This window comes from Micromonospora sp. WMMD987, assembly GCF_029581435.1.
GTDB classification, from domain to species: Bacteria; Actinomycetota; Actinomycetes; order Mycobacteriales; family Micromonosporaceae; genus Micromonospora; species Micromonospora rifamycinica.
On the sequence record NZ_CP120861.1, the window covers coordinates 2,070,004 to 2,127,057 of the forward strand.

Annotated in this window: 50 protein-coding genes and 1 pseudogene (2 of these 51 cut by a window edge); 34 read left to right on the plus strand and 17 right to left on the minus strand. The window is 73.8% G+C overall.

The features are described from left to right. Positions 1-847, plus strand: partial view of a GTPase HflX gene (hflX, locus tag O7612_RS09100; RefSeq protein WP_282272195.1) — the 3' portion only. 632 nt of this gene lie to the left of the window's left edge; only the last 847 of its 1,479 coding nucleotides appear in the window; its start codon lies off the left edge, out of view; the stop codon is at positions 845-847. 48 nt (positions 848-895) lie between these two features. Further along, a pseudogene (locus tag O7612_RS09105) lies at positions 896-2,503 on the plus strand (hypothetical protein); the annotation flags it as partial. Positions 2,504-3,259: 756 nt separating this feature from the next. Here O7612_RS09105 and lexA read toward each other — a convergent pair. Continuing rightward, positions 3,260-4,042 carry a transcriptional repressor LexA gene (gene lexA, locus O7612_RS09110; RefSeq protein ID WP_282272196.1) on the minus strand — a complete coding sequence of 261 codons (783 nt, stop codon included), beginning with the start codon at positions 4,040-4,042 and terminating at the stop codon, positions 3,260-3,262. Between the two features lie 581 nt (positions 4,043-4,623). Between lexA and nrdR the strand changes: the two genes are divergently transcribed. From nrdR to O7612_RS09135, 5 genes are all read left to right on the plus strand, one after another. Further along, the gene (gene nrdR, locus O7612_RS09115; RefSeq protein WP_067313767.1) at positions 4,624-5,112 is read left to right on the plus strand and encodes a transcriptional regulator NrdR; all 489 of its coding nucleotides are present in this window, start codon (positions 4,624-4,626) and stop codon (positions 5,110-5,112) included. A gap of 82 nt (positions 5,113-5,194) precedes the next feature. Then, on the plus strand, positions 5,195-8,080 hold the full coding sequence (locus O7612_RS09120) for a vitamin B12-dependent ribonucleotide reductase (protein WP_282272197.1): 2,886 nt from the start codon (positions 5,195-5,197) through the stop codon (positions 8,078-8,080). Positions 8,081-8,188: 108 nt separating this feature from the next. Continuing rightward, complete coding sequence (locus tag O7612_RS09125; RefSeq protein ID WP_282272198.1) at positions 8,189-9,148, plus strand: DUF2332 domain-containing protein; 960 nt, start codon at positions 8,189-8,191, stop codon at positions 9,146-9,148. Between the two features lie 37 nt (positions 9,149-9,185). Further along, the gene (locus tag O7612_RS09130) at positions 9,186-9,428 is read left to right on the plus strand and encodes a DUF5522 domain-containing protein (RefSeq protein ID WP_282272200.1); all 243 of its coding nucleotides are present in this window, start codon (positions 9,186-9,188) and stop codon (positions 9,426-9,428) included. Between the two features lie 138 nt (positions 9,429-9,566). Further along, the gene (locus O7612_RS09135) at positions 9,567-10,118 is read left to right on the plus strand and encodes a hypothetical protein (RefSeq protein ID WP_282272202.1); all 552 of its coding nucleotides are present in this window, start codon (positions 9,567-9,569) and stop codon (positions 10,116-10,118) included. A 63-nt stretch (positions 10,119-10,181) separates the two neighbouring features. On the opposite strand, the gene O7612_RS09140 is transcribed toward O7612_RS09135, so the two are convergent. After that, the gene (locus tag O7612_RS09140; RefSeq protein WP_282272203.1) at positions 10,182-10,868 is read right to left on the minus strand and encodes a metal-dependent transcriptional regulator; all 687 of its coding nucleotides are present in this window, start codon (positions 10,866-10,868) and stop codon (positions 10,182-10,184) included. Between the two features lie 159 nt (positions 10,869-11,027). Between O7612_RS09140 and O7612_RS09145 the strand changes: the two genes are divergently transcribed. The 3 genes from O7612_RS09145 to O7612_RS09155 are packed head-to-tail and all read left to right on the plus strand — an operon-like array spanning position 11,028 to position 15,693. Further along, positions 11,028-11,885, plus strand: a complete 858-nt coding sequence (locus tag O7612_RS09145; RefSeq protein ID WP_282272205.1) for a sulfurtransferase — start codon at positions 11,028-11,030, stop codon at positions 11,883-11,885. Between the two features lie 48 nt (positions 11,886-11,933). Beyond that, positions 11,934-13,115, plus strand: a complete 1,182-nt coding sequence (locus O7612_RS09150) for an acetoin utilization protein AcuC (RefSeq protein ID WP_282272207.1) — start codon at positions 11,934-11,936, stop codon at positions 13,113-13,115. A gap of 22 nt (positions 13,116-13,137) precedes the next feature. Continuing rightward, positions 13,138-15,693, plus strand: coding sequence for a bifunctional GNAT family N-acetyltransferase/acetate--CoA ligase family protein (locus O7612_RS09155; RefSeq protein WP_282272209.1), 2,556 nt, complete (start codon positions 13,138-13,140; stop codon positions 15,691-15,693). Positions 15,694-15,780: 87 nt separating this feature from the next. Here O7612_RS09155 and sigB read toward each other — a convergent pair whose 3' ends face one another. Next, positions 15,781-16,785, minus strand: a complete 1,005-nt coding sequence (gene sigB / locus O7612_RS09160) for an RNA polymerase sigma factor SigB (RefSeq protein WP_282273853.1) — start codon at positions 16,783-16,785, stop codon at positions 15,781-15,783. 234 nt (positions 16,786-17,019) lie between these two features. Between sigB and O7612_RS09165 the strand changes: the two genes are divergently transcribed. Next, positions 17,020-17,808, plus strand: a complete 789-nt coding sequence (locus tag O7612_RS09165; protein WP_282273854.1) for a sporulation protein — start codon at positions 17,020-17,022, stop codon at positions 17,806-17,808. A 95-nt stretch (positions 17,809-17,903) separates the two neighbouring features. On the opposite strand, the gene dtd is transcribed toward O7612_RS09165, so the two are convergent. Both dtd and O7612_RS09175 read right to left on the minus strand, forming a co-directional pair. Continuing rightward, positions 17,904-18,326 carry a D-aminoacyl-tRNA deacylase gene (gene dtd / locus O7612_RS09170; protein ID WP_282272211.1) on the minus strand — a complete coding sequence of 141 codons (423 nt, stop codon included), beginning with the start codon at positions 18,324-18,326 and terminating at the stop codon, positions 17,904-17,906. Then, positions 18,326-19,810 (minus strand): methyltransferase, encoded by a 1,485-nt coding sequence (locus O7612_RS09175; protein WP_282272212.1) that lies wholly within the window; start codon positions 19,808-19,810, stop codon positions 18,326-18,328. Before O7612_RS09175 ends, dtd begins: the two co-directional genes overlap by 1 nt. A 189-nt stretch (positions 19,811-19,999) precedes the next feature. Between O7612_RS09175 and O7612_RS09180 the strand changes: the two genes are divergently transcribed. Together O7612_RS09180 and O7612_RS09185 are read left to right on the plus strand one after the other, a co-directional pair. Next, entirely contained in the window at positions 20,000-21,223 is a 1,224-nt protein-coding gene (locus O7612_RS09180; RefSeq protein ID WP_282272214.1) for a S8 family peptidase, read from the plus strand. Positions 21,224-21,393: 170 nt separating this feature from the next. Continuing rightward, complete coding sequence (locus O7612_RS09185; protein WP_282272216.1) at positions 21,394-21,984, plus strand: HhH-GPD-type base excision DNA repair protein; 591 nt, start codon at positions 21,394-21,396, stop codon at positions 21,982-21,984. Between the two features lie 84 nt (positions 21,985-22,068). Here O7612_RS09185 and O7612_RS09190 read toward each other — a convergent pair whose 3' ends face one another. Together O7612_RS09190 and O7612_RS09195 are read right to left on the minus strand one after the other, a co-directional pair. Further along, positions 22,069-22,380 carry a hypothetical protein gene (locus O7612_RS09190; RefSeq protein WP_282272218.1) on the minus strand — a complete coding sequence of 104 codons (312 nt, stop codon included), beginning with the start codon at positions 22,378-22,380 and terminating at the stop codon, positions 22,069-22,071. A 13-nt stretch (positions 22,381-22,393) separates the two neighbouring features. Beyond that, positions 22,394-22,681, minus strand: a complete 288-nt coding sequence (locus O7612_RS09195) for a hypothetical protein (RefSeq protein ID WP_282272220.1) — start codon at positions 22,679-22,681, stop codon at positions 22,394-22,396. Between the two features lie 103 nt (positions 22,682-22,784). Here O7612_RS09195 and O7612_RS09200 point away from each other — a divergent pair, with 103 nt between their 5' ends. After that, positions 22,785-23,144, plus strand: a complete 360-nt coding sequence (locus O7612_RS09200) for a DUF3099 domain-containing protein (protein ID WP_172898388.1) — start codon at positions 22,785-22,787, stop codon at positions 23,142-23,144. Positions 23,145-23,185: 41 nt separating this feature from the next. On the opposite strand, the gene O7612_RS09205 is transcribed toward O7612_RS09200, so the two are convergent. Both O7612_RS09205 and O7612_RS09210 read right to left on the minus strand, forming a co-directional pair. After that, positions 23,186-24,100: a carbohydrate kinase family protein gene (locus O7612_RS09205; protein WP_282272222.1), complete on the minus strand. Its 915-nt coding sequence runs from the start codon at positions 24,098-24,100 to the stop codon at positions 23,186-23,188. Beyond that, positions 24,097-25,023 carry a pseudouridine-5'-phosphate glycosidase gene (locus O7612_RS09210; RefSeq protein WP_282272224.1) on the minus strand — a complete coding sequence of 309 codons (927 nt, stop codon included), beginning with the start codon at positions 25,021-25,023 and terminating at the stop codon, positions 24,097-24,099. The genes O7612_RS09205 and O7612_RS09210 overlap by 4 nt, the downstream gene beginning before the upstream one ends. 84 nt (positions 25,024-25,107) lie before the next feature. Here O7612_RS09210 and O7612_RS09215 point away from each other — a divergent pair, with 84 nt between their 5' ends. From O7612_RS09215 to O7612_RS09225, 3 genes are all read left to right on the plus strand, one after another. Beyond that, positions 25,108-25,332, plus strand: a complete 225-nt coding sequence (locus O7612_RS09215; protein WP_176739083.1) for a DUF3039 domain-containing protein — start codon at positions 25,108-25,110, stop codon at positions 25,330-25,332. 42 nt (positions 25,333-25,374) lie between these two features. Further along, positions 25,375-26,025, plus strand: coding sequence for a trimeric intracellular cation channel family protein (locus tag O7612_RS09220; protein ID WP_282272226.1), 651 nt, complete (start codon positions 25,375-25,377; stop codon positions 26,023-26,025). Positions 26,026-26,189: 164 nt separating this feature from the next. After that, entirely contained in the window at positions 26,190-27,923 is a 1,734-nt protein-coding gene (locus O7612_RS09225) for a DEAD/DEAH box helicase (protein ID WP_282272229.1), read from the plus strand. A gap of 103 nt (positions 27,924-28,026) precedes the next feature. Here O7612_RS09225 and O7612_RS09230 read toward each other — a convergent pair whose 3' ends face one another. Further along, entirely contained in the window at positions 28,027-28,260 is a 234-nt protein-coding gene (locus O7612_RS09230) for a hypothetical protein (RefSeq protein ID WP_067313888.1), read from the minus strand. Between the two features lie 248 nt (positions 28,261-28,508). Beyond that, positions 28,509-30,110, minus strand: coding sequence for an RNA polymerase sigma factor (locus O7612_RS09235; RefSeq protein WP_282272232.1), 1,602 nt, complete (start codon positions 30,108-30,110; stop codon positions 28,509-28,511). Between the two features lie 469 nt (positions 30,111-30,579). On the opposite strand from O7612_RS09235, the gene O7612_RS09240 reads away from it, so the two are divergent. Next, positions 30,580-31,401: an inositol monophosphatase family protein gene (locus O7612_RS09240; RefSeq protein WP_282272234.1), complete on the plus strand. Its 822-nt coding sequence runs from the start codon at positions 30,580-30,582 to the stop codon at positions 31,399-31,401. 146 nt (positions 31,402-31,547) lie between these two features. Here the strand turns inward: O7612_RS09240 and O7612_RS09245 are convergent, their stop codons facing one another. After that, positions 31,548-32,063 carry a LytR C-terminal domain-containing protein gene (locus O7612_RS09245; RefSeq protein WP_282273855.1) on the minus strand — a complete coding sequence of 172 codons (516 nt, stop codon included), beginning with the start codon at positions 32,061-32,063 and terminating at the stop codon, positions 31,548-31,550. Positions 32,064-32,493: 430 nt separating this feature from the next. Here O7612_RS09245 and O7612_RS09250 point away from each other — a divergent pair, with 430 nt between their 5' ends. After that, on the plus strand, positions 32,494-32,790 hold the full coding sequence (locus O7612_RS09250) for a DUF4193 domain-containing protein (RefSeq protein ID WP_067315205.1): 297 nt from the start codon (positions 32,494-32,496) through the stop codon (positions 32,788-32,790). 659 nt (positions 32,791-33,449) lie between these two features. Continuing rightward, on the plus strand, positions 33,450-34,235 hold the full coding sequence (locus O7612_RS09255; RefSeq protein ID WP_282273856.1) for a hypothetical protein: 786 nt from the start codon (positions 33,450-33,452) through the stop codon (positions 34,233-34,235). Between the two features lie 30 nt (positions 34,236-34,265). Here the strand turns inward: O7612_RS09255 and O7612_RS09260 are convergent, their stop codons facing one another. After that, positions 34,266-34,760, minus strand: a complete 495-nt coding sequence (locus O7612_RS09260; protein WP_282272236.1) for a DUF3093 domain-containing protein — start codon at positions 34,758-34,760, stop codon at positions 34,266-34,268. Positions 34,761-34,803: 43 nt separating this feature from the next. Between O7612_RS09260 and dut the strand changes: the two genes are divergently transcribed. From dut to O7612_RS09280, 4 genes are all read left to right on the plus strand, one after another. Continuing rightward, positions 34,804-35,370, plus strand: a complete 567-nt coding sequence (dut, locus tag O7612_RS09265; RefSeq protein WP_282272238.1) for a dUTP diphosphatase — start codon at positions 34,804-34,806, stop codon at positions 35,368-35,370. A gap of 25 nt (positions 35,371-35,395) precedes the next feature. After that, on the plus strand, positions 35,396-36,037 hold the full coding sequence (locus O7612_RS09270) for a DUF3710 domain-containing protein (protein WP_282272240.1): 642 nt from the start codon (positions 35,396-35,398) through the stop codon (positions 36,035-36,037). Between the two features lie 357 nt (positions 36,038-36,394). Then, positions 36,395-36,775: an OB-fold nucleic acid binding domain-containing protein gene (locus tag O7612_RS09275; RefSeq protein WP_282272242.1), complete on the plus strand. Its 381-nt coding sequence runs from the start codon at positions 36,395-36,397 to the stop codon at positions 36,773-36,775. Next, on the plus strand, positions 36,772-37,455 hold the full coding sequence (locus O7612_RS09280) for a DUF3159 domain-containing protein (protein ID WP_282272244.1): 684 nt from the start codon (positions 36,772-36,774) through the stop codon (positions 37,453-37,455). Before O7612_RS09275 ends, O7612_RS09280 begins: the two co-directional genes overlap by 4 nt. Positions 37,456-37,519: 64 nt before the next feature. Here O7612_RS09280 and O7612_RS09285 read toward each other — a convergent pair whose 3' ends face one another. Next, positions 37,520-38,209 carry a TrkA family potassium uptake protein gene (locus tag O7612_RS09285; RefSeq protein ID WP_282272246.1) on the minus strand — a complete coding sequence of 230 codons (690 nt, stop codon included), beginning with the start codon at positions 38,207-38,209 and terminating at the stop codon, positions 37,520-37,522. A gap of 2 nt (positions 38,210-38,211) precedes the next feature. Then, positions 38,212-38,877 carry a TrkA family potassium uptake protein gene (locus O7612_RS09290; protein WP_282272248.1) on the minus strand — a complete coding sequence of 222 codons (666 nt, stop codon included), beginning with the start codon at positions 38,875-38,877 and terminating at the stop codon, positions 38,212-38,214. Positions 38,878-39,038: 161 nt separating this feature from the next. Between O7612_RS09290 and O7612_RS09295 the strand changes: the two genes are divergently transcribed. From O7612_RS09295 to dxs, 4 genes are all read left to right on the plus strand, one after another. Further along, positions 39,039-41,114: an APC family permease gene (locus tag O7612_RS09295; protein WP_282272250.1), complete on the plus strand. Its 2,076-nt coding sequence runs from the start codon at positions 39,039-39,041 to the stop codon at positions 41,112-41,114. A 116-nt stretch (positions 41,115-41,230) separates the two neighbouring features. Beyond that, positions 41,231-42,670, plus strand: coding sequence for a TRAM domain-containing protein (locus O7612_RS09300; protein ID WP_282272254.1), 1,440 nt, complete (start codon positions 41,231-41,233; stop codon positions 42,668-42,670). 13 nt (positions 42,671-42,683) lie between these two features. Continuing rightward, positions 42,684-43,979, plus strand: coding sequence for an anhydro-N-acetylmuramic acid kinase (locus O7612_RS09305; protein WP_282272255.1), 1,296 nt, complete (start codon positions 42,684-42,686; stop codon positions 43,977-43,979). A 200-nt stretch (positions 43,980-44,179) separates the two neighbouring features. After that, positions 44,180-46,135: a 1-deoxy-D-xylulose-5-phosphate synthase gene (gene dxs / locus O7612_RS09310; RefSeq protein ID WP_282272257.1), complete on the plus strand. Its 1,956-nt coding sequence runs from the start codon at positions 44,180-44,182 to the stop codon at positions 46,133-46,135. Between the two features lie 157 nt (positions 46,136-46,292). On the opposite strand, the gene O7612_RS09315 is transcribed toward dxs, so the two are convergent. Beyond that, on the minus strand, positions 46,293-47,489 hold the full coding sequence (locus O7612_RS09315) for a hypothetical protein (protein WP_282272259.1): 1,197 nt from the start codon (positions 47,487-47,489) through the stop codon (positions 46,293-46,295). Positions 47,490-47,639: 150 nt separating this feature from the next. On the opposite strand from O7612_RS09315, the gene O7612_RS09320 reads away from it, so the two are divergent. Further along, positions 47,640-49,709, plus strand: a complete 2,070-nt coding sequence (locus O7612_RS09320) for a hypothetical protein (protein WP_282272261.1) — start codon at positions 47,640-47,642, stop codon at positions 49,707-49,709. 181 nt (positions 49,710-49,890) lie between these two features. Here the strand turns inward: O7612_RS09320 and O7612_RS09325 are convergent, their stop codons facing one another. Then, positions 49,891-51,672 (minus strand): hypothetical protein, encoded by a 1,782-nt coding sequence (locus tag O7612_RS09325; RefSeq protein WP_282273857.1) that lies wholly within the window; start codon positions 51,670-51,672, stop codon positions 49,891-49,893. A 242-nt stretch (positions 51,673-51,914) separates the two neighbouring features. Here O7612_RS09325 and O7612_RS09330 point away from each other — a divergent pair, with 242 nt between their 5' ends. From O7612_RS09330 to O7612_RS09350, 5 genes are all read left to right on the plus strand, one after another. Next, positions 51,915-53,204, plus strand: a complete 1,290-nt coding sequence (locus O7612_RS09330; protein ID WP_282272263.1) for a PQQ-binding-like beta-propeller repeat protein — start codon at positions 51,915-51,917, stop codon at positions 53,202-53,204. Then, the gene (locus tag O7612_RS09335; RefSeq protein ID WP_282272265.1) at positions 53,201-54,478 is read left to right on the plus strand and encodes a PQQ-binding-like beta-propeller repeat protein; all 1,278 of its coding nucleotides are present in this window, start codon (positions 53,201-53,203) and stop codon (positions 54,476-54,478) included. The genes O7612_RS09330 and O7612_RS09335 overlap by 4 nt, the downstream gene beginning before the upstream one ends. A gap of 239 nt (positions 54,479-54,717) precedes the next feature. Then, the gene (locus O7612_RS09340; RefSeq protein WP_282272267.1) at positions 54,718-55,380 is read left to right on the plus strand and encodes a response regulator transcription factor; all 663 of its coding nucleotides are present in this window, start codon (positions 54,718-54,720) and stop codon (positions 55,378-55,380) included. Between the two features lie 100 nt (positions 55,381-55,480). Further along, positions 55,481-56,632 carry a HAMP domain-containing sensor histidine kinase gene (locus tag O7612_RS09345; protein ID WP_282272268.1) on the plus strand — a complete coding sequence of 384 codons (1,152 nt, stop codon included), beginning with the start codon at positions 55,481-55,483 and terminating at the stop codon, positions 56,630-56,632. 164 nt (positions 56,633-56,796) lie between these two features. Continuing rightward, positions 56,797-57,054: the 5' portion of a VOC family protein gene (locus O7612_RS09350; RefSeq protein ID WP_282272269.1), read on the plus strand. The gene runs 129 nt beyond the window's last position; 258 of the gene's 387 nt are visible here — the first part of the coding sequence; it begins with the start codon at positions 56,797-56,799; its stop codon lies off the right edge, out of view.

Below are 57,054 nucleotides of genomic sequence, written 5' to 3' on the forward strand. Positions count from 1 at the left end.
CGCCGGTGGCGGGGTGGGCCTGCGCGGTCCGGGCGAGACCAAGCTGGAGACCGACCGGCGGCGCATCCGGCACCGCATCGCCCGGCTGCGCCGCGAAATCAAGGGCATGAAGACGGTACGCCAGACCAAGCGCGCCCGTCGTTCCCGCAACGCGGTGCCGGCGGTGGCCATCGCCGGTTACACCAACGCCGGCAAGTCGAGCCTGCTCAACCGGCTCACCGGGGCCGGCGTGCTGGTGGAGAACGCGCTCTTCGCCACCCTGGACCCGACCACCCGCCGGGCCACCACGTCGGACGGGCGGCTCTACACGCTGTCCGACACGGTGGGTTTCGTCCGGCACCTGCCGCACCAGATCGTCGAGGCGTTCCGCTCGACGCTGGAGGAGGTCGCCGAGGCCGACCTGGTGGTGCACGTGGTCGACGGCACCCACCCCGACCCGGAGGAGCAGGTCCGGGCGGTCCACGAGGTGCTCTCCGAGGTGGGTGCCGACCGGCTGCCCGAACTGCTGGTGGTGAACAAGACCGACGCCGCCGACGAGGAGTCCCTGCTGCGGCTCAAGCGGCTCTGGCCGGACGCGGTCTTCGTCTCGGCGCACAGCGGGCGCGGGATCGACGGTCTGCGTGAGGTGATCGAGCAGCGGCTTCCCCGCCCGGCGGTGGAGGTCAGGGTGGTGCTGCCGTACGACCGGGGAGACCTGGTGGCCCGGCTGCACCGGCGGGGTGAGGTGCTCAGCACCGCCCATCTGCCGGAGGGTACGTCGCTGCACGTCCGGGTGTCCGAGGCGCTCGCCGCCGAGCTGACGCCGTTCGTGGCGGTGGGTGATCCGGCGGTGGCCGGCAGTCGGTGAGCGCTCCGGTGTGATCTGAGGTTCACGGTGGCATGCGACACTGACGCCATGCGCCGCGCTGTCTCCTCGGTCACGGTTGCCCTCGCCCTGTTCGGCGCGGCCGTGGCGTCCGCTGCTGCCGCCGGGGCGGCACCGGCCTCAGCCGCCCCGCTCGGTGCGGGACCGTCCGCCACGCCCCCGGTCGCAGTGCCCCCGGTCGCGGCACCCCTGGTCGCGGTGGCTCCGGTCGCGGCACCCCTGGTCGCGGTGGCCCCGGTCGCAGTGGCTCCGGTCGCGGTGGCCCCGGTCGCCGCCGCGGTCGCCGGCAAGAAGAAGTGCACGATCACCGACGAGCGGCTGCGGGAGCTGTCCGGTCTGGTGGCCACGAAGACCGGCTACATCGTGATCAACGACGGCACCCTCCAGGAGAGCCGCAAGCGGGTCTTCTTCCTGGACACCAAGTGCAAGATCGCCCGGGAGCCGGTGAAGTACTCCGGTGACGGCCCTTTCGACACCGAGGATCTGGCCCTCTCGCCGGACGGCAAGACCCTCTGGATCGCCGACACCGGGGACAACGTCACCAGCAGGGAACGGCGTACCCGGGTCGCGGTCTGGACGATGCCGGTCAGCGGGTCGAAGCAGCCGGTGCTGCACCGGTTGTCGTACCCGGAGCGTAAGCCGCACGACGCCGAGGCGCTGCTGGTCGGCGCGGACGGCCTGCCGCTGGTGATCACCAAGGTGCCCAGTGGCAAGGCGGAGATCTTCACCCCGGAGGCCAAGCTCGACCCCGACGGCGACACCGAGCCGGTGCCGATGAAGAAGGTCGGCGAGATCACCCTGCCCAAGACCACCACCGACAATCCGCTGAACATCATCGGCCGGGTGGCGATCACCGGGGCGGCCCGGTCGCCCGACGGCACCCGGGTGGTTCTGCGTACCTACGCCGACGCCTTCGAGTACGACGTCAGCGGCGACGACATCGTGGCCGCGCTGACGACCGGCAAGCCCCGGGTCACTCCGTTGGCCGACCCGTTCGGCGAGGCCATCGCGTACACCCCGGACGGCACCGGCTTCGTCACGGTCTCCGACGGCGGGGAACTCTCCCCGGACGACCCGATCGACATCCTCGGCTACACCCCCTCCACCAAGGGTGCCGAGACGGTCGAGGGCGGGGCGGGGGCCAAGCCGGCAACCGAGCAGTCCTGGTACGACAAGCTCAGCCTGGACCAGATCACCTACCTGATCGGCGCGGTCGGCGCGGTCGGCGCCGTGCTGGTCGGGGCCGGCATCATCGGGATCGTCCGGTCCCGACGGCGGGCCGCGGCCGCCGGCGTGGACCCGGACGACCCCGACGACGAGGTCTTCACCTCCGGTGCGGTGTCCCGGGCGGAGGGTTTCCCGGCGGGTGGGTCCGTCCGGGGTGCCGAGCCGGCCGCGGAACGGCCGCGTGGTGGTGGCGTCTACGGCGCTCCGGCCCCGGCCGGTGGGTCGCCGGCCCGCCCGGCGGGTGGCGCGGTCTACGGCGGTGGCCGGCCCCCGGCCGCGCCGGGAACGGCTTCCCCCGGCGGCCCGGGAGGCGCGAACCCGCCGGGCGGTGCCAACCCGCCGGGAGGCGGACGGCCGTCGGGTGGCGGTGTCTACGGTGGCGGTCGTCCCGCCGGTGGTGCGGTCTACGGTGCCGCTCCGGCCGGCGGCCCGCCGGTCAACGGTGCCGGCCCGCGCGGCGCTGCCCCACGGGGTGCCACCCGGGGCGGCGTGCCGGCGGGCGCTGACCCGCGTGGCGGTGCCCCGGGCGGCGGGCGCGGTGGTGCTCCGGCGGCTCCGCGTGGTGGTGCCCCGGCCGGCCCACGCGGCGGCGCTCCGGCTGGTGGACGCGGCGGTGCCCCCGCTGGTGGGCGCGGCGCCGCCCCGGCTGGCCCGCATGGCGGTGCCCCGCCGGGCGGACGCGGTGGTGGCCCGGCGGATCCGCGTGGTGGCGCCCCGGCCGGCGGGCGTGGGGGGCCTGCTGGGGGTCGGGGCCGTGGTGGTGCTCCGGCCGGTGGGCGTGGTGCGCCGCCCGACGGCCGTGGTGGTTCCCCGGCTGGTGGCCGTGGCGGCGCTCCGGCTGGTGGGCGCGACGGGGCCGGCGGCTACGGCGGTGGGCGGGCCGAACCGCCACGCCGTGAGGGCGGTCCCCGCGAGCCGCGCTCCGGTCCGCGCCGTGACGGCGGCCACGACGACCGACGGGGCGGCCAGTACGGTCCGCCACCCGGCCGCGGTGGCGAACGCTACTGACTCCGCAGTTCGACCGCGGCGGCGGACGCTACCGGCTCCGCAGGGCTCGGCCGGCGGCGGACGCTACCGGCTCCGCAGTTCGGCCGCGACCTCCGGGGTGACGGCCGGTCGGGACGACAGCACCGGCCGCCCCGGAGGGAGGCGGCCGGGCGGGACGGGTCAGATCCGCCGGAGCACCGCCACGACCCGACCCATGATGGTGGCGTCGTCGCCGGGGATCGGGTCGAAGGCCGGGTTCTGCGGCATCAACCAGACGTGACCGTTACGCCGCCGGTAGGTCTTGACGGTCGCCTCGCCGTCGAGCATGGCGGCCACGATGTCGCCGGCCTCGGCGATCGGCTGCTGCCGGACCACCACCCAGTCACCGTCGCAGATCGCCGCGTCGAGCATCGAGTCGCCCTTGACCTGGAGCATGAAGACCTCTCCCTCACCCACCAGCTCGCGGGGGAGCGGGAAGACGTCCTCCACCGCCTGCTCGGCGAGGATGGGTCCACCGGCGGCGATCCGGCCGAGCATCGGCACGTACGCCGGGGTGGGCCGCTGGGCGCGGCTCAGCTCGTCGTCGGTGTCGCCGGGGGCGCGGACGTCGACGGCGCGGGGACGGTTGGGGTCGCGCCGGAGGAAGCCCTTCTTCTCCAGCTCCTTGAGCTGGTAGGCGACGCTCGACGGGGAGACCAGGCCGACCGCCTCGCCGATCTCGCGGACGCTCGGCGGGTAGCCGTGCCGTTCCACCCAGCTCCGGATGAACTCGAGGATGCGGCGCTGCCGGGCGGTGAGGTCGACGGCGGTCGGGTCGGGGAAGCCGCTGACCACCGGGGTGACCGGACGGACGGCCGGCTGGCCGGTCCGGCTGCGGGCGGCGCGGGGGCGTCGAGTGGCCGGCGGACCCGCCTCGGCGATCGGCTGCGGGTTCTTCTGCCGGCTGGCCCGGTCCTCGGTCACGTCCGTCCTCCCTGGTCGGCGCTGGGTGCCTTGGCGGCTCGTGGTGCGTGCGGGGTGTCGCGGTGCCGGACCGACGTGGTGCGCCGTGCCCGGTCGTTCATGACCGTATAGGTGAGATCGGTCATTTTCAAACATCTGTTCGACGACACCCGGCGTGTCGGGTGGATAAGTGGGCGCGTCGGACGGCTGTTTCTGCTAGATCCTACGTCCTCGTCGAACCTGTGTTCGACGGGTCGCCGTGTCCGGTGGTCATCCGTTCCACCGGACCTGTCCGGACGGTCGGTAACCTCCCGGCGGTCCGGTCGGTTGGGCTGACGGTGGCGGTGGGTGGCCGGCTCTCCGGGGGGTCCGGAGGTGACGCGCCGGACACGCCCGCAACTTGACCCGACTCGGCCGGAAGCCTACGGTCGACCCCTAGATGTAGTAGTCACACGGGCGTAAGTTGCCCACAGGTTGGGTTCGACTACCCACAGCACTCCCGTATCGTCGATCACGGCGACGACCGGCGAGACCGGCGCCGTCGGGTCGACGCGTGCCCGGAGGTGGGTTGGCGTGCCCCGGTCGATCAAGGAGGTCGGGCGATGCGGTGTCCGTACTGCCGGCACGCCGACTCCCGGGTGGTCGACTCGCGCGAGGCCGACGACGGTCAGCTGATCCGTCGGCGGCGTTCCTGCCCGGAGTGCGGCAAGCGGTTCACCACCGTCGAGGAGGCGGTCCTCGCGGTGGTCAAGCGCAGCGGGGTGACCGAGCCGTTCAGCCGGACCAAGATCATCGGTGGGGTGCGCAAGGCGTGCCAGGGGCGGCCCGTCGACGAGGACTCCATCGCGCTGCTGGCGCAGAAGGTCGAGGAGACCGTCCGGGCCAAGGGGGCGGCCGAGCTGCCGAGCCACGACGTGGGACTGGCGATCCTCGGCCCGCTGCGCGACCTGGACGAGGTCGCCTACCTCCGCTTCGCCAGCGTCTACCGCTCGTTCGACTCACTGGCCGACTTCGAGCGGGAGATCGAGACGCTCCGGGCCGCCGCGCAGGCCCGCGCCGACGCCGCCGGGGCGGCGCACCGTACCGACTGACAGCCTTTCCGACAGTGAAGACTTCGATTCAGACAGTGACGACGCGCGGCCGGATGGCCGGGCAGACGAGGGGGCCGATGAGATGGCGGGGGACGGCGTGACAACAAGCCGGTCGCGGGCGGCGAAGAACGGCGCGGTGACGGGGCTCAGGGTGCAGCGGGTCTGGACGACCGAGGGCGTGCACCCCTACGACGACGTGACATGGGAGCGCCGTGACGTCGTCATGACCAACTGGCGGGACGGCTCGATCAACTTCGAGCAGCGCGGGGTGGAGTTCCCCGAGTCCTGGAGCGTCAACGCGGCGAACATCGTCACCACCAAGTACTTCCGGGGGGCGGTGGGGACCCCGCAGCGCGAGTGGTCGCTCAAGCAGCTCATCGACCGGGTGGTCAAGACCTACCGGGCCGCCGGGGAGCAGCACGGCTACTTCGCCACCCCGGCCGACGCGGAGATCTTCGGGCACGAGCTGACCTGGATGCTGCTGCACCAGGTGTTCAGCTTCAACTCGCCGGTCTGGTTCAACGTCGGCACTCCCTCTCCAGCGCAGGTGAGTGCGTGTTTCATCCTTGCCGTCGACGACTCGATGGACTCCATCCTGGACTGGTACAAGGAGGAGGGGCGGATCTTCCAGGGCGGCTCCGGCGCCGGGGTCAACCTCTCCCGGATCCGGTCCTCGAAGGAGCTGCTCTCCTCCGGCGGCACCGCCTCTGGCCCGGTCAGCTTCATGCGCGGCGCGGACGCCTCCGCCGGCACCATCAAGTCCGGCGGTGCCACCCGGCGCGCGGCCAAGATGGTCATCCTCGACGTCGACCACCCGGACATCGAGGAGTTCGTGGCGACCAAGGCGCGCGAGGAGGACAAGATCCGCGCGCTGCGGGACGCCGGCTTCGACATGGACCTCGGTGGCACCGACATCGTCAGCGTCCAGTACCAGAACGCCAACAACTCGGTCCGGGTCTCCGACGAGTTCATGGCGGCGGTGGAGAACGGCGGCGGCTTCGACCTGCGGGGCCGGCTCGACGGGCAGACCATCGAGACCATCGACGCCCAGAAGCTGTTCCGTACCATCGCCCAGGCCGCCTGGGAGTGCGCCGACCCGGGCCTGCAGTACGACGACACCATCAACGACTGGCACACCTGCCCGGAGACGGGCCGGATCACCGCGTCGAACCCGTGCTCGGAGTACCTGCACCTGGACAACTCCTCGTGCAACCTGGCCTCGCTGAACCTGATGAAGTTCCTCCGCGCCGACGGCGGCTTCGAGGTGGAGAAGTTCGTCAAGAGCGTCGAGTTCGTCATCACCGCGATGGACATCTCGATCTGCTTCGCCGACTTCCCGACCGAGAAGATCGGCGAGACCACCCGGGCCTACCGGCAGCTCGGCATCGGCTACGCCAACCTGGGCGCGCTGCTGATGGCCTCCGGCCTGCCGTACGACTCGGAGCAGGGCCGGTCGGTGGCCGCCGCGATCACCTCGCTGATGACCGGCACCGCGTACCGCCGTTCGGCCGAGCTGGCCGGGGTCGTCGGCGCGTACGAGGGCTACGCCCGCAACGCCGAGCCGCACAAGCGGGTGATGCGCAAGCACGCCGCCGCCAACGACGCGATCAAGCCGGCCGGTACGGTCGCCACCGCCATCCTGCGGGAGGCGACGAAGCAGTGGACCGAGGGCAACAAGGTCGGTGACCGCAACGGCTGGCGCAACTCGCAGGCCAGCGTGCTCGCGCCGACCGGCACCATCGGTCTGATGATGGACTGCGACACCACCGGGGTCGAGCCCGACCTGGCGCTGGTCAAGTTCAAGAAGCTGGTCGGCGGCGGCTCGATGCAGATCGTGAACCAGACCGTCCCGCGTGCGCTGCGCAGCCTCGGCTACCCCGAGGAGCAGGTCGAGGCGATCGTCGAGCACATCGCCGACCACGGTCACGTGGTGGACGCGCCGGGCCTCAAGCCGGAGCACTACGCGGTCTTCGACTGCGCGATGGGCGAGCGGTCGATCGCCCCGATGGGCCACGTGCGGATGATGGCGGCCGTCCAGCCGTTCATCTCGGGCGCGATCTCCAAGACGGTCAACATGCCCGAGCAGGCCACCGTCGCCGACGTCGAGAAGATCTACTTCGAGGGCTGGAAGCTCGGCCTGAAGGCGCTGGCGATCTACCGGGACAACTGCAAGGTCGGCCAGCCGCTGTCGGTGGCCAAGCCGAACAAGACCGCCGCGCCGGCGGTCGTCGAGGCGCCCGCCCCGGCCGTGGAGAAGGTCGTCGAGTACCGCCCGGTGCGCAAGCGGCTGCCGAAGAAGCGTCCGTCCGAGACGGTCTCCTTCTCCGTCGGCGGCGCGGAGGGCTACCTCACCGCGTCGTCCTACCCCGATGACGGCCTCGGCGAGGTCTTCCTCAAGATGTCCAAGCAGGGTTCCACCCTGGCCGGGGTGATGGACGCCTTCTCGGTGGCCATCTCGATCGGCCTCCAGTACGGCGTCCCGCTGGAGACGTACGTCAGCAAGTTCACCAACATGCGGTTCGAGCCGGCCGGTATGACCGACGACCCGGACGTGCGGATGGCCGCCTCGGTGATGGACTACATCTTCCGTCGCCTGGCGCTGGACTTCCTGCCCTACGAACGCCGTGCCGAGCTGGGCATCTTCACCGCCAAGGAGCGGGCCGCACAGTTGCGGGCCGAGGCCGCCGAGGCGGAGGTGGCCGGCACCGACCTGACGGCGATGGCGTCCTCGGCTCCGGTGGAGGCGGTCGAGCCGAAGACCGGTCCGGTGGCCCAGCCGGCCCAGGAACTGGCCGAGGTGGCCGCCGCCAAGCCGGCGCCCGCCGTGGGCTCCTCCACCGAGCTGCTGGAGGCCGTGATCGGCAAGGCCGCCGACGCGCCGCTCTGCTTCACCTGCGGCACGAAGATGCGCCCGGCCGGTAGCTGCTACGTCTGCGAGGGTTGCGGCTCCACCAGCGGTTGCAGCTGACGTACCCGTCAACGGAGGGCCGGCACCCCGGTGGGTGCCGGCCCTCCCGCCTGCCCGGTCCGTCCCACCGGGCTGCGCGGGCGCGGACCCGGCGGGCAGCATGGGGGGATGACCACCGCCGCCCGGTACGTCGAGTTCGCCACCCGGGAGGCGCACGGCGTCTCCCCGACCTACGAGCGGCTGGCCCACGCGGTCGCCGGGGACGACGAACTGCTCGCCCTGCTCGACACCCTGCCGCCGGCCAAGCGGCAGCCGCAACTGCTGTTCGGCGTCGTCCGCTGGCTCGGCGGCCCGGTCGACGACCCGGCCGTGTTCCGCGCCCACACCGTGGTGCACTGGGCGGCCGTGCGGGCGGCGATGCTCACCCGGGCGGTGCAGACCAACGAGGCCGGACGGTGCGCGGCGCTGCTGCCGGTGCTGGCCGCGCTGCCACAGCCGCTGGCGTTGCTGGAGGTCGGCGCGTCCGCCGGCATCTGCCTCTATCCCGACCGGTACGCCTACCGCTGGGGCGACCACCTGCTCGGCCAGGGGGAGCCGGTGCTGGACTGCGTGTTGAGCGGCACGGACCCGCCGACCGTCCGCCCGCAGGTGGTGTGGCGGGCCGGGCTGGACCTGAACCCGCTCGACGTCACCGACCCGGCCGACGTGGCCTGGCTCGACGCGCTGATCTGGCCGGAGCACGCCCACCGCCGGGCCCGGCTGCGGTCGGCGGCCGCGGTGGCCGCCGCCGAGCCGCCGGAACTGGTCCGTGGCGACCTGGTGGACGACCTGCCGGCGCTGGCCGCGCGGGCACCGGCCGGCGCGACGCTGGTGGTCCTGCACACCTCCGTGCTCTACCAGGTGCCGCCGCCGCGCCGGGCGGCCTTCGTGGCGCTGGTCCGCGCCCTGCCCGGGCACTGGGTGGCCGCCGAGGCGGCCGACGTGCTCGGGTGGGACGCGCTGCCGCCCTCGCCCGACGGGGCGCTGCACAACGTGCTCGCCCTGGACGGGACGCCGCTGGCCTGGATGCGCTCGCACGGCCAGGCCGTCCACTGGTTCGACCGGCCCGCCCGGGGCGACCGCACCTGAGCGTCGCCCGGGGCGGCGGATCCGTAGACTCGCCGCGATGAGTGGCGAACGACGTCCGTTGGCGGACCGGCCGCTGACCGAGCCGCACCCGTCCCGGCTGTCGCCGGAGCGCCCCGACCGGGCACGGATCCTGGCCGCCCACGCCGCCGCGCTCGCCGCCGGGGAGGCCGGCTATCCCGACCCGGCCACCGGCCTGTTCGTCCTCACCGCCGGCTTCCTGGCCCGGCGCGGCACCTGCTGTGGCCGTGGCTGCCGGCACTGCCCGTACGTCGACGACTAGACCCGGGCCACCGTGGTCGTGCCGTGCTCCGCACCACGGAGGGCGGGTCGGTCGGGGTCTTCCGTCCGGCCGCGTCAACCCGTACCGTTTCCGACGGACATCGGCGGATTTCCCGTCGACGATCGCGGAGGTGTGCCCGTGCACGGGCGGATCTGGTTGGCCGGCGTGGGCGTGCTGGTGACCACGGGTTGCGGCGCGGCGGAGGCCGGTCCGGTGCGGCTGCCGGCCGGGGAGCGGGCCGCGGTCGAGGTGGAGGCCGCCTCGTCGGGCGGGGCGTGCCGGCTGCTCGACTTCGCGACCATCGAGGAGCACACCGGGGTCCGCTTCGACGTGGCCGCCGCCAGCGGGCGCGGTGACACCCGGACCTGTGTGGTGCGGGCCGCCGACGCCACCTGGCCGGAGCTGACCCTGACGGTCACCGACACCTCGATCGACGTGCCCACCTTCACCGCCGACGTGCTGCCCGCCGGGGCGACGAAGGTGCCGAAGCTGGGCCAGGCCGGCTACCGGCGGACCGGCGCGAAGGCCGCGAAACACGGGCCGACGGCCGAGGTGGGCTGGCTGGCCCCCGAGGACCGGCTTGCCGTGCTCCGCTGGACCTGCCCGCCGGACGACGACCGGGCCACTGCCGGTGAGGTGGCCGCCCGGCTGGTCGACCTGGCGAGGAAGCTCGACACCAGGACGTTGTGACGCCGGCCCGGCAGCCTCGGCGGGTGGGTCCGGGCGCGGCCGACGGACCAGTCCCTCCGGGGGTCAGTGGGCGGCGACGAAGACCCGGGAGGCGACCTCGCGGGGGAGCCGGACCCGTTCGCCCGAGCGGTCGATGAACACCCCGTCGCGTTCCTGGGCGACGGTGACCGTGGCACCCGGGTCGACCCCGGCGGCGTGCAGTTGCCGCAGCACGTCGGCGTCGGTCTGCACGCTCTCGCAGATCCGCCGGACCACCACCTGACCGGCCAGCCCGGGGAAGGCGAGGTTCCGCTCGGCCTCGGTGGTGTCGGTGGTCTCGGCCTCCGGCGAGCCCAGCTCCTCCAGGCCCGGGATGGGGTTGCCGTACGGCGAGCGGGTGGGGCGGTTGAGCAGGTCGTAGACCCGCTTCTCGACCGCGTCGCTCATCACGTGCTCCCACCGGCAGGCCTCCTCGTGGGCCTCCTCGTAGGGCATCCCGATCACGTTGACCAGCAGCAGTTCGGCGAGCCGGTGCTTGCGCATCACGGACACCGCGCTGCCCCGGCCCGCCTCGGTGAGCGCCAGGTGCCGGTCGCCCTCGACGGTGAGCAGCCCGTCGCGTTCCATCCGGGCCACGGTCTGGCTGACGGTCGGCCCGCTCTGCCGCAGCCGCTCGGCGATCCGGGCACGCAGCGGCGGCACCCCCTCCTCCTCGAGTTCGAGGATGGTGCGCAGGTACATCTCGGTCGTGTCAACCAGATCGTGCTTCATCGATGCCTCCCGTTCGTGGAGGTACCCTGGCACTCAGTCGTGTCGACCAGGTCGTGCTTCACGTCAGCGGCCTCCCGGTGGTCGATGCTACCTCGACGTACGAAGATCGACCCGCGCCGAACCGCGGGGCCGGTGTCCCGATGGTGTTGACTGGGCGTCATGTCCGGTACCGACGACCCGTTGATCGAGCCGGACCGGCTCGCCGCCGAGCTGGCCCAGCCCGACCCGCCGACCCTGCTGGACGTCCGCTGGCGGCTGGCCGGGCCACCCGGCCGGGCGGACTACGCCGCAGGTCACCTGCCCGGTGCGGTCTTCGTCGACCTGGACACCGCGCTGTGCGGCCCGCCCGGCGCGGCGGGCCGGCACCCGCTGCCCGACCCGGACGCCCTCCAGGCCGCGCTGCGTGCCGCGGGTGTCCGCGCCGGTCGTCCGGTGGTGGTGTACGACGGCGGCGACGGGATGGCCGCCGCCCGCGCCTGGTGGACGCTGCGCTGGGCCGGACACCGGCCGGTACGGGTGCTGGCCGGTGGCTGGGCCGGCTGGCTCGCCGCCGGGCTGCCCGGCACCGTCGAGGTACCCACCCCGCCGCCCGGCGACGTGACCGTCCGACCGGGTGCGCTGCCGGTGCTGGACGCCGCGGGCGCGGCCCGGCTCGCGGCGACCGGCGACGGGGTGCTGCTGGACGTCCGGGCCGCGCCCCGCTACCGGGGCGAGTCCGAGCCGGTCGACCCGGTCGCCGGGCACGTGCCGGGTGCGGTCAACCTGCCCGCCACGGAGTACGTCAGCGAGGGCCGCTTCCCGACCGCCGCCGCCCTGCGGGACCGGTTCGCCGCCGTCGGGGTACGCCCCGACCGGCCGGTGGGGGCGTACTGCGGCTCCGGGGTGACCGCCGCGCAGACCGTGCTGGCCCTGCACCTGGCCGGTCGCACGGACGCCGCGCTCTATGTCGGATCGTGGAGCGGCTGGATCGCCGACCCCTCCCGTCCGGTGGCCACCGGCCCGACACCAGCCGGTTGACCAGCACGTGTGGTGGGCGACCGGTGACCCACGTGCGACGATGACCCCATGTCGGACGACACGTTGGTGGTGTGGGACGAGTCCCTGCTCGACTACGACATGGGGGAGCACCCGCTCGACCCGGTCCGCGTCGAGCTGACCGTGGCGCTGGCCCGGGAGCTGGGTGTCCTGGACCGACCCGGGGTCCGGCTGGTCCGGCCCGTGCCGGCCGACGACGCGACGCTGACCCGGGTGCACCTGCCCGACTACCTGGCGGCGGTGCGGGCCGCGCCCCGTGACCCGCTGTTCGCCGGCTACGGACTGGGCACCTCGGACAACCCGGTGTTCGACGGGATGCACGAGTCCAGCGCCCTGATCGCCGGGGCCAGCGTGACCGCCGCCGAGGCGGTCTGGCGGGGCGAGGCCCGCCGGGCGGTCAACGTGGCCGGTGGGCTGCACCACGCCATGCCCGACCGGGCCGCCGGGTTCTGTGTCTACAACGACCCGGCGGTGGCCATCGCCCGGCTGCTGGACCTGGGCGCCGAGCGGGTCGCCTACGTCGACGTGGACGTGCACCACGGCGACGGCGTGCAGGAGGTCTTCTACCACGACCCCCGGGTGCTCACGGTGAGCCTGCACGAGACCCCGCTGGCGCTCTTCCCCGGCACCGGGTTCCCCGACGAGACCGGCGGCCCGGGGGCGCAGGGCAGCGCCGTCAACGTGCCGCTGCCCCCGGGCACCGACGACGCCGGCTGGCAGCGGGCCTTCCACGCGATCGTGCCGTCGGTGCTGCGCGCGTTCCGGCCGCAGATCCTGGTCACCCAGTGCGGTGCCGACGGGCACCGGATCGACCCGCTGGCCGACCTGCACCTGTCGGTGGACGGGCAACGGGCCACCTACCTGGCCCTGCGGGCGCTCGCCGACGAGCTGTGCGACGGCCGCTGGGTGGCCACCGGGGGCGGCGGGTACGCCCTGGTGGAGGTGGTGCCCCGGGCCTGGACCCACCTGCTGGCGGTGGCCACCGGCGATCCGCTCGACCCGGCCACCCCCACCCCGCCCGGCTGGCGTGCCCTGGCCGCCCACCGGCTGCCCGGCCGGGACGTACCGGTACGGATGACCGACGACGTCGACCCGTCCCACCGGTCGTGGCAGCCGACCGGGGAGCCGAACTCGGTGGACCGGGCGGTGGCCGCCACCCGTAAGGCGGTGTTCCCGCTGCTCGGACTGGACCCGTACGACCCGCGCGACTGAGCCGGACCTGGGGGAGGGACCGGTGACCACTGTGGAGCAACCGGTGGACGTGCTGCTCAGCGACGGCAGCACCGTCGGCCTGCGACCGATCCGTCCGCAGGACGCCCCGGAGATCGTCGCCATGCACGGGCGGTTCTCGGAACGCACCCGGTACCTGCGCTACTTCTCGCCCTACCCACGCATTCCGGAACGGGACCTGCACCGGTTCGTCACCGTCGACCACCGGGACCGGGAGGCGTTCGTGGTGCTGGCCGGCGACCGGATCGTCGCCGTCGGCCGGTACGAGCGGCTGGGGCCGGCGGCCCCCGAAGCCGAGGTGGCGTTCGTGGTGGAGGACGCCTACCAGGGGCGCGGGATCGGCCCGGTGCTCCTGGAGCACCTGGCCGACGCGGCCCGCCGGGCCGGTATCGGGCACTTCGTCGCCGAGGTGCTGCCCACCAACGGCGCTATGCTGCGGGTCTTCGCCGACTTCGGTTACCAGGTGCAGCGGCAGTTCGCCGACGGGGTGGTGCACCTGACCTTCCCGATCGCCCCGACCGAGGCGACCCTGGCGGTGCAGCGCGGCCGGGAACACCGCACCGAGGCGCGGTCCATCGCCCGGCTGCTCGCCCCGCGCGGGGTGGCCGTCTACGGGGCCAGCGCCACCGGGCAGGGGGTCGGGGCCGCCGTCCTCGGGCACCTGCGCGACGGCGGTTACCCGGGGGCGATCGTGCCGGTGCACCCGAGCGCCCGCACGGTGGCGGGGCTGCCCGCGTACCCGTCGGCGGCCGACGCGGGGGTGGACGTCGACCTGGCGGTCGTCGCGGTGCCCCCCGACGCCACCCCGACGGTGGTGGCCGACGCCGCCGGGGCCGGCGTACACGGCCTGGTGGTCATCTCCGCCGGGTTCGCCGAGGCCGGGCCGGCGGGCGCGGCGGCCCAGCGGACGCTGGTCCGGGCGGCACACGCCGCCGGGATGCGGGTGGTCGGCCCGAACTGCCTGGGGGTGGCGAACACCGACGGGCGGGTACGCCTCAACGCCACCCTGGCCCCGGTGCTGCCGGCCCCCGGACGGGTGGGCTTCTTCAGCCAGTCCGGCGCGTTCGGGGTGGCCCTGCTGGCCGAGGCGCAGCGCCGGGGGCTGGGCCTGTCCAGTTTCGTGTCGGCCGGCAACCGGGCCGACGTCTCCGGCAACGACCTGCTCCAGTACTGGCAGGACGATCCCGGCACCGACGTGATCCTGCTGTACCTGGAGACCTTCGGCAATCCGCGCAAGTTCGCCCGGCTGGCCCGCCGGATCGGCCGGGACAAGCCGGTGGTGGCGCTGGCCCCGCTGGCCCGCCCGCCCGTCCCCGGTGCCGGTCCGGCGCTCGACGAGGCCGCCGTCAGCGCGCTGTTCGCCCGGTCCGGGGTGATCCGGGTGGACACCGTCGCCGAACTGCTCGACGTCGGGGTGCTGCTGGCCGACCAGCCGCTGCCGGCCGGTACCCGGGTCGGGGTGGTCGGCAACTCCTCGGCGCTGACCGGGCTGGCCGCCACCGCCTGCGCCGGGCAGGGCCTCACCGTCGCCGCCGGCTACCCCCGCGACGTCGGCCCGCACGCCGGTGCCGCCGAGTTCACCGCCGCGCTGGCCGACGCCGCCGCCGACGACGGGGTGGACGCCCTGGTGGCGGTGTTCGCCCCGCCGCTACCGGGACAGCTCACCGTGGAGGAGGCGGACTTCACCGCGGCCCTGCCGGCGGTCCTGGCCGGGGGCAAGCCGACCGTGGCGACCTTCCTCGCCGGCCGGGTGCCGACCGGGCTGCCCGCGTACCCGAGCGTGGAGGAGGCGGTCCGGGCGCTGGGCCGGGTCAGCCGGTATGCGGACTGGTTGCGTCGGGATCCGGGCACCCTGCCGGAGCTGCCCGGCACGGACCGGTCCGCCGGGCAGGCGGCGCTGCGCGGTGACGCGGCCGACCCGGCCGCGCTGCTCGCCGCGTACGGCGTCGAGGTGGTCGGGTCGACGCTGGCGGGCACCCTCGACGAGGCGCTCGCCGCCGCCGCCCGGTGGGGCTGGCCGGTGGCGTTGAAGGCCGCCGCGCCCGGCCTGCGGCACCGCCTCGACCTGGGCGCCGTCCGCCTCGACCTGGCCGATCCGGTCGCGCTGAGCCGGGCGTACGCGGACCTGACGGCGGTCTTCGGCGCGGACGTCCTGGTGCAGCCGATGGTGCCGCCGGGGGTTGCCTGCGTGGTGGAACTGCGCGAGGATCCGGCGTTCGGGCCGGTGGTCGGCTTCGGGCTGGGAGGCGTCGCCACCGAGCTGCTCGGTGACCGGGCCTGGCGGGCGGTGCCGCTGACCGACCGGGACGCCGCCGAGCTGGTCGACGAGCCGCGGGCGGCACCGTTGCTGCGCGGGCACCGGGGTGCCGCCGAGGTCGACCGGGCGGCCCTGGCCGACCTGCTGCTGCGGGTGGGCCGGCTCGCCGACGAGCAGCCCCGGGTACGGTCGCTCACCCTCAACCCGGTGCTGGCCCGGCCGGACGGCATCGCGGTGCTGCACGCCTCGGTGGGGGTCGGCACGGCGGACGACCGCCCGGACACCGGTCCGCGCCGGCTCTGACCGGCGTCGACCCCCCGCCGCACCCGACCGTGGACAGGCGGCAGGCCCCCGGCGAACCGCCAGGGGCCCCTACTGTCGCCGGACCGCTCAGCAGGCGTACGCCTCCAGCCGCTGGGCCCGCTCCGGGTCGCGCAGCTTGAGCAGGGTGACCTTCTCGATCTGCCGGATCCGCTCCCGGGACAGGCCGAACTCCTTGCCCACCTCGTCGAGGGTGCGCTGCCGGCCGTCGTCGAGGCCGAACCGGAGCCGGATCACCGCCTGCTCCCGCTGGGACAGGGTGGCCAGCACGATGCGTACCTCGTTGCGCAGCTCGCCGTTGGCGGCGGCGTCACCCGGCTCGGTGCGCGGGTCCACCGCGGCGACGAAGTCACCGAGCGCGCTCTCGCCGTCCTCGCCGACGGCCTGGTCGAGGCTGACCGGCTCCCGGTCGTACGAGATCAGCTCGATGACCTGGAACTCGGGGATCTCCATCGCCCGCGCCACCTCGGACACCACGGGCTCGCGGCCCAGCTTGACCGACAGCTCCCGGCGGACCCGGACCATCCGGTTGACCTGCTCGACCATGTGCACCGGGATACGGATGGTGCGGGCCTGGTCGGCCATCGCCCGGGTGATCGCCTGCCGGATCCACCAGGTGGCGTACGTGGAGAACTTGTAACCCTTGGCGTAGTCGAACTTCTCGACCGCGCGGATCAGGCCGAGGTTGCCCTCCTGGATCAGGTCGAGGAAGGCCATCCCGCGCCCGGTGTACCGCTTGGCGATGCTGACCACCAGCCGCAGGTTCGCCTCCAGCAGGTGGTCCTTGGCGGCGCGGCCCTCGCGGGCGATCAGGGCGAGCTCGGCGTGCAGGTCGCCGGAGACGGGGGTGCACGTCGACAGCTTCTCCTCGGCGAACAGCCCGGCCTCGATCCGTTTGGCCAGCTCCACCTCCTGGGCCGCGGTGAGCAGCTTCGTCCGGCCGATCCCGTTGAGGTAGGCCCGGACCAGGTCGGTGGAGACCCCGCGCTCGTCGGTGGCGTCCAGGTCGGTGAGGGCGTCGGTGCCGTGCTCGGCGTCGATGGTGGTGGCCGGGCGCGTCTGGTTATCGATCATCTGCAGGGCCATCTCTGTGTCTCCCCGTGTCCGCTTTCGGTGTCGCCTACCGGTGCCATCGGCCCCGGTGATGCACAGCTTTCCAACCGGGACGTGAAACGGGGGTGAGGCGATCGGGGAACCGACAGCAATCCGGTCGGATGCGGGGTGGGCCGTCGGTGGTCTTGCCAGGTCCGGCTACCGTGCCAGCGGTCGACCATGCGGGTCGGCCCCGAACAGGCAATGGAGGACGTGGTGGTCTTCAAGCGGCTCATGCAGTCGATGGGGGTGGGCGGTCCGTCGGTGGAGACCGTGCTCGCCAATCCGAACTGCCGTCCGGGCGGGGTGCTGGAGGGGCGGGTGCACGTGGCCGGCGGCGACCACGCCACCGACATCGAGTACGTGGCGCTCGGTCTGGTCACCCGGGTCGAGGTGGAGGGTGCCGACTCGGAGTACGAGACCACCCAGGAGTTCGCCCGGCAGCAGGTCACCGGTCCGTTCCGGCTGGAGGCCGGGCAGCGGTACGACATCCCGTTCCGGTTCTCCGTGCCGTGGGAGACCCCGCTGACCGACCTGTACGGCCACCGCCTGCACGGGATGACCATGGGGCTGCGCACCGAGCTGGAGGTGGCCCGCGCGGTTGACAAGGGCGACCTGGACGCGGTGTCGGTGCACCCGCTGCCGGCGCAGGAGCGGCTGCTGGAGGCGCTGCTGCGGCTGGGCTTCCGGTTCGCCCGCGCCGACGTCGAGCGTGGCCACATCTACGGCGTACGGCAGAGCCTGCCGTTCTACCAGGAGATCGAGTTCTACCCCGCCCCGCAGTACGCCGGGGCGATCAACCAGCTCGAGGTCACCTTCGTCACCGACCCGCACCAGGTGCAGGTGGTGCTGGAGATGGACAAGCGCGGCGGCCTGTTCACCGAGGGCCGGGACGCCTTCGGCCGGTTCACCGTCGACCACGCCACCGTCGACCGCACCGACTGGGCCGCCCAACTCGACGGCTGGCTCCGCCAGTCCCTCCAACGTCGGGGCCTCTTCTCCTGACCCTCCTCCCCGCCCCCCGTGATCAGGAGATTCGCGTCAACTTCGATCTTCGGATTGACATCAACCTCTTGATCACCGGGGCGGGGCGGGGGCTGTCAGAGGTCCAGGAGAAGGGTTCGGGGGCCCACGTTGGTGCTCTCGACCAGCATGTGGGTGCGGAAGCGGCCGGTCGCGACCGTCGCGCCCCGGTCGCGGAGCGCCTCGATCATGGCGGCGACCAGGGGTTCGGCCACCTCGGCTGGGGCGGCGGCGAGCCAGCTCGGGCGGCGACCCTTGCGGGTGTCGCCGTACAGGGTGAACTGGCTGACCACCAGGATCGGGGCGCCGATGTCGGCGGCGCTGCGCTCGTCGTCGAGGATGCGCAGCTCGTGCACCTTGCGGGCCATCGTCCGGGCCAGCTCGGGGGTGTCGGTGTGGGTGACACCCAGCAGCACCAGCAGGCCGTCGGTGATCGCGCCGACCACCTCGCCGTCGACGGTGACGCTGGCCCGGGCGACCGTCTGCACCACCGCCCGCATCAGTCGGCCACCGGCTCGACGATGCCCCGCTCGACCAGCCGGGCCACGATCGGGCCGGCCGCCTCGGCCAGCTCGTCGACGGTGACGTCGTGCGCGGCGGCGAGCAGGGCGAGCTGGTCACGCAGTGGCAACCGTCCGTCGCAGCCACCGACCAGGGCCAGCACCAGCGGATCGATCTCCTCGCTCCAGCGCAGCCCGTGCGGCATCGTCAGGACCTGCCGGTCCACCGCCCACCCCTCGTCACCGATCGTCGCCTCCTGGCGCAGTTGCAGCCCGTCGGCCGCCCGGTAGCGGGTGTCGAGCAGGCCGTCGACACCCCGGGCGCGCAGGAAGTCCTGCCGGTCGAACCAGCCGGCCACCTGGTCGCCCAGCGGCGGTTCGACCCGCTGCCGCAGGTCCTCCACCCGTACGGTCGGGTCGGCGTGACCACCCCGGCGCAGTGAGACGATGCCGAAGCCGATCGCTTCGATCTTGTGCGCGTCGAACCAGTCCAGCCAGGCCGCCGCCCGGTGCGGGTCGGCCGCCTCGCCGACGTCGGTCAGCCACAGGTGCACGTACGCCATCGGGTCGGCGACCTCGCGCTGGATGACCCAGGCGTCCAGCCCGGTGCCGGCGAACCAACCGGTCACCCGCTCCGCCCAGTCCTCCCCGGCGACGTGCACCCAGTTGGCCAGGTACTGCATGGTGCCACCCTCGGTGAGCAGGCCTGGTGCGGCGGCGGCCAGCTCGGCGCCGATCGCGTCGCCCACCCGGCCGGAGTCCCGGTAGACGTGGGTGGTGGTGCCCGGCCCGACCACGAACGGCGGGTTGCTGACCACCAGGTCGAACCGCCGGCCGGCCACCGGGGCGACCAGGTCGCCGCGTAGCAGTTCCCAGTCCTGCCCGTTCAGGGCGGCGGTGGTGGCGGCGAAGCGCAGCGCCCGCTGCGACACGTCGGTGGCGGTGACCCGCCGGGCGTGGGTGGCCAGGTGCAGGGCCTGCACGCCGGACCCGGTGCCCAGGTCCAGCGCGGTGTCCACCGGGCGGCGGACGGTCGCCCCGATCAGGGTCTGGGTGGCCCCGCCGATGCCGAGCACGTGTTCGCTGTGCAGGGGGCGACCCGGGCGGGCGCTGGCCGGCACGTCGGCGAGCACCCACCAGGCGTCCCCGTAGGGCTCCAGGTCCACCCCGGCGCGCAGGCCGTCGCCGTACGGCTCGACCAGCCCGGCGGCGACGGCCTCGGCCAGGTCGAGCGGGGCGAGTGCGGCGGCCACCGCCGCTTCGGGCTCGATCTGGTCGCAGATGAACACCCGGATCAGGGTGGCCAACGGATCCCGGTCTGCGGTGGCGCGCAGCGCGGCCCGGAAGTCGTTGCGGGCCACCCCACCGGTGGCCTGCGGGCCGAGCCGGCCGGCGATGCCGTTGGCGGTGAAGTCGGCGCTGGTGAGCGCGGTGCGCAGCGCGTCGACGCCGGCGGGGGAGAGCAGCATGTCGTGTCGGTCCACCTCGCCATCCTGCCTGGCGCGGGGCTGTCCGGTGGCGGCCACCCGGGACATCCATAACACCAGCTCAATCCTCCAGCCATTATCTCTTTTACGTCTGTCGATGTCTGGTTAGCATTCCCTCAACATCAGTCGATGGGACGTTTCGGACGGCCCCGCCTGTCCGTGCGTACCCGGTAGGGAGTTCAGACGATGTCCGACGTGTCCGTCCCCCGGCGTCGCGCGATCCGCGCGGTCGCCGTCGCGGCCGCCGCCGCGGCCTTCTCCGTGGCCGCCGGTGCCCCCGCCCTCGCCGCCCCCACCGGTCAGATCCGCTACGCCTCCTCCCCCGACGCGATCAGCGGCAGCTACCTGGTGGTGCTCAAGGGTGAGGCCGTCGGCGCCGCCAACAGCCGCGCCGCCCGGACCGCCGTGCCCGACCGGGCCGCCAGCCTCACCAAGCGGTACGGCGGAAAGGTCGCCGACGTGTACAGCGCCGCGCTCACCGGCTTCAGCGCGAAGATGAGCGCCGGCCAGGCCCGCCGGCTCGCCGCCGACCCGTCGGTGGCCTACGTCGAGCAGGACCGGGTGATGACCGTCCAGGCGACCCAGACCAACCCGCCGTCCTGGGGCCTGGACCGCATCGACCAGCGCAACCTGCCGCTGAACTCCAGCTACACCTACCCGACCACGGCCACCAACGTGCGGGCCTACATCATCGACACCGGCATCCGGACCACCCACACCGACTTCGGTGGGCGGGCCACCTGGGGCACCAACGCGGTCGACTCCAACAACACCGACTGCAACGGTCACGGCACGCACGTCGCCGGCACCGTCGGCGGTTCCAGCTACGGTGTCGCCAAGGGCGTCCGGCTGGTCGCGGTGAAGGTGCTCAACTGCCGAGGTCGCGGCAGCACCACCGCCGTGGTCAACGGCATCAACTGGGTGACCGCCAACGCGGTCAAGCCGGCGGTGGCCAACATGAGCCTCGGCGGCGGGGCCAGCACCGCCATCGACAACGCGGTGGCCAGCTCGATCAGCTCGGGCATCACGTACGCGCTGGCGGCCGGCAACTCCAACGCCGACGCCTGCAACTCCTCGCCGGCACGGGTCGCCTCGGCGATCACGGTGGGCGCCACCACCAGCACCGACGCGCGGGCCTCCTACTCCAACTACGGTTCCTGCGTCGACCTGTTCGCGCCGGGCTCGCGCATCACCTCGTCGTGGAACACCAACGACAGCGCCACCAACACGATCGACGGCACCTCGATGGCGTCCCCGCACGTCGCCGGTGCCGCCGCCCTGGTCCTGTCGGCCAACCCCTCCTACACCCCGGCGCAGGTCGCCAGCTCGCTGACCAGCAGTGCCACCCCCAACGTGGTGACCAGCCCCGGCTCGGGCTCGCCGAACCGGCTGCTCTTCGTCGTGAACTGACCCCCTACGCCACGGCCGGCCCGGTGGACACCCGCGGTGTCCACCGGGCCGCGTCGCGTCCGCCTGCCTCCGGCGGCGCCCGCGTGGCACCGACCGCTGCCCGGCCCTGCCGGCGCGGCGGCTGGTCGGAGTTCCGTGGGCCGGGCGGGCCGGGCGGGCAGGATGGGGGCATGACGCTCTCGCTGCCCATCGACGGCGAGGCCAACCGGCTGCTGGAACGCAGCCCGCTGGCCCTGCTGACGGGGATGCTGCTGGACCAGCAGGTGCCGATGGAGAAGGCATTCTCGTCCCCGTACGTGCTCGCCCAGCGGCTGGGTCACGACCCGGACGCGCGGGAGTTGGCCGACTACGATCCGGCCGCGCTGGTGGCGGTCTTCGCCGGCCCGCCCGCGCTGCACCGCTTCCCAAAGGCGATGGCCGGCCGGGTACGGGAGCTGTGCCGGATCCTGGTCGACCGGTACGACGGCGACGCCGGCCGGCTCTGGGCGGACGTCGCCAACGGGCGGGAGTTGCTGCGCCGGATCGCCGACCTGCCCGGCTTCGGCACCCAGAAGGCGCAGATCTTCGTGGCGCTGCTCGGCAAGCGGTACCGGGTCCGTCCCGCCGGCTGGCGGGAGGCCGCCGGCGGTTACGGCGACCCGGACACGTACCGGTCGGTCGCCGACGTCACCGACGCGGAGTCGCTGCGCCGGGTCCGCGAGTACAAGCAGCAGGCCAAGGCTGCGGCGAAGGCCGACCGGCGGGCCGGGGCCGACCGGTAGGCCGGGGTCGACCAGCGGGCCAGGGGTCGACCAGCGGGCCGGGCCGACTGGTAGGCCGGGGTCGGCGCGGGTCGGGCGGTGGGGTCAGGCGGCGGTGGGGCGGGAGAGCGAGGCGAGCGCCCGGCGGACGTCGGCGAGCGAGACGGTGGCCGAGTCGTCCAGGTCGGCCAGGCCGGCCTCGATCCACTGCCGCATCAGCGTGGTGACCCCGATGCCGCGGGCCTCCGCCGCCGACCGGACCCGCTCGTAGGTGTCCAGCGGCAGGCGTACCGAGCGGCTGACCATCGGCACGTCGGTGTCGGGGGCGGGCAGCTCCACCGGCTGACTGTCGTCGATCAACTCGACGAACGTGTCGTCGCCGTCGTGGAATCGCCTGATGGCCTCGTTACGGTTCATCGCCGTCGCCTCCTCATCGGCGCGTTCTCCGCACGGCCTCGTCGTAGCGTTTGGCCTCGACGTCGCTCAGCTCGCGGGCGGAGAGGACATCCCAGTCGTGGTCGGTGCCGTCGGCCTCGGCGAGCAGGACGGCCAGCCGTCGGCCGCGACGGCTCGCGGCGTAGACGACCGTCAGGTCCTCGCCGAGGTGCCGGATCACCCGGCGGGTGCTGTGCAGCGCCTCCCAGACTTCCCCGGAGGTGACGTCGTAGACCCGCAGGTTGGCCAACGCCTCGTCGGTGAAGCTGAACCGGCTGCCCACCGGCGGAGCGTACCACGAACGTAACACGCCGCCGGGGTACGTCGATTTTCGCTGATCAAGGTGGTGCGGTGACAGGATGGGGGGAATCCCCCTCAGGAGGTCCATGGTGAAGCGTCAGGCGTACCAGCCGATTCTGATCACCGACGCCTCGCGCAGCCAGGACGACCAGCTCACCAGCCGACAGAAGCGGTACGTGCTGATGATGGGCATCCGGGTGGCGTGTGTGATCGCCGGCGCGGTCCTGGTCGGCGTGCAGGCCCCATTGCTCTGGCTCTGGCTGCCGCTGGTGGCGCTGGGCATGATCCTCATCCCCTGGCTGGCGGTGCTGCTCGCCAACGACCGCCCGCCCAAGGAGGAGCACCGCCTCGCCAACAGGTTCCAGCCCCGTCACCGCGACGAGACGCCGCCGATGAGCCTCACCGCCGAGGAACGCCCGCACCGGATCATCGACGTCGAGCCCTGACGCTCGACCCGGCCGGCCACCCGGCCGCACGGACCGCCCCGCTACCCGGCCGCCGCCTCGGGCGTGGGGCGGGCACCCACCGTGGAGACCGCCAGGGCGCCGAGGTCGGCGGCCCGGGCCAGCGCGGCACGCGGTGTCGCGCCGGCCGTCCAGGCGGTGAGCAGACCCGCCGCGAAGGCGTCCCCGGCACCGGTCACGTCCACCACGGCGACCCGCAGCGAGGGGGTCACCCCGATCGTCTCCCGCCGGTCCACCCAGATCGCACCCGCCCCACCGCGCTTCACCACCACCCGCCGGGCCGCCGCCGACAGCGCCCGCGCCTGCGCCGCCGGGTCCAGCCCGCCGGCCAGCACCCCCGCCTCGTCCGCGTTGACCAGCAGCAGGTCGACGTCACGTACCCAGGACAGGAAGGCCGCCGCGCCGATCCGCCGTAGCGGGGCCGCGGAGGCCGCGTCGACGCTGGTGGTCAACCCCCGCTCGCGGGCGGCGGCCAACGCGCGCAGCCCGGCCGGTCGGGAGGCGGCGTCCAGCAGGCAGTACGCCGACAGGTGCAGGTGGGTGGCGTCGGGCGCGGCCGCCAGCGCCCGGTCGACATGGCCGGCGGTCAACCGCAGGTTGGCCCCCCGCTCGGTGACCATGGTCCGCTCGGCGGCGGTGGCCAGCACGATCACCGTGCCGGTGCTGGTCCGCGGGTGCACCTCGACCGCGCAGTCCACCCCGGCCCGTTCCAGCTCGGCCACCCGGTCCCGGCCGGCGCTGTCGTCGCCGATCGCGCCGACCAGCGTCACCGGGGCGTGCTGGGCGGCGATCCAGGCGGCGGTGTTCGCCGCCTGGCCGCCGCCGGTCACCCTGATCGCGGCCGGGGTGTCCGAGCCGCTGGCCAGCGCCCCGGCCAGCACCGCGATCACGTCGGTGATCAGGTCGCCGACCACCACGATCCGGCCCGGACCGGTCATGCCGTCCCGCGCCGGGCGGACGCGACCGCGATCCGCGCGGCCAGGTCGGCGTTCCGCAGGATGATCCGCACGTTGACCGCCAGGCTGGCGCCCTCGGTGGCCGAGTGGAAGTGGGCCAGCAGGAACGGGGTGACCGCCTTGCCGGTGACGCCGTCGCGGCCCAGCCGGGCCAGCCCCTCGGTCAGGGTCCGGTCGTGCAGCGCCGGGTCGAGCTGCTCGTCGACCGGCAGCGGGTTCGCCACGATCAACCCGCCCCGGTGTACGCCGTGCTGCTCCCGGGCGGCCAGCACCTCGGCGACCTGCTCGGGGGAGTCCACCGACCAGTCCAGGTCGAACCCGGCGTCGGTCAGGTAGAAACCGGGGAAGCGGCGGGTGCGGTAACCGACCACCCCGACGCCGAGGGTCTCCAGCCGCTCCAGGGTGGCCCCGACGTCGAGGATCGACTTGACCCCGGCGCAGACCACCGTGATCGGGGTGCGGGCCAGGGTGACCAGGTCGGCCGACTCGTCGAAGGTCTGCGCCGCCTCCCGGTGCACCCCGCCCAGTCCGCCGGTGGCGAAGACACCGATCCCCACGGCGGCGGCCACCGCGCTGGTGGCGGCCACCGTGGTGGCCCCGTCCGCGCCGGTGGCGGCGGCCACGGCGAGGTCACGGACGGAGAGCTTGGCCACCGGATCGACGGTGGCGAGGCGGGTCAGCTGGTCGTCGTCGAGGCCGACGACGAGTTCGCCGCCGACCATGCCGATGGTGGCGGGGACGGCGCCCGCGTCGCGTACCGTCTGCTCGATCTCCCGGGCGACGCGCAGGTTGTCCGGTCGGGGCAGACCGTGCGAGACGATGGTGCTCTCCAGGGCGACGACGGGACGGCCGTCGCGCAGGGCCTCGGCGACCGCGGTGCCGGGACGGATGTGGAAGGTGGTCACGTCGGCTACCGTAACGGGCCACCGTCGGGGTGGGCTGCGGTGGACCGGACCTGGTCGACCTGCCAAACTGGGGCTGTTGGAGGTGTGACTGTGAGTACAGAGGTTCTTGAGCGTCCGGAGTTGAAGGATGCCGACACCGGTCCCGAGATGTTCCATTACGTGCGCAAAGAGAAGATCGCCGAGAGTGCCGTGATGGGCACCTACGTGGTGGCGCTCTGCGGCGAGACGTTCCCGGTGACCAAGGCCGCCAAGCCCGGCTCCCCGGTCTGCCCGAAGTGCAAGGAGATCTACGACTCGTACCGCGAGTGATCCGGGGCGGCCCGGCGGGCCGCACCCGTACCCTTCGGCGGTGTGAACACCTCCACCGCCCTGCTCCTGGCCGACCTGACCGGGGTGGCCGTCTTCGCCGCCTCCGGGGCCTCCGCGGCGGTGGCCAAGCGGCTCGACCTGTTCGGCGTGGTGTTCGTCGGGTTCGTCGCGGCACTGGGCGGCGGGATCTTCCGGGACCTGGCCATCGACGAGGTCCCGCCGCTCGCCTTCGCCGACTGGCGGTACGCCGCCACCGCCGCGGTCACCGCCACCGCCGTGTTCTGGCTGCACCCGCAGCTCGCCCGGCTGCGGACCACCGTGCTGGTGCTCGACGCCGCCGGCCTGGCGCTGTTCACCGTCACCGGCACGCTCAAGGCGCTCGACGCCCGGGTGCCGGCGGTCGGCGCGGTGGTGATCGGCATGCTCACCGCGATCGGCGGCGGCCTCGGCCGGGACCTGCTCACCGCCGAGATCCCGGTGGTGCTGCGCCGGGAGATCTACGCCGTCGCCGCGCTTGCCGGATCGATCCTGGTGGTGCTGCTGACCGGCCTGGGGTACGCCGGGGTGGGCGGGCTGACCGCGGCGGCGCTGCTGGTCTTCGTCCTGCGCCTGGTGGCGCTGCGGCGGCGCTGGTCGGCCCCGGTGGCGACGATGCGTCCCCCGGAGACCGGCCTCGACCGCCCGCCGTCCTGACCAGGGGCGGTGCCGGTCGGCGTGGTGTCGGCTGGGGATGCCCGGGCCGGCTGGTTATGCTGGGCCGGCCTTCGCGGCATGCGGTGCGCGGAGGCGTTTTCATGGGCGGCGGTACCGTGGCCCTCGGCCCGGATCCGCCTCGTGCGGTCGGAGAGGAGCCTCGGGTGGCACCCCGGTTGCCGGCGTTGGAGACGTTCCCACCCCTGCGGGCCTGGCAGCGCAAGGCGATGGTGGAGTACCTGCGCCGTCGTACCGAAGACTTCACCGCCGTCGCCACCCCCGGCGCCGGCAAGACCACGTTCGCCCTGCGGATCGCCGCCGAGTTGCTGGTCGACGGCACCGTCGAGGCGGTCACCGTGGTCGCCCCGACCGAGCACCTGAAGACCCAGTGGGCGCAGGCCGCCGCCCGGGTCGGCATCCAGCTCGATTCGGCGTTCCGCAACGCCGACCTGCACTCCGCCGCCGACTTCCACGGCGCGGTCGTCACCTACGCCCAGGTCGGGATGGCCCCCCAGGTGCACCGGCGGCGCACCATGACCCGGCGCACCCTGGTCATCCTCGACGAGATCCACCACGCCGGGGACTCCCGCTCCTGGGGCGACGGGGTCAAGAACGCCTTCGAGCCCGCGGTACGTCGGCTGATGCTCACCGGGACGCCGTTCCGCTCCGACGACAACCCGATCCCGTTCGTCAGCTACGAGCGCGGCGGCGACGGGCTGCTGCGCTCCCGCGCCGACTCGGTCTACGGCTACTCCGACGCGCTGCGCGACGGTGTCGTGCGCCCGGTGCTGTTCCTGGCGTACTCGGGGGAGACCCGGTGGCGCACCAACGCCGGGGACGAGCTGGCGGCGCGGCTCGGCGAGCCGATGACCCAGGACCTGATCGCCCAGGCCTGGCGGACCGCCCTGGACCCGGCCGGGGACTGGATGCCGCAGGTGCTGCGGGCCGCCGACGCCCGGCTGACGGTGCTGCGCAACGCCGGGATGGCCGACGCCGGTGGGCTGATCATCGCCAGTGACCAGCAGACCGCCCGCTCGTACGCCAAGCTGATCGAGCAGGTGACCGGGGAGAAGGCCACCGTGGTGCTCTCCGACGACCAGGGGGCGTCCGCCCGGATCGCGACGTTCGCGGCGTCCACCCAGCGGTGGTTGGTGGCGGTCCGGATGGTCTCCGAGGGCGTCGACATCCCCCGGCTGGCGGTCGGGGTGTACGCCACCAGCGCCAGCACCCCGCTCTACTTCGCCCAGGCCATCGGCCGCTTCGTCCGGGCCCGACGCTCCGGCGAGACGGCCTCGGTCTTCGTGCCGAGCGTGCCGCACCTGCTCGGGCTGGCCAGCGAGATGGAGGCCGAGCGGGACCACGTGCTCGGCAAGCCCAAGGACCGGGAGGGCTTCGACGACGAGCTGCTGGAGCGCGCCCAGCGCGACGACCAGGCCAGTGGCGAGCTGGAGAAGCGGTTCACCGCGCTCTCCGCGACCGCCGAACTGGACCAGGTGATCTTCGACGGGGCGTCCTTCGGCACCGCCGCCCAGGCCGGCACCCCCGAGGAGGAGGAGTACCTCGGCCTGCCCGGCCTGCTCACCGCCGACCAGGTGTCGCAGCTGCTGACCAAACGTCAGGCCGACCAGCTCGCCGCGCAGCGCCGGCGGGCAGCCACCCGGGCCGCTGAGCCGGCCGCTACGGCCCCCGCCGCCCCCGCGGTACCTCTGAGTGCCGCCCAGCGCCGGGTGGGCCTACGGCGTCAACTGAACGCCCTGGTGGCCGCCCGGCACCACCGCACCGGTCTGCCCCACGGCAAGATCCACGCGGAACTCCGTCGGATCTGCGGCGGCCCGCCGAGCGCCCAGGCGACCATCGAACAACTCGAGGAACGCATAGCCACCCTCCAGACCCTCTGACGCCCCGGCCCGTCGGCTGCCGCCCCGCGCGGCTGGACGAAAAGCTGGCCGGAGGGATCCTGTGGATCCCTCCGGCCAGCTATGTCGTCGTACGGGTACGGATTCAGTTCGCCATCAGGTCGGCGCCACGCCAGGTGAACTCCGGGTCCGTCGCGAACTTCACCGTGATCTTCACGAGATCCTCGGCGTACTTGTTCGCGTGGTGCCCACAGAACACCAACTCGCTCCCACCCGCCAGAGTGATACGGAGCTTGCCGGCAGCATTGCAGCGGTCGCACCGTTCATCGGCGGCTGGGGGCGCCACCGTTGCGGGCGGCGGCGTGAGGGTCGGGGTCATCGCCTTCCTCCTCTGGTCGTCACCGATGAACACTCTCTTCGGTCGTTGCTCACTCATCGTGCAACACCCTTACCGGGCCCCGCCTTCCCAGTGTGCCCGCGGGGGACCGAGGTCACACCTGGCGGGAAGGACAGTGTGCCGTGCACCCAGGGTGCCACGTCAACGATCACAAACACGTATTGGACCGGCCAGCTTCGGGTGTTCTACGGCTGGTGATCAAACCGACACTACGGGTTGACGTGACCGGCTCAGTCCAGGTAGTCCCGAAGCACCTGCGAACGGGACGGGTGTCGGAGTTTGGACATCGTCTTGGACTCGATCTGCCGGATCCGCTCCCGGGTCACCCCGTAGACCTGGCCGATCTCGTCGAGGGTGCGCGGTTGGCCGTCGGTCAGGCCGAAGCGGAGCCGCACCACCCCCGCCTCCCGCTCGGAGAGCGTCTGCAGGACCTGCTGGAGCTGGTCCTGCAGCAGGGAGAACGAGACGGCGTCGACGGCGACGACGGCTTCCGAGTCCTCGATGAAGTCACCGAGCTGGCTGTCGCCCTCGTCGCCGATGGTCTGGTCGAGCGAGATCGGCTCCCGAGCGTACTGCTGGATCTCCAGCACCTTCTCGGGTGTGATGTCCATCTCCTTGGCCAGCTCCTCCGGGGTGGGCTCGCGGCCCAGGTCCTGGAGCAGCTCACGCTGGATGCGGCCGAGCTTGTTGATCACTTCGACCATGTGCACCGGGATACGGATGGTGCGGGCCTGGTCGGCCATCGCCCGGGTGATCGCCTGCCGGATCCACCAGGTGGCGTACGTGGAGAACTTGTAGCCCTTGGTGTAGTCGAACTTCTCGACCGCGCGGATCAGGCCGAGGTTGCCCTCCTGGATCAGGTCGAGGAAGGCCATCCCGCGCCCGGTGTACCGCTTGGCCAGCGAGACGACCAGTCGGAGGTTCGCCTCCAGCAGGTGGTTCTTGGCGCGCTCACCGTCCCGGGAGATCCAGAGCAGGTCGCGCTGCATGTCGCGGGTGAGCTTCTCCTCGCCCTCGTCGGCGGCCCGCAGCCGCTCGGCGGAGTAGAGGCCGGCCTCGATCCGCTTGGCCAGCTCGACCTCCTGCTCGGCGTTGAGCAGCGGGACCTTGCCGATCTGCTTGAGGTAGGCCCGGACCGAGTCGGCGGAGGCGGTGAGTTCGGCGTCCCGCCGGGCCTGCTTGAGCGCCTCGGACTCCTCGTCGTCCCACTCGAAGTCGTTGTCGGTGGCGGACGCGGCGGCGTCGGTCTCGGCGGCCCGGGTCAGCTCGGCCGGCTCCTCGACCACCACGTCCTCGATCTCGGCGGCCAGTTGCTCGGGGTCGATGTCCGCCTCGGCGCCCTCGCCCTTGGGCTTGGCGGCGGCCTTGCCGGCGTCGGCGACGGTCGCCTTGGTGGCCCGGGTGGACTTCGTCGCCTTGGCGGCCGGTGCGACGGCCTTGGCGGCCATCCCCGCGGGGGTGGCGGCCTTGCGGGGGGCCGCCTTGCGCGGGGCCGGCGCGGTGGCCTCCTCGGCGGCGGGGGCCTGCTTCGGGGCCGGTGTGGCCGCCTTCTTGGTGGTCTTGGCGGTGGTGGCCCGCGAGGCCGGGGTGGCCGAGCGCGCGGCGGCCACCCGACGGGGACGGGTGCTGGCGGAGCCGTCGACCACCACGGTCACGCCCGCCTCGGAGAGCGCCCGCAGGATCTTCTTGGCCTGGGCCGGGGTCACCTCGGCGGTCTCGACGGTGCGCGCGAGCTGGGCCGACGTCAACTGGCCGCCGGCGCTCTGGGCGTGGGCGATCAGGGTGTCGGTGAGCGAGCGAACGTCGGCGCCGGGCTGGCGGGGTTCTGTCACGAATGACCTTCCGGAGGCGAAGAGCGAGCACGGCCGGGGTCGTCCGGCGCAGCGTGGCGTGCCGTGCCGTGCGATGTCGTTGAGTGACCCCCGTGTCCCGGTCCGGCTGTGCGGCGGCGGTCCGTGGCGCGTGGGCAGGGTGAATTGTAACCCCGGTTGCCGCGATCATCCTGCGGCGCACGGCAACCGGTCGTCTGTACCGCCGGTTCGGTAGTTATGTCGGTTTTGTGGTTATCCTACCCGCCCGTTGCCCGTGCGCCCGTCCGGCGGGCCGTGGACACGTCGGGACCTGGCGGGACACGCGTCGCGCGCCCCGCCCGGCGCGTGCCTATGCTGTCCGGGCGAGATCCACGATGTGGCCCGCTGGGCGTGTCGTGCCGATTTCGGGGGAGGCGTCGGCTCGGCGTGCCTCGGGATCTCCGTCCGGTACGTCCGGTGCGCGCAGCTCGGTGCGAAAGGGGCAGCTTCCATGACCGGTTCCGTGCCGACCTCCCGGGAACTACTGGAGATCGCGGTCGGGGTGGCCCGGGACGCGGCCGGCACCGCGGCCCGGATGCGGGCCGAGGGGGTCTCCGTCGCGGCGACCAAGAGCACCGCCACCGACGTGGTCACCGCCGCCGACCGGGCGGTGGAGCGGCAGGTCCTGGAGGCCCTGCGCGCGGTCCGTCCGCAGGACGTGGTGCTCGGCGAGGAGTACGGGGGAGCGGCGGCCGGGTCGGTCGGGTCCGGCGTGGTCCGCTGGATCGTCGACCCGATCGACGGGACGGTGAACTACCTGTACGGGCTCCCGTACTGCGCGGTCTCCCTCGCCGCCGAGGTGGACGGGCAGGTGGTCGCCGGGGTGGTCCGCAACGTGGCGACCGGCGAGGAGTGGACCGCCACCGCGGGCGGCGGAGCCTGGCGTGACGGCGAACGACTGCGCTGCTCGACCGAGGTCGACCTGGGGCAGGCGCTGGTCGCCACCGGCTTCGGCTACGACCCCCGCCGCCGCCTGCACCAGGCCCGGGTGATCGCCGACCTGATCGCGGACGTCCGGGACATCCGACGGATGGGGGCGGCGGCGCTGGATCTCTGCCTGGCCGCCGAGGGGCGGGTCGACGCCTACTACGAGAAGGGGCTGGCCGCCTGGGACCTGGCCGCCGGGGGACTCGTCGCGGCGGAGGCCGGGCTGCGGGTGACCGGGCTGAACGGCCTGCCACCCGGCCCCGATCTGGTCATCGCGGCCCCGCCGGCGCTGTTCGCGGCGCTGCACAGCCGGCTGGCCGCCCTGGACGCCTCCGGCGGCCCCTGACCGCGCGGCCCGGCTGCGCGCCACCGGGCGGCGCTGCCCCCGACCGGCGGCGCTGCTGCTGGCGGTGATCCGCTACCGGCCTGGCCGGCGGGCCTTGGTCGGCCCTGCTGGCGGTGGTCCTCGGCCGGCCTGCCGCGTCGGGTCGGCTAGCGGTCCTCGACCGGCATCGGGCAGGAGCCCTCCGGGGCGACCGGCGCTCCCAGGTCACCGAGGGACTGGTTGACCTCGGTGGTGGTGGCCAACTGCTGGAAACCGTCGCCCAGCACCACGTCGACCGTGTCGTCCTGGCGCTTGGCGTCGTAGTCCCGTTCGGCGTTGTTGAGGAAGAACGCCCGCAGCAGGTGCGCGGAGCCGACCCCCTTGGGACCGAAGCGCAGCAGCGCGACGCCCTCGAAGTGCGCGCCGTTGCCCTGCTTCTTGACCTGGAACTTCCGGTTGCGGAAGTCGTCCGCCACGCTGCCGGCCAGGCCCGGCTCGTTGGTGCCGTTGAGGATGTTGATCTTGACATCCTTGTAGTTGCGCAGTGCCAGGTCGGCCAGCGGCCAGCCCTCCGGGCACCCCCGGGCGTTGGCCCCGCTGCCCTGGGTGTCACGGACCACGGCGACCACGACGAAGACCAGGGCGACGAGCGCCAGCAGGCCGACGACAACGAGTGCTCGCACTCGCGCAAAGCTCATCTGGGTGCTCCCGGACGGTGGGTGGTGGCGGCGAACGTCGGCGGCGGGCGGCGTCGTCGGCCGTCGAGTACGCCGCTGAGGTTAACGGTTGTCCGACGGACGCGTGGAAACAGTCCGACATGCCGGCGCGGCGACCGGGAACGGGGTAGTACTACCCCTATCTTCGTGTCGCCTGAGTCACATTGGGAACATCTTGGGGCGCTAGGGCGTACATCTCTGCCGCGAGGGCGGTATACATGCCTCGCCTGGGGGAGGGGTAAGGTACCGCGCTCGTCGGTGCTCGCTCCGAGGGCCTCGATCCGGAGGCCGTCGGGTCGGGCGACCGACAACATTGGTGGCCGGCCAGTGGGAACCGAAACAGCGTCGTCCGGCGTTACAACCGGAAGCGACAACATCGATATGGGAGAGTGAACCGATGGCCACCGACTACGACGCCCCGCGTCGCGACGAGGTCGACCTCGGCGAGGACAGCCTGGAAGAGCTCAAGGCCCGGCGGGTCGACTCACAGTCGGGTGCCGTGGACGTCGACGAGGCCGAGGTCGCCGAGAGCTTCGAGCTGCCCGGCGCCGACCTGGCCGACGAGGAGCTGACCGTGAAGGTCCTCCCGATGCAGCAGGACGAGTTCCGGTGCGGACGCTGCTTCCTGGTGCACCACCGCAGCCAGCTGGCGGTCGAGCGCAACGGCGACCTGATCTGCCGAGAGTGCGTCTGAGCACCTGCGTCCGAGTACCACCACACCCGGCGGCGGCCTCCTCGGGGGGCCGCCGCTGACCGAGCCGCCGTGCGGACACGGCGGGTTGCTGCTTGACTCGTGGTAGGAGTCCACCAGGGAGGTGGGAGCCGCGGGAGGGCAGGCGGATGAACGAGTACGGCGAGCGGCACGGCGGGTCCGACCCGGACGGTCCGGGGTCCGGAACCGGGCCGTCCGACACCGTCACCGGCAACGGTGCCCCGGCGGCGGACCGCTCCGCGCCGACACCTCCGGTGGCTCCCGCCGCCTCCGGCGTGCCCGGGGTCGCCGACGACCGACCGGAAACGACCGCGCGCCCCGCTGACGGCGTCCGTACGGACGTTGCGGCCCCGGACCCGACCGCGGGTGCCGAGGCGGTCCGGGTGGGCTCAGGCGGCGGCACAGGCACGCCGGACGCCGCCTCCGGGACCACCGCGCCCGACGGGTCACCGCACGGCACCCCGGACAGCCCCGGCAGCCCGCTCCCCTCCGACCCGCCCGGAACGCAGCGGGCCGAGGGCGCGGCACCGACCGGCGCGGAACAGGCCGGCGTCGAACGGGCCGGCACGGCACCGACCCGCGTCGAACCGGCCGGCACGGCACCGACCCGCGTCGAACCGGCCGGCACGGCACCGACCGGCGTGGAGCGGGAAGACGACGCGGACCCGGCCGAGCGCAGCGGTGACGAACTGGGCGCGACGGTGGCGGCCCTGACCGCCGACGACCTCGCGCCCGCCCGGCGTCGCCAACTGCTCACCCGACTGGTCGGGCAGGCCCGCAACCGGGGGCTCGCCGACCTGTTCAAGCCGAGGGCGGCGCTGCGCTGGATGACCGACGCGGTCGCCGACGTCGCGCCGCACATTCCGGTGCGCGACCTGGAGACGCTGCGACGGCACTTCCCCGGGCTGGACGACGAGGCGCTCGCCGACCGGCTGGTGCGCAACGCCACCCGGGCCACCGCCGGGGTCGGCGCGGCCGGTGGCGGGGTCGCCGCGGTGGAGTGGACCGTCGCCCCGACCCTGCTCTCCGCGCCGGTGCTGCTGGCCGCCGAGACGGTGGCCGTGGTGTCGATCGAGTTGAAGCTGATCGGCGAGCTGCACGAGATCTACGGGGCGCCGCTGCCCACCGGCGGAACCCCGCGGACGGTCGCCCTGGTCCAGTCCTGGGCCAGCCAGCGGGGCATCAACCCGATGGTGCCGGGCGTCGGGGTGAGCGCGGTGCTCGGCACCGCCGCCCGCAAGGAGCTGCGGGACACCCTGCTCAAGCGCTTCGGCCGTAACCTGACCACGCTGGGGCCGTTCCTCACCGGGGCGGCCGTGGCCAGCTACCTGAACCGCCGGGCCACCCGGACCCTCGCCGATCAACTCCGCCGCGACCTGCGCCGGCAACGCCGGGAGCTGCCCGGCGGCGGTACCGCCCTGCCCTGACGCCACCCCACCGCCCCCGGCTCGCCGCGTTCAGGGCGTGTCGCGGGCGGCCAGCAGGGCGGCGGCCAGCTCGGCCGGTCGGCGGGAACTCACCACCCAGAACGGGGTCGGGTCGTCCGGATCGTCGAGCACCACCTGCACCGCGCCGCCGATCCACGGCCGCTGCACCACGAAGGCCAGCGGGTCCGCGCCCACCCCCAGCACCTCGCGCCGGCCCTCGGCGTCGAGCGGGACCGCGTCGGCGACGTACCGCACGGGTAGGCGGGCGTCGTCCACCCGCAGCTCGGCCTCGTCGACCGCGACCCGGACTCGGCCCAGCCACCACAGCCCGGCCAGGGTGGCCGGCAGCAGCAGCACGAAGGGCAGCCAGGCCCGTACCCCGCCGGCACCCATCCAGACCTCGGCGGCGGCGAGCCCGGCGAGGGCCGCCCCGGCCAGCCAGCACCACCACGGCAGGCCGAGCCGCTCGGAGTACGCCGCCGCGGCGGGGGACCTCGGCGACGACGGGGAAGGCGACAGGCTCACACCTCGAAGGGTACGGAACCCGACGGGCGGTCGACCCGGCAGGATGGCGGGAGCACCCCGCGAACGTCGACGGAAGAGGCAGCCCGTGACCCATGTCGTACCCGTGCCCGTGCGGCAGCTCGACCCGGAGCTGCCACTACCCGCGTACGCCCATCCCGGTGACGCCGGTGCCGACCTGGTGGCCGCCGCGGACGTCGAGCTGCCCCCGGGCGGCCGGGCCCTGGTCCCCACCGGCGTGGCGCTGGCCCTGCCGGAGGGGTACGTCGGCCTGGTCCACCCGCGCTCGGGGCTGGCCGCCAGACTCGGCGTGACGGTGCTCAACGCGCCCGGTACGGTCGACGCCGGTTACCGGGGTGAGATTCTGGTCAACCTGATCAACCATGATCGGGGCGCACCGGCGAAGATCTCCCGTGGCGATCGCATCGCGCAACTCGTTGTCCAGCGGGTGGAGCGGGTCGATTTCCGGCCGGTGGCGGAGCTGCCCGGTTCCCGGCGGGGGGCCGGCGGGCACGGGTCGACCGGTGGCCACGCCGGGCTCGTGCCCCCGCCCGGCGGCCCGACCGGGGACGACGACCGGGCCGGCGAACGGACGGAAGAGGTGGCAGGGTGAGTGCGAACAGCGGAGGGTGGGCGCAGTGATCTTCTCCCGAAAGCGGGCCGACGGCGGGCGGCACGCCCGTGACCAGCGGGCCGACGGCCTGGACTCGTACGAGACCGCGGGTCCGACCCGTGGCCCGTACGACCTGTCCGAGGCGCCGGACGACGTACAGCGGCTCGACCTGGGCAGCCTGCACATCCCGGCGGTGCCCGGGGTCGAGGTGCGGGTGCAGGCCGACCCGCAGGGTGTCGTCCAGCAGGTGGTCCTGGTGCACGGGGAGAACGCCCTCCAGCTCGGCGTCTTCGCCGCACCCCGGTCCGAGGGGATCTGGGACGAGGTCCGCGAGGAGATCAGGCAGTCGCTGGTCGGCGACGGCGCGACCGTGCAGGAGGGCCAGGGCGAGTACGGCGTCGAGCTGCACGCCCGGGTACGTACCCCGGACGGCCCGACCGACCTGCGTTTCGTCGGCGTCGACGGGCCGCGCTGGATGGTCCGGGGCGTCTACCAGGGTGCCGCCGCCACCGATCCGGCCGCGGCCGGCCCGCTCGCCGTCTGCCTGGACGGCCTGGTGGTCGACCGGGGTCAGGAGGCGAAGCCGGTACGCGAGCCGCTGCCGCTGCGGCTGCCCCGGGAGATGGCCGAGCAGGCCGGGGACGACGCCACCTCCGGCGGGGCCTGACCGGGCGCCCCGGGCCGGACGGCGTCACCGCGGTGGCCCGTCCGGCCCGGGGTGCTGTCGGCGTCGTCCGGATTCCCCGGTCCGCTGTCCGGCTCGTCCGGATTCCCTGGTCCGCTGTCCGGCTCGTCCGGATCCCCTGGTCCGCCGTCCGGCTTCCGGCCCGGACCGTCGTGCGGTTTCCCGCCCGGTCTGCTGTCCGCCCTCGGGCGCGGCCGGTGCCGCCGGTCACGGCGGTGCGGACGTCACCGCATCGACCTGATCGGGCCGGATCGGCGTACGCTGGCGACACGGTCCCGTCCCGGGGCCGGGGCAGCACCGGTGCCGACCGGTCAGCGTGGAGAGGGTGACGCGGAGGTCATGTCGACCGACGAGAGCCGGATGTCGCTGCGGGGCATCCTGCGCCGGTTCACCGCCAGCGAGGCCGAGATCGAGGCGCGGGAGCTGCGCCGGGAGAGCGCCGAGTCCGGTGGTGTGCTGGCCCGGCAGTGCATGCGGGGGCAGGTGGTCTCGGTCGCCGGGCGGCTCCGCACGGTGGTCTACACGCCGCGTACCAACCTCCCCACCCTGGAGGCGGACCTCTACGACGGCAGTGACGTGGTCACCCTGGTCTGGTTGGGTCGGCGGCACATCGCCGGCATCGAGCCGGGCCGGCACCTGACCGCGCGGGGCCGGGTGGCCCTCCGGGACGACCGCAAGGTCATCTACAACCCGTACTACGAGCTGGAGTCGCCGAAGTGACGACGGGACAGCCCCCGGCCACCGAGCCGCAGATCACCCCGGCGGACGACGTACAGCTACCCAGCATGGCCGAGCAGATGGCCGAGCAGCTGGGCGGTTGGCGCGGGCTGGTCGAGTCCAGCATCCCGGTGGTGGTGTTCGTCCTGGCCAACGTGCTGGGGGAGCTGCGGCCGGCGGTGATCGCCTCGATCGGGGTGGCCGTGCTGATCGCGGTGGCGCGGCTGGTGCAGCGCCGTCCGGTCCGGCACGCCGTCAACGGACTCTTCGGGGTCGCGATCGGCGCGGCCATCGCCTGGCGTACCGGGGACGAACGGGACTTCTACCTCCCGGGCATCCTGTACGGGATCGGCTACGGCATCGTCCTGCTGCTCTCGGCGGCGATCCGGCAGCCCCTGGTGGGGTGGATCTGGTCGGTGCTGGTGGCCAAGGGGCGCTCCGAGTGGCGCGACAACCCCCGGCTGGTGCGCACCTTCACCCAGCTGACCGTGCTCTGGGGAGTGGTCTGGCTGGCCAAGGTCGGGGTGCAGGCCGGGCTCTACCTGGCCCACCAGGACACCGCGCTCGGGGTGGCCCGGCTCGCCCTGGGCTATCCGCCGTACGCGCTGCTGCTGTTGATCACGGTCTGGACGGTGCGCCGGGTGACCCGGGAACAGGCCACCCCGCCGCTGTCCGGCACCTGAGACCCGCGGCCGGGGCCGTCCGTCGCCCGCTACGTCAGCCGGTGGGCGTCCCGTCGTCCGCGGTTCAGCCGGTGGCCCGGGTCCGTTCCACGCTGTCCGGGCCGAGGATCACCGCGCGTACCTCGTCCTCCACCTGGGCGGTGCACACGAAGACCAGTTCGTCGCCGGCCTCGATCGGGTCGTCGGGGCTGGGCACCAGCACCCGCTTGCCGCGCAGGATCGCCACCAGCGCGGCGTCCCGGGGGAGCGGCACGGCGTGGATCGGCTGGCCGACGTAGGGCGCGCTCGGCGGCAGGGTGATCTCCACCAGGTTCGCCTCGCCCTGTCGGAACGTCATCAGCCGGACCAGGTCGCCGACGGTGACCGCCTCCTCGACCAGCGCGGCCATCACCCGGGGCTTGCTGACCGCCACGTCGACGCCCCACTGCTCGGTGAAGAGCCACTCGTTCTCGGCCCGGTTCACCCGGGCCACCACCCGGGGAACCGCGAACTCGGTCTTGGCCAGCAGGGACACCACCAGGTTGACCTTGTCGTCACCGGTGGCGGCGACCACCACGTCGCAGCCCGCGACGTTCGCCTCCTCCAGGCTGGCCAGCTCGCAGGCGTCGGCCAGCACCCAGTCGGCGGTGGGCACCCGGTCCGGACGCAGCATCCGGGGCTGCCGTTCGATCAGCATCACCTGGTGGCCGTTGTCGATCAGCTCCTGGGCGATCGACCGGCCCACGTTGCCGGCACCCGCGATGGCGATCCGCATGCTCAGTGCCCTCCTTCGGGCGGCGTCGCGGCCACCGCGGTGACCGGGGCGGCGATGTCGTCGGTGACCAGCACGTAGAGCTGGTCACCCTCCTGCACGACGCTGGACGCGGTGGGCAGCATGCCGATACCGAACCGGGTCAGGTACGCCACCCTGGTGCCGGCCGCCTCCTCCAGCTGGCGCAGCGGCCGACCGATCCAGTCCTTGTGCACCGGCACCTCGATGATCGACACGGTGCTGGTCGGATCCCGGAACATCTCCACGTTGCCCTCGGGGACCAGATGGCGCAGCATCCGGTCGGCCGTCCAGCGCACGGTGGCGACGGTGGGGATGCCGAGCCGCTCGTAGACCTGGGCCCGGCGCTGGTCGTAGATCCGGGCCGCGACCCGGGAGACACCGAACGTCTCGCGGGCCAACCGGGCCGAGATGATGTTGGAGTTGTCACCGCTGGACACGGCGGCGAAGGCGTCCGCCCGCTCGATGCCGGCCTGGCGCAGCACCTCGCCGTCGAAGCCGGCTCCGGTGACGGTGATCCCGGCGAAGTCGGGGCCGAGACGGCGGAACGCGTCGGCGTCCTGGTCGATCACCGCCACCGAGTGCCCCCGGGACTCCAGGCTGTAGGCCAGCGTCGAGCCGACCCGTCCACAGCCCATGATCACGACGTGCACGGTGTCCCTCCCATGGTGCGCCTGCCTGCCGGCGACTGTCGTCTGCGAGCCTGCCACGTCCGCCCCGCCACCGGGGGACCGAACCGTACCGCGCCGGGGCAGGGGAACGGGACCAGGCACCCCCCGGCGGCCACCATCCGGTGGTCGTACCCTTAGCGCTTGTGGCCAGTCCCACCTCGCTGCTGAAGCGACTCCTCCTCGGTCGACCGTTCCGGTCCGACCGGCTCCAGCACACCCTGCTGCCCAAGCGCATCGCCCTGCCGGTCTTCGCCTCCGACGCCCTGTCCAGCGTCGCGTACGCCCCGGACGAGATCCTGCTGACCCTCTCCATCGCCGGGGCGTCGGCGTTCCTGTTCTCCCCGTGGATCGCCCTCGCGGTGGTCGTGGTCATGCTGACCGTGGTGGCCAGCTACCGGCAGAACGTGCACGCCTACCCCTCCGGCGGCGGTGACTACGAGGTGGCCACGGTCAACCTCGGCCCCCGGGCCGGGCTGGCGGTGGCCAGCGCGTTGCTGGTCGACTACGTGCTGACCGTCGCCGTGTCGGTCTCCTCCGGGGTGGCCAACCTCGGCTCCGTGGTGCCCTTCGTGGCCACCCACAAGGTGCTGATCGCGGTCAGCGCGGTGGTGCTGCTGACCGCGATGAACCTGCGCGGGCTGCGCGAGTCCGGCACCGCGTTCGCCATCCCGACGTACGGCTTCGTGATCGTCATCGGCGGGATGATCCTCACCGGGCTGGTCCGGTACTTCGTCCTCGGCGACGACCTGCGCGCCCCCAGCGCCGGGCTGGAGATCCAGGCCGAGCACAGCGTCACCGGCTTCGCGCTGGTCTTCCTGCTGCTGCGGACGTTCTCCTCCGGCTGCGCCGCGCTGACCGGGGTCGAGGCGATCTCCAACGGGGTGCCGGCGTTCAAGGCCCCGAAGAGCCGCAACGCGGCCACCACGCTGCTGCTGCTCGGCAGCATCTCGGTGGCCATGCTGGTCGGCATCATCTGGCTGGCCCGGCTGACCGGCCTGCAGTTCGTCGAGGATCCGAGAACGCAGATCCTCTCCGGCCCCGAGGGGTACGTGCAGAAGACCGTCACCACCCAGCTCGGCGAGACCGTCTTCGGCGGTGGCTCGGTGCTGCTCTACGTGGTCGCCGGGATGACCGCGCTGATCCTCTTCCTCGCCGCGAACACCGCGTTCAACGGTTTCCCGGTGCTCGGCTCGATCCTCGCCCAGGACCGCTACCTGCCCCGGCAGCTGCACACCCGGGGCGACCGGCTGGCCTTCTCCAACGGCATCGTCTTCCTCGCCGTCTTCGCGATCGTGCTGATCGTGGGTTTCCAGGCCGAGGTGACCAAGCTGATCCAGCTCTACATCGTCGGCGTCTTCGTGTCGTTCACGCTCTCCCAGGCCGGCATGATCCGGCACTGGAACCGGCACCTGCGCACCGAGCGGGATCCGGAGGCCCGCCGCCGGATGTTCCGCTCCCGGGCGATCAACGCGTTCGGCATGGCGATGACCGGCACCGTGCTGGTCATCGTGCTGCTCACCAAGTTCCTGCTCGGCGCGTGGATCGCCATCGCCGCGATGGCGGTGATCTACCTGCTGATGCTGGCCATCCGCCGGCACTACGACCGGATCGCCGCCGAGCTGGAACCGACCGAGGTGCGCGGCGTGCTGCCTGCCCGCAACCACGCCATCGTGCTGGTCAGCAAGCTGCACCAACCGACCCTGCGGGCCATCGCGTACGCCCGCGCCACCCGGCCGGACACGCTCACCGCGGTCACCGTCAACGTGGACGAGAAGGACACCCGGCAGCTCCAGCAGGAGTGGGAGCGGCGCGAACTGCCGGTGCCGTTGACCGTGGTCGACTCGCCGTACCGGGAGATCACCCGGCCGATTCTGAACTTCGTGGCCAACACCCGCCGGGAGTCGCCCCGCGACGTGGTCACCGTCTTCATCCCCGAGTACGTCGTCGGCCACTGGTGGGAGAACCTGCTGCACAACCAGAGCGCCCTGCGGCTCAAGGGCCGGCTGCTCTTCGAGCCGGGCGTGATGGTGACCAGCGTGCCCTGGCAGCTGGCCTCCACCGCGACCAAGAACCTCGACCGGCTGGACGAGACGCTGAGCCGTACCCCCGCCCGGGGGCCCCGGGTCGCGCCGCGCAGCACCCTGCCGCCGCCTGTGCCGCCGGTGGTCGTCCCCACGTCGCCCGCCGAGCCCGACCCGTCGTCCGGAGACCGCCCGTGACCGCTCACCCCGGCCCCGCCCACCCCGTGACCACCGCCCGTTCCGGGTCGGCCGGCGTGACCACCGCCCGTTCCGGGTCGGCCGGCGTGACCACCGCTCGTTCCGGGTCGGCCGGCGTGACCACCGCCCGTTCCGGGTCGGCCGGCGGCGGTGACGCGGGGCAGGAGCGGCGGTCCGGGTTGGAGGAGGCCGAGCAGGTCGAGCTGACCGTCGACGCGGTCGCCCCCGGTGGGCACTGCGTGGCCCGGGTCGACGGCCAGGTGGTCTTCGTCCGGCACGCGCTGCCCGGTGAGCGGGTGGTCGCCGAGGTGACCGAGCTGCACCGGGGCTTCGCCCGCGCCGACGCCGTCGAGATCCTCGCGGCGTCACCGGACCGGGTCACCCCGCCCTGCGCGTACGCCCGACCGGGCGGGTGCGGTGGTTGCGACCTCCAGCACGTGAGCCCGGCCGCCCAGCTCGACTGGAAGACGGCCGTGGTCCGCGAGCAGTTGACCCGCCTCGGTGGGCTCACCGACGCCGAGGTCGACGGGCTGCGGGTCACCGTCCGGGCGCTGCCCGGCGGTCCGCTGGGCTGGCGGTCCCGGGTCCGGTACGCGGTCGACGCCGCCGGCCGGGCCGGGCTGCTCAAGCACCGCTCGCACGAGGTGGTGCCGATCGACCGCTGCCTGATCGCCCACCCGGTGATCCAGGCGCTGCCGGTGCTCGGGCGGCGCTGGCCGACGGCCGAGGCGGTGGCGACGGTGGCCTCGACCGGTGGCGACGTGGTCGTCACCACCCTCCCCGACGGGGTGTCCACCCGGCCCGACGTCCCGGCCCACCCGGCGGCTCTGCCGGACGGTCCGGCCGACCCGATGGCTCTGCCGGACGGTCCGGCCCACCCGATGGCTCTGCCGGACGTCCCGACCGACCCGGCGACTCCGGGCGACGGACCGGTGCCGGCTCCGGCGGACCGACCGGTGGCGGCTGCGCCCGACGGTTCGGTGGCGGTGCGGGAGAACGCCGCCGGTCGGGACTGGACGGTGCCGGCCGGCGGGTTCTGGCAGGTGCACCCGGCCGCCGCCGACACCCTGGTCGACGCGGTTCTCGACCTGCTCGCCCCGCGGCCCGGCGAGTCCGCCTGGGACCTCTACGGCGGGGCCGGCCTGTTCGCCGCCGCGCTCGCCGGCCGGGTCGGCCCGCAGGCCCGGGTCACCGTGGTCGAGTCCGCGGTCGAGGGGGTCGCCGCCGCCCGGCGGAACCTGGCCGACCTGCCCGGGGTCGAGGTGGTCGCCGCCCGGGTGGAGACCGCGCTGGCCCGTCGCCGGGTGACCGGCCCGGTCGACCTGGTGGTGCTCGACCCGCCGCGTACCGGGGCGGGTGCGGCCGTGGTCCGGCACCTGGTCGCCGCCGCTCCACGGGCGGTCGCCTACGTGGCCTGCGATCCGGCCGCGTTCGCCCGGGACGTGCGCACCTTCGGCCAGGCCGGCTGGCGGCTCGCCGCCCTGCGCGGCTACGACCTGTTCCCGATGACCCGGCACGTCGAACTGGTCGGCCTGTTCCTGCCCCCGACCGGCTGACCGACCCGGCGCGATGCGGATCGTCGGGTTGATGTCGGGCACCTCGTACGACGGGGTGGACGTGGCCGCCGCCGAGTTCAGCACCGTCGGGGACACCCTGCGGCTGCGTCCGCTGGGGCACCGGGAGCTGGGCTACGACCGGGAACTGCGGGAACGGATCGGGGCGGTCCTGCCGCCGCAGCCGACCACGGTCGAGGCGGTGTGCCGGCTGGACAACGCCCTCGGTGAGGTGTTCGCCGAGGCCGCCGCGCTCGGCGTCGAGCTGGCCGGCGGGCACGCCGACGTGGTCGTCTCACCCGGGCAGACCGTGTTCCACTGGGTCGACGGCGGCACCGTCCGGGGCACCCTCCAGCTCGGTGCGCCGGCCCGGGTCGCCGCCCGGGTGGGCGTACCCGTGCTGTCGGACCTGCGGTCGGCGGACGTCGCGGCCGGCGGACAGGGCGCCCCGCTGGTCCCCGCCTTCGACGCCCTGCTGCTCGCCCCGGCTGACCGCCGACGGCCCGCCGACGACGGTGGTGGCGGGGGACCGCACGACGGTGGTGGAGGTGGGCGGCACGACGACGACGGTGGTGCGGGTGGGCGGCCCGGCGGCGGTGCCGGTGGGCGTCGGCGGTCGGGCGGCGGCCCGGTGCGGGCGGCGCTCAACCTGGGCGGTATCGCCAACCTCACCGTGGTCGCGCCGGGCGCACCGGTGCTCGGGTACGACGTCGGCCCGGCCAACGCCCTGCTCGACGCGGCGGCCCGCCGGTTCCTCGACCGGCCCTGCGACGTCGACGGGATCCGGGCGGCGGCGGGTCGGGTGCACCCCGGGCTGCTGGCGCTGCTGCTCGCCGAGCCCTACTATGCGGCGGCACCACCCAAGTCCACCGGCAAGGAGCTGTTCCACCCCGGCTACCTGGACGACCGGCTGGCGGCGCTCGCCGAGCCGGTCGCCCGTGACGACGTGTTCGCCACGGTGACCGAGCTGACCGCCCGGACGGTGGCCGCCGCCTGTGCGGAGCACGGGGTGACCGAGGTGGTGGCGGCCGGCGGTGGGGTGCGCAATCCCACCCTGTGGGGTCGACTGGCCGCCCTCGGGGCCGGACGGTGGGAGCTGCGGAGCACCGCCGAGCTGGGGGTGCCCACCCAGGCCAAGGAGGCGTACGCGTTCGCCCTGCTGGGGTGGTTGTCCTGGCACGGGCTGCCCGGCGCGGTGCCCTCGGTGACCGGGGCGCGGCGGGCCGCCGTGCTGGGGTCCTGGACCCCGTCCGGGCCGCCGCACGGGCTGGTTGGGCGGCTTCCGCCGCGCCGGCTGGTGGTCCTGCACTGAGCCGGCTGGTGGTGCTCCGCCGAGCCGGCTGGTGGTCCTCCGCTGAGCCGGGCCACAGCCCTCCGGCCGTGGTCCGGGCCGGTGCCGCGGTGGCCCGGCCGACGCGTGCTCCGGCCGCCTCACCCGGTGATCCGGGGTCCTACCTGCGGTGATCCATGGGCGGGCTGCGGAGTGTGCGTCGGCCGATAGACTCTCTCGTCATGAGTGTTGACGAGGACACGGCCAACCACGGTCGGCTACTGGGCACCGTCCGTGGTCCGCATGACGTCAAGCGGATGACCGGCGAACAGCTGGACATCCTCGCCGCCGAGATCCGTGACTTCCTGATCGCCAAGGTTTCCCGTACCGGCGGGCACGTCGGCCCCAACCTGGGTGTGGTGGAGCTGACCCTGGCCATGCACCGGGTCTTCGACTCCCCGCGCGACCGGCTCCTGTTCGACACCGGCCACCAGTCGTACGTGCACAAGATCCTCACCGGCCGGCAGGACGGCTTCGACAAGCTCCGCCAGCGTGGTGGTCTGTCCGGCTACCCCAGCCAGGGCGAGAGCGAGCACGACCTGATCGAGAACTCGCACGCCTCCACCGCCCTGTCCTACGCCGACGGGCTGGCCAAGGCGTACGCCCTGCGCGGCGAGCAGCGCAGCGTGGTGGCCGTGGTCGGTGACGGCGCGCTCACCGGCGGCATGTGCTGGGAGGCGCTGAACAACATCGCCACCTCCGGCAACCGGCTGGTGATCGTGGTCAACGACAACGGCCGGTCCTACTCGCCGACCATCGGCGGCCTCGCCGACCACCTGTCGTCGCTGCGGCTCAACCCCGGCTACGAGAAGGTCCTCGACACGGTCAAGGACGCCCTCGGCAACACCCCGTTCGTCGGCAAGCCGATGTACGAGGTACTGCACGCGGTCAAGAAGGGCATCAAGGACGCGGTCGCCCCGCAGGCGATGTTCGAGGACCTCGGCATCAAGTACGTCGGCCCGGTCGACGGGCACGACATCGCCGCCGTCGAGTCGGCGCTGCGCGCGGCCAAGAACTTCGGCGGTCCGGTGATCGTGCACGCGGTGACCCGCAAGGGCTACGGCTACCGCCCGGCCGAGGAGGACGAGGCGGACTGCCTGCACGGTCCGGGCGCGTTCGACGTCGAGACCGGCAAGCTGCTCGCCGCCCCGTCGGTGAAGTGGACCCAGGTCTTCGCCGACGAGCTGGTCGCCATCGCCGACGAGCGGCCCGACGTGGTGGGGATCACCGCCGCGATGGCCGAGCCCACCGGTATCGCCACCCTGGCCCGTAAGCACCCGAACCGGGTGTACGACGTGGGCATCGCCGAGCAGCACGCGGCCACCTCGGCGGCCGGCCTGGCTATGGGCGGCCTGCACCCGGTGGTGGCGGTCTACGCGACCTTCCTCAACCGCGCCTTCGACCAGGTCCTGCTGGACGTGGCGATGCACAGGCTGCCGGTGACCTTCGTGCTGGACCGGGCCGGCATCACCGGGCCGGACGGGCCGAGCCACTACGGCATCTGGGACATGTCGGTCTTCGGGGTGGTGCCGGGCCTGCGGATCGCCGCCCCCCGGGACTCCGCGAGCCTCCGGGAGGAGCTGCGCGAGGCGATCGCCGTCGATGACGGTCCCACCATCGTCCGGTTCCCGACCGGCACCGTCGCCGCCGACCTGCCGGCCGTTCGCCGGGTCGGTCCGGTGGACGTGCTGGCCGAGTCGACACGTACCGACGTGCTGCTGGTGGCGGTGGGCGCCTTCGGGCTGCTCGGCATGGAGGTGGCGTCCCGCCTCGCCGAGCAGGGCTACGGCGTCACCGTGGTCGACCCGCGCTGGGTGCGCCCGGTCCCGGCCGAGCTGGTCGAGCTGGCCGCCGGGCACCGCCTGGTGGTCACCGTCGAGGACGGCGTACGCATCGGCGGTGTCGGTGACGCGCTGGGTCAGGCGATGCGGGACGCCGACGTCCGGGTGCCGCTGCGTGACCTGGGCGTACCGGCCGACTGGCACCCGCACGGCACCCGCGCGCAGATCCTGGCCGACCTGCGCCTGACCGCCCAGGACGTGGCCCGTGACGTCACCGGCTGGATCTCCGGCCTGGACGGCGACGCCACCTCGGTCGAGCCGGTCCGTCTCCCGGCCGGCGACACCAGCCCGCACTGACCGGTCGACCCACCCCGACCGGCCCGGAGGGCGGTCACGGCCCCGCCGTGACCGCCCTCCGCCATGTCACCCCACCTGCCCCACCTCGCCCCCGGCCGGAGCCGGGGGAGGGGCGGCGCGGAGGCGGGAGGAGAGGGCGGAAGTGGGCCGGTGGGGGTCAGCGGCCGCCGGCGGAGCGGTAGTGGGTCTTCTCGGCGGTGGCGAGGCTGAAGGTCTGCCGGGAGGCGGGCATCGGGACGACCACCAGACCCGGACGGTCCACCAGTCGGGGGGTGCCGGGCGGCACCGACAGGGAGGCGTCCCGGTTGCCCCGCCAGGTCAGCACCACCAGTGGCTGCCCCGGCACCGGCAGCACGTACGCCTGGAGCGGGTTGGACCGGTCGGCGGGGGAGACCACCGGGCCGCCCTCGCCCGCCGGCCGGTAGACGACCGCGGTCATCGTCCCCGCATCGGTTTCCCAGGTCAGTTGCTCCAGGTCACCGGGGTCGTCGCCGCCGCCGAGCATCATCTCGCCGACGGCCCGGACGGACACCTTCTCCATCGGCCACGACTCGGGGACCGAACGCGGCGCGTCCCGGTCACCGATCCGCCGCGGGATGCTCCCGAACGGCCCCTGCTCGTCGGCGAGCACGCAGGTGTCCAGCCCGTCCAGGGCCCGCCGCCCGGACCCGGTCTCGTCCCGGACCAGCGGGTACCTCGGCTCGGCGGTCGCCGTGCCCAGGTCGAGCAGCCGATCGGCGGCCCGCCCCCGGGGCAGCGACTCGGTGGCGCGCAGCGTCACCGTCACCGGCACCGCCCGGCAGTCGGGCACCTTCACCGGGGCGGTCAGCCCGTCGGTCAGCATCAGGGCCCGGCCGTCCGGACCGAGTAGCCGCTCCACCCGGCCGGAGGTGAGGTAGCGCCGGCCGTCGGGCAGGACCAGCGGGAGCACGTCGGCGTAGACGAGGTAGCCCGGATCGGTGTACTCGCTGGCCCGGGTCACCTGGTAGGAGCCATTGTGGCCGGTGAGCTGGAGCAGCCAGGAGGCGCTCTCCCCGGGGACGTCGGCGGCGACCAGGGCCAGCGGGACGCCGTCGACCTCGCCCGACCAGAGGATGCCGGAGGACGGCAGGTGGACCCGGTCGTCGATCGGCGAGCGCCAGCCGAGGACCGCCGCGGTCACCGCCGCCGTCGCGGTGGCGTCCCCGGCGAGTGCACCGCGCGGCGGCCACACCGCCCGGGTGCCGTCCAGGCTGTCGTAGCCCACCCGCAGCTCCCGGGCCTGACGGTCGGCGACCGGGCCGCAGGCCGCGACCGTCAGCAGCAGGCCGAGCAGCGCGGTGACCGTCGTGCCGCGACGGCGAACCGAAGCCATCTGTACGCCCCCGATCGCGTCGCCGTCGTTGTCGGAAACCCACATGGTACGCAACGCCCGGTGACGCCCCGCAGCCGTGCCCCCGACCACCACAAGGGACACCGAAGTGAATTTCGGACTATTTCCCGGCTCCGGTAGACTCCGCCGACTGTGACGTCTGCCGAGCCCCGTGGCGCCTCCGCACCGGCCCCCGACGACTCCGGGGGCGCTGCCCGCGGCACGACGGCCACCGCGACGGCGCCCCCACCCGTGACCCTCACCACCCCTGTCGACCTGCGCGCCAGCGGTGTGCCGGCACCCGCGGACCGGACGGTCGAGGCGTCGCCGGTCGACGCGCCACCGGCGGCGACACCGCCGCCCGGGGCGGCACCACAGCGGCCGGCCGCCGACGGCGGCGGGGCGGCGGCGGGCGTACCGCAGCGGGGGGCGGTCGACACGGACGGTGACGGCGCGACGCCGGTCGCCTGGTGGCGGCGCTGGCGCTGGACGGCCCGCCGCAAGGACCTGGTGGTCTACGGCATCTTCCTGGTCGTCGCGCTCTGGGTGACCAGCCGGATCTGGGTCGACCCGGCCGGCCGGGTGGCCTCGCTCTACAGCAGCGACCCGGCGCAGGTGCAGTTCTTCCTGGCCCACTCGGTGCGGGTGGTGCTGCACGGGGAGTTCCCGTTCTACACCGACCAGTTCAACTTCCCCGACGGCGTCAACCTGATGGCCAACACGGCGGTGCTGGCCCTGGGCATCCCGATGGTGCCGGTCACCCTGCTGTTCGGGCCGGCGGTGTCCTTCGTGGTGCTGGTCACCCTCGGCCTCGCCGGCACCGCCGCCGCCTGGTACCACGTGCTGTCCCGGCACCTGGTGCGCCGGCGGCTCGCCGCGGCGGTCGGCGGCTGGTTCTGCGGTTTCTCCCCGGCGATGCTCTCGCACGCCAACTGGCACCCCAACATCATCAGCCAGTTCCTGCTGCCGTTCATCGTGTGGCGGGTGATGGTGCTGACCCGCTCCACCCGGCCGCTGCGCGACGGCCTGCTGCTCGCCGTGCTGGTCACCGGCCAGGCCTTCATCAACGAGGAGATCCTGCTCTTCACCGCCCTGGCCTGCGGCGTCTTCCTGATCGCCATGGTGGCCCAGCGGCCGGCGCTCTGGTCGGCGGCGTGGCGTCCCCTGGCCAAGGGGCTGGCCGCGTGCGCGGTGCTGGCCGGGGCGCTGCTGGCGTACCCGCTCTACGTCCAGTTCGCCGGGCCGATGGCGTACCACGGTCTCAGTGACGCGGTGCAGGACTACGGCAACGACATCGCGGCCTTCTTCGCCCCCGGCTCGCCCACCTTCGGCGGCAACGAACGGGCCAACGTCAACCTGGCCCCGAACTACTCCGAGGAGAACGCCTTCTTCGGCTGGAGCCTGTCGCTGATCGCCGTCGGCATCGTGCTCTGGCTACGCCGCGAACGCCTGGTCCGAGCGCTCGCCGTGACCGGCGCGTTCTTCGCGTTGCTCTCCCTCGGGGAGCAGATCTCCTGGTGGGGGCGCGACCTGATCACCGGGCCGTGGGAACTGCTGGTGCGGCTGCCGCTGCTGGACGCGGTGGTGCCCACCCGGTTCGCCCTGATCACCTCGGTGGTGATCGGCATGCTGCTGGCGCTGGCCGTGCAGCGGGCCTGGACGCTGCGCGGCGCGCAGTGGCGGCACGCCAAGACCGTCACGGTGGCCGCCCTGGTGCTGGCGCTGCTGCCGATCGTGCCGATGCCGCTGAAGGTGACCTCCCGTCCGCCGGTGCCGGACTTCATCACCGCCGACCGGTGGCGGGAGTACGTCGGCCCCGGGCAGACCCTGGTGCCGGTGCCCGTGCCCAGCATGGGCAACACCCACGGGATGCGCTGGGCGGCGGCCACCAACCTCGACTTCAAGATCCCGGGCGGCTATTTCCTCGCCCCGCGCAACGGCAACACCGGCGACCCGGGGCGGTTCGGCGGGCGGCCCAGCGGGATCGGGCAGCTGCTCGACGAGGTCGCCACCACCGGCCGGACCACCAAGCTGGACGACCGGCAGCGGCGGCGCAGCCTGGACGAACTGCGGCACTGGAACGCGGCCGTGCTGGTGCTGCCGTTGCGCCAGCAGAACGCCGAGCCGCTGCGCCGGACCGTCGAGCAGCTCGTCGGCCCCGCCCGCCGGGAACTCGACGTCTGGGTGTGGGACGTCCGGCCGCTGTCGGCCCGTACCGCCTGAGCCGGTCTCAGCCGACCGCCGTCGCGGTCGGTGGCGGCTCAGCCGACCGCCGTCGCGGTCGGTGGCGGCTCAGCCGACCGCCGTCGCGGTCGGTGGCGGGTCAGCCGACCGCCGTCGCGGTCGGGGCGGGCGCTGTCAGTTCGGTGGCGGCTCAGCCGACCGCCCCGGGGTCGGTGGTGGGTCAGCCGACCAGGGGGCGGACGTCCCAGAGCCAGACGTCGTCGACCCGCTGCGCCGGGCCGAGCAGGCCGGACATCAGGTCCCGCAGCACCGCCTCGCGCGGGTGGTCGCCCAGCACCACCACCGACGCCCGCCAGAACCGCAGGTCCGCCACCGCCTGCCGGCGGTTCTCCTCGGTCAGCGCGGGCACCGTGCCGGCGTCGATGGTGGCGTAGATCAGGGTGCTGGTCGGCCGGTTCGGCGCACCGAAGACGCCCTCGCCCAGCTCGTTGGGGCCGATGAAGTAGCCACCGGGCACCGGGAACTCGTGCCCGGTCAGCGCGCTCCAGCGCAGCGTGGACAGGCCGTGCACGTTGCTCGGGATCGGCACCGGGACCAGGGTGCGTCCCTGCGGCACGTACGGCCGCCAGCCGCCGGCGGTGATGAAGTGCGGCGGCAGGTCGATGTGCTGCGCGGGCAGCGGGCGGGGGAACAGCGGGAGCACGGCGAGCGTGATCGCCGCGTACCCGACCGGCCGGACCCACCGGCGGCGGCCCGGCGCGGCGGGTACGGCGGTGCTGGTGCCGGTCGCGGCGGTGTCGTCGGCGGCGGTACGCGGCGCGGGCACCCGGGACCGGCCGACCGCGCCGACGGCGTCCCAGGCCAGTGCGAGCAGGACACCGACCGCGCCGGTCACCACCAGGGTCAGCCGGGTCGGCATCATCATCTCGACCAGCGGCAGGTCGTCGGGGACGTACGCCCAGGGGCCGTCCACGGTGGTCTCCACCCCGTTGAACCGCACCTTCGGACCGATCGCCGCGACGGTGAAGACCACCACCAGCACCCCGGCGATCCGGGCGGCCAGCGAGCGCCGCCAGAGCAGCACCAGGGCGGCCAGCGCGACCAGCACCAGCGGCCAGCCGAACCAGGTGTTCTGCTCGGTCAGGCCGATGGTCTTCTCCACCGCCTCGTCGCCGGCCACGGTGTCCCGGGCGAAGGTGACGAACGCCATCAGGTCCTCGCCCCAGTTGTGGAACACCCCGCCCTGCAATCCCCGGTAGGACTGCGGGCCGTTGAACTGGTACCAGATCGGGTACGCGGTGAGCAGCAGCGCCAGTCCGCCGCCCAGTCCCAGCGCGGCCAGGAAACCGCCGACCCGCGCGCGGGCCTCCCGGGGCCGCTGCACCACGTACGCGGCCACCGCCACCAGGCAGGCCAGCGCGGTCAGCAGCAGCATCTCCTCGTTGATGAAGATCTGGTACGCCACCAGCAGGCCCAGCGCCACCCCGTCGCGTCGCCACCGGCCGGGTCGGCCCAGCCGCAGCACCCGGGCCACGATCACCGGCAGCAGGAAGTTGGAGACGAAGTTGGGCTGCCCGTTGGCGTGGTGCACGATGCCCGGGGCGAAACCGAGGAACGCGCCGCCGACGAACGCGCCGGCCCGCGACCGCACCAGGTGCCGGGAGAGCATCCAGTACGAGGTGGCCGCCGTCGCGGCGAGCGCCCCGCCCAGGTAGAGCGCGTAGGTCACCTGCGGGCCGAACAGCAGCGTGACCGGGGCCAGCGGGATGGTCATCCCCAACAGCGAGGTGTTCGCCATCATGTTCACCCCGTCCGGGGCGTTCTGCCGCGCGCTGAACAGCGGGTTCTCCAGGTGCCGCACCGAGTACGCGCCGTGGGTGAACAGCCACTCGAACCAGCTGTGGTCGGTCGGCAGGTGGGACGACACCCGGTGCTGCACGTCCACCCAGTAGTTCAGGCACACCAGAACGCCGATCAGGACATAGGCTCCGATGGCGAGCACGTCGGCCCGGCCCGGCCGTCGGCGTGGCCGCCCCTGCGGGCCGGTCGCGTCGGGCTCGACCGCGTCGGGCTCGACCGCGTCGGGCGGGGACGTCGGGTTCAACGAGGGATCTACCACCGGCACGGCCACGACGGGCCATCGTACAGGCGGCGGCGGGCCGTTCCGGTGACCCGGTGCGCGGCGATCCGCGTCCACCGGAGGGGTAACGGTCGGCAGGGCGCGGCGGTCGGGAGAGGGTACGCGTGACGGTCATCGATCTGGGTGAGCTCTGCGACGTCGAGCCGGAGCCGTCCGGTGCCGCACCCCGTGCCGTCGGTCGGCCGCTGCGACTCGCCGCGGTGCTGGCGTCCACCCTGCTGGTGCTGGCCGCCGCCACGCCGGTGGCGCACCGGGCCGCCTTCGTGCTGCCGGCCCCTCTCGGCACGTCGGTGCTGCTCGGCGACGGGGAGGTCTTCCTGCACGAGCCGACCGGCGACCCGACCGCCCCGGCGCGGTTGAAGGCCTGGACGATCCCCGGCTCCCCCCGGGCGCGGCCGGTGCTGCGGTGGCAGACGCCGGTGCCGCTGACCAGCAGTTCCGGGACGATCCGTCGGTACGGCGACGTGGTGCTGCTCAGCGGCACCGACGGCAGCCAGGACGGGGAGTTCCGGACGCTCGCCTACGACCGGGGGACCGGCCGGCTGCGGTGGCAGCGGGCGGGCGGTGGCGAGACGTCGGGATCCAGCCTGCTCTTCTTCGAGTACGGTCCGGGCGGGCGGTGGACGGTGCACTCCGCCGACCCGGCCACCGGCCGTAACCGCTGGTCGACGTCGATGCCGGCACCGGCGGACGTGCTGCTCCGGACCGCGGCTGACGGGGTGGACAGATTCGTGACGGTGCGACCTCCCGCCTCGGTCGAGGTCTGGGACGCCCGGCGCGGGGTACGCCTGCACGGTGCGCAGCTCGACCACGGTCGGACACCGTCGGACACCGTTTACGACGTCGTCGGCGACCTGCTGCTCGCCATCGAGCCGCGTCTCGGTCGGCTCACCGCCTACGGTCTCGACGGGCTGGACCGTCGGTGGCAGGTGCCGTTGACGGTGCCGGTCTTCTTCACCCCGTGCGGACCGCTGATCTGCGCGTCCGGCCGGGCCAGCGGGGTCCGGGCACTGGATCCGGCGACCGGGCGGACGGTCTGGCAGGACGCCCGGTGGGAGTTCGCCAGTGACGAGGGCGGCGGTCGGGTGGTGGCGAGCAGCCTGGGCCGGGGCGGCTGGCATCCGCTGGTGGTGCTCGACCTCGCCTCCGGGCGGCAGGTGGCGGACCTGGGCACCTGGGAACTGGTCCAGCCGAGCACGCCGGCCGGGCGGGTGCTCGGCTGGCGGCCGGACGGTGCGGGCCGGATGACGGTCGCCGAGGTGGACGTGGCCGCCGCCACGGTCCGGGTGCTCGACATGTTGCCGAATGTCTCCGGCGACTGTCAGACCGACGCGGGGCTGCTGCTCTGCCGGCTGGTGGCCGGCACGTTCGGAGTCTGGCGGCTGCCCCGGTGACGGTGATCGACCTGGGTGAGGTGGGTCACCCCGACGAGCCGGCTCCCCGCCCGCCGCGCCGCCCCCGGGGCCGGCGGTCGGTCGGCGGCCCGGTACCCCTCGTCCTGGTCGGCCTGTTCCTGCTGCTCACCGTGGCCGCCGGGGCACCCGGGCCGACCCGGCTGGTCGCGGTGCCCGTACCGGAGGTGCCGGAGCCCAGCCACCTGGTCGTCGGTGGCCTGCTGGTGCTCGCCGACCCGTCGGCCCTCGCGCCGGCCGGTAGCCGGCAGCTCATCGCCGTCGACCTGACCGACGGGCGGATCCGCTGGCAGGTGTCGCTGTCGCCCCGGCACCAACTGCTGGTGCTGGAGCAGGTGGGCGAGGACGTGGCGATCACCACCGACCCGGGTGGCGAACCGGTCTCGATGGTGCTCGACCACATCGACGGGCGGGTCCGTTGGCGGCAGCCCGGCCGGGCGGTGCCCACCCGCGACGGCGGGCTGCTGCTGGAGGACGTCCACGTCGACCGCGCGGTGGTGCGGGGCGTCGATCCGGTGACCGGCGCGGTCCGGTGGACGGTCAGCACCGGCGCGGCCACCGTCGGCCACCGCGCCGGGGCACGTGGTGTCGAGGAACTCGTGCTGGTCACCAGCGCGGGCCGGGCCGAGGCGTACGACGTCGGCACCGGCGTGCGCCGTCTCGACTTCCCGGTGCCGCCCGCCCGGGGCGACCACCACCACCTGGCGCAGCCGGTCGGGGAACTGCTGCTGGTCGACGGGGAACCGGGCGTGGTGGCCGCGTACGACCTGGGTACCGGCCGGCGGCGCTGGGACACGGCGGACCCGGGGTCGGCCAGCGGGTACGCCTACGCCTGCGGTGACGCCGTCTGCCTCGACGCGCCGGCCGGCACCCGGGTGCTCGATTCGGCGACCGGCCGGTTGCGGTGGTCGGCCGACCGCTGGACGCCGATGGGGTCGGTGGGCGACCGGCTGGTCGGCGGCAACGTCGACGACGGCCCGCGACGACTGGCCCTGCTCGACGCGGCGACCGGCCGACCGGTGGCCGAGCTGGGTCCGTGGGAACTGGTGTACCGGTGGCCGGGCACCGCCCCGCTCTTCGCCGTCCGTCCGGCCGCCGGTGGCCGGACGGTGCTGGCGGAGCTGGATCCGGCCGACGGCACGCCCCGGGTGCGGGACGTGCTGCCCGGCCGGTGGGACACCTGCTGGCAGCGCCAGGGTGTGCTGGTCTGCTGGCGGCAACGGGACAGTCTCGGGGTGTGGCGGCTCCCCGACTGACCCGCACCGGGTCGGCCCTGCGGCCCTGCGGCCCTGCGGCCCTGCGGCGCTGCGGCCCTGCGGCGCTGCGGCCCTGCGGCGCTGCGGCCCTGCGGCCCGGGGTGGTGGGCCGACGGCCGGGGCGGTGGATCAGCCGGCCGGGCCGTGTGGTGACGGTCCGGGCGGGGTGACGGCGGTCCTGCGACCAGCCGTTTGGTCGGCGGCGCTAGGTTGTCGGACAGGTCGGCGAGGAGGTCGGGATGCGGGTGCTGGTGGTCGAGGACGAACGGAACCTCGCCGACGCGATCGTGCGTGGGCTGCGCAAGCGGGGGATGGCGGTCGACGTCGCGTACGACGGGGACGCCGGTCACGAGGCCGCCTTCGTCACCCGGTACGACGTGGTGGTGCTCGACCGCGACCTGCCGGGCATGCACGGCGACCAGATCTGTGCGGAGCTGGCCGCCTCGGGCACCCTCACCCGGGTGCTGATGCTGACCGCCAGCGACACCGTCGCCGACCGGGTGGCGGGGCTGGGCCTCGGCGCGGACGACTACCTGCCCAAGCCGTTCGCCTTCGACGAGCTGGTGGCCCGGGTGCAGGCGCTGGGCCGGCGGGCCACCCCGGCAGCCCCGCCGGTGCTCCAGGTGGGCGACGTGGTGATCGACCCGGCCCGTCGGGTGGTCACCCGGGCCGGGGCACCGGTCGACCTGACGAACAAGGAGTTCGGTGTGCTCAGCGAGCTGGTCAAGGCGCGCGGCGCGGTGGTCTCCAGCGAGGAACTGCTGGAACGGGTCTGGGACGCCAACACCGACCCGTTCACCACCATCGTCCGGGTCACCGTGCGGACACTGCGCCGCAAGCTCGGTGATCCGCCGCTGATCGAGACGGTGGTCGGCGCCGGCTACCGGATCGTCGGCCCGTGAACGTGGAGAGCGGGCGGGCGCGGCGGGCCAGCCGGCCACCCACCGGCGTCGGTACGGCGGGCGCGGGGAGCGACCCGGTGCGCCGGGCCGGGGTGCGCCCGTGAGCCGGCGGTTGCGGCCCACCCTGCGGTTGCGGTTGACCCTGCTCAACGGGGTGCTGCTGGTGGGGGCCGGGGCGATCCTGGTGACCCTGGCCTGGTTGCTGGTGCGGGAGGCGCTGCGCCCCACCGACGAGCTACGGCCGGGCACCACCGTGCTGCTGGCGGACGGGCGTTCGCTGGACGCCGCGGTGTGGCAACGCCAGCTGGTCGACGCCGCCTCGGACGAGTTGCTGGTCAAGGGCCTGCTGGCGTTGTTGGCGATCAGCGTGGTCGGGGTCGCCGGGGCGTACTGGGTGGCCGGTCGTACCCTGCGACCGTTGCACCAGGTCACCGCGACCGCGCGCCGGCTCGGCGAGACCACGCTCGACCAGCGGATCGGCTGGTCCGGGCCGGACGACGAGGTGGCCGAGCTGGCCCGGACCTTCGACGCGATGCTGGACCGGATCACCGCCGCGTTCGACGCGCAGAAACGGTTCGTCGCCAACGCCTCGCACGAGCTGCGGACCCCGTTGGCGGTGATGCGCACCGAGATCGACGTCACCCTCAGCGACGACGAGGCGGACGCCGCCGAGTACCGCCGGATGGCCACTGTGGTCCGGGACGCCTCGGAGCGCGCCAACGGCCTGGTGGACGCGCTGCTGGTGCTGGCCCGTAGTGAGGCGCAGGCCGGTCGACGGCTGGCCCGGCGTACGGAGTGTGACCTGGCCACCGGCACCGCCAACGCGTTGTCCGCCATGTCCCGGGAGGTGGAGCGGATCGGCCTGCGGGTGCAGTCCTCGCTGCGCCCGGCCCCGGTCACCGGTGACCCGGGCCTGCTGGACCGGCTGGCCGGGAACCTCATCGAGAACGCGGTGCGCTACAACCACCTGCACGGCCGGCTCTGGGTCCGTACCGACACCGACGGGCGCTCCTCGTGGCTGGTGGTGCGCAACACCGGCTTCGAGGTGGACCAGGCCGACGTGCCGGGGCTGTTCGAGCCGTTCCGGCGGGGTGGGCGGGAACGGACCGGGGCCCGGGGTTCCGGGCTGGGTCTGTCCATCGTCCGGGCGGTCTGCGACGCGCACGGTGGCACCGTCCGGGTCGTCGCGCAGAAGGGCGGTGGCCTGGAGGTGACCGTCACCCTGCCGTCGGCCGACCAGGCCCCGGGCTGACCGGCTTGCCGGTCGGCCGGGCGGTCTGCGACCATTCCCGGGTCGGCCCGGATCGCGGAACGGAGGTGCGGTTGATGTCCACCATGTCCTGTCCCGCGCCCCGTCCCACCCACCGCTGACACGCACGTCCGCGGGGCGCGTCCCCCTGCTGCGGAGGCAGACCCGTGAGCGTACGAATCCACAACATCAGCATCGACTGCCGGGACACCTATGCCCTGTCCGGCTTCTGGGCGCAGGTCTTCGGGTGTCCCCGCCAGCCCGACGACCTGCCCGGTGACCCGGAGGCCATGCTCCTGCCCGAGGGTGGCCCGGAGGTGCTCTTCCTGGCCGTTCCGGAAGGGAAGTCGGTGAAGAACCGGCTGCACCTCGACCTGGAGCCGGTGGACCGGAGCCGGGACGAGGAGGTCGAGCGGCTACTGGCC

What these genes read in the sequence shown, in the direction of transcription:
- O7612_RS09145 (WP_282272205.1), top strand. Translation starts at nt 11,028, where the DNA reads ATGTCCGGTACCGACGACCCGTTGATCGAGCCGGACCGGCTCGCCGCC.
- O7612_RS09285 (WP_282272246.1), bottom strand. Translation starts at nt 38,209, where the DNA reads ATGCGGATCGCCATCGCGGGTGCCGGCAACGTGGGCCGGTCGATCGCC.
- O7612_RS09190 (WP_282272218.1), bottom strand. Translation starts at nt 22,380, where the DNA reads ATGAACCGTAACGAGGCCATCAGGCGATTCCACGACGGCGACGACACG.
- O7612_RS09205 (WP_282272222.1), bottom strand. Translation starts at nt 24,100, where the DNA reads ATGACCGGTCCGGGCCGGATCGTGGTGGTCGGCGACCTGATCACCGAC.
- dut (WP_282272238.1), top strand. Translation starts at nt 34,804, where the DNA reads ATGGCGGGAGCACCCCGCGAACGTCGACGGAAGAGGCAGCCCGTGACC.
- O7612_RS09275 (WP_282272242.1), top strand. Translation starts at nt 36,395, where the DNA reads ATGTCGACCGACGAGAGCCGGATGTCGCTGCGGGGCATCCTGCGCCGG.
- O7612_RS09150 (WP_282272207.1), top strand. Translation starts at nt 11,934, where the DNA reads ATGTCGGACGACACGTTGGTGGTGTGGGACGAGTCCCTGCTCGACTAC.
- O7612_RS09230 (WP_067313888.1), bottom strand. Translation starts at nt 28,260, where the DNA reads ATGACCCCGACCCTCACGCCGCCGCCCGCAACGGTGGCGCCCCCAGCC.
- O7612_RS09185 (WP_282272216.1), top strand. Translation starts at nt 21,394, where the DNA reads ATGACGCTCTCGCTGCCCATCGACGGCGAGGCCAACCGGCTGCTGGAA.
- O7612_RS09250 (WP_067315205.1), top strand. Translation starts at nt 32,494, where the DNA reads ATGGCCACCGACTACGACGCCCCGCGTCGCGACGAGGTCGACCTCGGC.
- O7612_RS09125 (WP_282272198.1), top strand. Translation starts at nt 8,189, where the DNA reads ATGACCACCGCCGCCCGGTACGTCGAGTTCGCCACCCGGGAGGCGCAC.
- O7612_RS09140 (WP_282272203.1), bottom strand. Translation starts at nt 10,868, where the DNA reads ATGAAGCACGATCTGGTTGACACGACCGAGATGTACCTGCGCACCATC.
- O7612_RS09315 (WP_282272259.1), bottom strand. Translation starts at nt 47,489, where the DNA reads ATGGCTTCGGTTCGCCGTCGCGGCACGACGGTCACCGCGCTGCTCGGC.
- O7612_RS09305 (WP_282272255.1), top strand. Translation starts at nt 42,684, where the DNA reads ATGCGGATCGTCGGGTTGATGTCGGGCACCTCGTACGACGGGGTGGAC.
- O7612_RS09340 (WP_282272267.1), top strand. Translation starts at nt 54,718, where the DNA reads ATGCGGGTGCTGGTGGTCGAGGACGAACGGAACCTCGCCGACGCGATC.
- sigB (WP_282273853.1), bottom strand. Translation starts at nt 16,785, where the DNA reads ATGATCGATAACCAGACGCGCCCGGCCACCACCATCGACGCCGAGCAC.
- O7612_RS09130 (WP_282272200.1), top strand. Translation starts at nt 9,186, where the DNA reads ATGAGTGGCGAACGACGTCCGTTGGCGGACCGGCCGCTGACCGAGCCG.
- dtd (WP_282272211.1), bottom strand. Translation starts at nt 18,326, where the DNA reads ATGCGGGCGGTGGTGCAGACGGTCGCCCGGGCCAGCGTCACCGTCGAC.
- nrdR (WP_067313767.1), top strand. Translation starts at nt 4,624, where the DNA reads ATGCGGTGTCCGTACTGCCGGCACGCCGACTCCCGGGTGGTCGACTCG.
- O7612_RS09120 (WP_282272197.1), top strand. Translation starts at nt 5,195, where the DNA reads ATGGCGGGGGACGGCGTGACAACAAGCCGGTCGCGGGCGGCGAAGAAC.
- O7612_RS09200 (WP_172898388.1), top strand. Translation starts at nt 22,785, where the DNA reads ATGGTGAAGCGTCAGGCGTACCAGCCGATTCTGATCACCGACGCCTCG.
- O7612_RS09240 (WP_282272234.1), top strand. Translation starts at nt 30,580, where the DNA reads ATGACCGGTTCCGTGCCGACCTCCCGGGAACTACTGGAGATCGCGGTC.
- dxs (WP_282272257.1), top strand. Translation starts at nt 44,180, where the DNA reads ATGAGTGTTGACGAGGACACGGCCAACCACGGTCGGCTACTGGGCACC.
- O7612_RS09180 (WP_282272214.1), top strand. Translation starts at nt 20,000, where the DNA reads ATGTCCGACGTGTCCGTCCCCCGGCGTCGCGCGATCCGCGCGGTCGCC.